Origin of the sequence: Pseudomonas sp. B21-040, assembly GCF_024748695.1 — a bacterium.
Taxonomy (GTDB): domain Bacteria; phylum Pseudomonadota; class Gammaproteobacteria; order Pseudomonadales; family Pseudomonadaceae; genus Aquipseudomonas.
Genome location: NZ_CP087176.1, coordinates 578,209 through 635,879, shown reverse-complemented (window position 1 = coordinate 635,879; position 57,671 = coordinate 578,209). Strand labels below are relative to the sequence as shown.

The following is a 57,671-nucleotide window of genomic DNA, read 5'->3' as shown; positions in this document are numbered from 1 at the left end:
CGGCAGAGTCATTGAGTTTGACGACGCTATCGTAGGCCTTGTTCAGCATTGTTGGCGTGACGTTACCCAAGCCAATGAACCTGACTTGGCGAGGTTGCCCTGGCAGATCGAGCCGGTCCTTGAGACCAAACCGGTAGGCCAGTTTTATTTCGACATCTTCCAGCCGGTCGATCAGATCGGTTTTTTGCGCCGCCGACAGATCCCTCCTGGCATTGATCGCAGCGACTCGTTTGTTGATATCGGCCAGGGCGATTTTTTCGACCTCGTCCAGGCGGAACAAGCCTCTGGACAGTTTCAGCAGGGCCGCGCCCTGCTCGGCGTCCAGTGCCAGCGTGCGGGCCCGGTAGACCAGCGCCATGATCTCCAGATTACTGAATGACAATGCCGCACGATCACAACAGGCCGGTCTTCCTGCCCACTCGAACATCTCCCCTCGCAGGGCTTCGGACTCGGGGCTGCCTTCGGTGATGGTGTCGATGACGTCCCAGACGCGACGTTGCAGGTCGGCGTGACCGGCACCGGCAGCTTCGAGGTCGTTGAGCACCTGGAAAAAGCCATTGGCCCCCTCTTGCGCGGACAGGGCCTGCCACTGTGATTGCCGGGACACAGCCTGGTCAGGGGGCAGGTCCGTGACCCAGCGCTGCACGCCCGATTGTCGTTGGGCGATTCCGAGCCTGACCCGTTCAGTAGGCATGGCCGGGGCTTGATACTCGAAGAAACCCGGCCGCCTGAGCCCCCACACATCCGGACGCTCTTGCTCAAGGCGACTCCAGTAAGCGCTCAGCTGTTGTTGCGCGGCCTCGGACAACGGGTTGCCGCTGATAATCGTGAAATTGTTGCGGCGGGCCACATGCTCCAGACGTTCGGCGGAAGGCGTGATAACGGATTCCGGAAACGTTGTGATCTGGTTACTACGCAAATCGATGACGTCCAGCAGAGGTTGCGCATCCAGCCCTTGTGGCCAGGTATCAATGCCGATGGTGTTCAATTGGAGCGAGCGCATATCTGCAATCTGAGAGAAGTCCGGCGTCATACCCAGCGGGTTCTGAGACAGGTTCATCGCCCGCAGCGTCGTGCGTCGTGCCAGTATCCCGGCCGTTTCAGCCGTCAGGCGAATGCGGTTGCGTTGCAGAAACAGACGCGTCAGGCCGTTCATTTCGTCCAGCGCTGGCGGTATGGCGGTCAGTTGGTTGTTCGACATATCCAGCCAGCGCACGCCCCTGAAATGCGCAAGAAATCCCTCTGGCGAAACACTCAGCCCCATGCCGCTGAGCTTGAGCGAACCCACATGGCTGAAGTCGGCTTCCAGATCCGGCACGCTGTCGAGTGTCTGGCCACTTAAATCGAGCTCAAACCCGATCGGGCTGCCGTCGACGGCATTTCTTTGCGGAGCTTGGCGTCGCCAGCATTCGCGGATGCGGTCAGCGGCGGTGTATCGCTCTCCCCGCTCCGATACCCCCTCCGAAATCTGGCCCGCCCGAACGTAGCGTTGACGCGCGCCGCCTCCCGAAAAAGCCCACGCCGACAATTGCCGATTCAGCGACTCATACTCGCGCTCAAGGCGTTCAAGCTCCACTTCGACCCCGCTCCCATGGGTTTGCAGGAATTCGGCCACTTCAAACTCGTCGAAGGCCGGGTAGAGGTAGCGAACCCGGGTGCTCAACGTGTCCTGCCCCTTGAACGCCCCCGGCAGACTTCCTTCCAGCAGGTCGGGCCTGATCGCTTGCAGTCGCTCTCGGTAATCCATCAGCCGCTGCCTGCCCTGACGGGTAAACGGATTACCCTCCAGAAGCGTGACCCGATTGACCCTGGCGTTCGATTCGAGCTGATCGGCCTCCGTAGAGAGTAATGCCTGAGGCACTTCGGTCAGCGCGTTATCGCGCAAGTCCAGCAATTGCAGATCAGGAAGACGGTCGGTGCCGAGTGGCCACTCGTCTATGCCCGTGCCGCTGAGGTTGATTTTTTTCAGTCGAGTCATCGCGCTGAAGTCCGGCGTGATCCCCAACGGAGTATTCAGCAAGTTGAGTTCCTCAAGGGCACTCAACTTTTCGAGCAGTGCGCCATTGTGAGCGTTAAACCCGATACGACTGCCCCGCAGGCTCAGGCAAGTCAGGGTCTGCATATCGGCGAATGCCTCAGGCACCTGACTCAGCCGGGACATCCCCTCCAGGCTGAGCGTTTTTAACCCGGTGAAACACTTGAGGAAGGCATTGAGATTGCGTACGCCCGACCACGTCAGCGCCAATGTCTGGACATGACTGAACTGTGCACTGAGCACTGGCAGCTCAACGGGCGAATCTATGCTCAGCTCCGAGCCGCTCTGCCGGCGCCAGCAGCGCTTGAGGGTGTCGGCTATCTGACGTTCGCGCGCGCCCGGAATTTGCCCCGCGACAACCTGGCTGCTTTCGGCGGTGACGCGGCCTTGCACCCAGGAATTCAACTCGTTTTTGAGCGTCGTGTACTCGGCTTCGGTGCGGGTCAATCCGCCGCGTACATCGTCACCCAATGAACGCAGGAACACTTCAACCTCGGCTTCGCTGAAGTCGGGATACAGCTTGAGTACCCGTGCGCGCGGCGTTCGGAAAAAATTCGCTACCTGTTGGCCCGCGGGCAGTGAAGGGCCAACACCACCGAGCAGTTTCATGCCTGGCTCGAGGCTGGGCTTGAGCACTCGATGCCGCTGCAGTACGGCCCGGAACACCCCTCGCGACAGCGGCCGCTGTTGCACCGTTTGCTTCATTCGCTCGGCCTCTTCGAGTGTGAAGCCCATCGCCTGGCGCTCCCCGGACGACAGCGCTTGCAGGACGGATGTATAGAGACTGGAGGACGATGCCCCGGTGAACCCCGAGTTTTCATCCACCACCAGCACCGCACGCGCCGGGGTCTGCGACGGGCCGATCGCCTCCAGCAATTTGCCTTGCGGCCCGTATTCGCGCAGTTCCAGGCGCACATCCTTCGGCCAGCCAGGCAACGTTTCAAGACTGCGCAGGGCCAGGCGTTCGCTGTCGATACCCGATGAGTTCTCCAGATAGAGCCCTTCGTAGGCGTGGGTCAGCCGTCGTTCCTGGCGGGCCCATTCGGCCTGCTCGTAAACGCGCTGGGGCAATGGCCCGGGTTTACCCAGTGCCAACCGTTCCGATTGTGTCGCGCCTGCCAGAATTTGCTCCACCACCACGCTGGGCAGCGAAGGGGAAAATACCTTGATTCGGCCTACGGCACCGTCGGTACCGCCGTCCTGTTCCCGGTACAAGGATTCGAACAACGAGCGCTGTTTGATCGTTACGGTTCGAGCGATTTCCTTGCGCAACTCGCTGGCGCGTTGCTCCAGCGTCATGTCCGATGTACCCGGCACATTGTCGAGAGAGAACGGGGGGGCCTGGTAAATGTCCAGCAGTGACTTGAGCATCGTGCCGTTTGCGCCGTCCTGTTCACTCATGACGAACGCCACCCTGGAAGACTGATTGCCGACGGCTTCGGGATCTTTCCAGATGAGCTTCGCCTTGCTGTCCAGAACATTGATCGCCGGATTGGCCGGCAACAGTTCCTGGCTGCGCATGACCCTGAACTGCATGGACACATCAGCCCTGGCGTAGACCTGCGGGTCCGGGCTGCTGATCTGTGCCTTGAAGGTTTCGAGGTTCCGGTTGAGTCGAAACCGGGTCAGGGTGTCGGTCAACTGCGCCGCGGGGGGCTGTTGGTCAACATGCAGCTGCCGCAACTGGTCGGGTTCCATGCCGCTGGCAATTCGTACCTGTTCCAGCTCGGCATCGGTGAACGCATCGGTGCGATAGCCCAACCTGCGCATCAGGATCGGCCCGTCCCAACTCAAGGGTTCTTCACCCTCGTGGCTCCAGGCACCCGCACCGTTGTGCTCCAGTTTCGGTGCATAAGCCTCTGGACGGGTCGGATGCTGGATACGGTGCTCCCCGCTGGCCGGGTCTTGTCTGACGACATAATCATTGTTGTCCAGCGTCAGGATGTCCTGACCGTTGAAACGGTGCAGCCCCAGCTCATTGGGCGGTGAGTCCGCCGGCAGCCGGACCGCGCTTTTGTACGGTTCGATATCCGGTTTCCACAGGCGCTGCTTGCCTGTCGGTAGCGTGACGGGTTTCAAGGCCTCGATCACCGGTTCGGGTTTGACAGCCCTCAGCCCGGCGACGCCCTTGCCCACGCCATGCATGACGGCAATCAGTGCCAGGTTTTCCGCAACATCGACCAGGTGCGACAGGGCCGCCCTTCGATCCCCCTCGCTCCATTCGATCGCGCCTTCGAATGCCTCGCTCAAAAGCTGACCGGCCATGACACCGATCATGATTTCACCCAGCACCGGCACGAACATCGAGACACCATTGAGCACCAGCATCCCGACACTCATTAACACGGCGATTTTCTGCGCGCGAACCTTCGCATCCACATCCGCCGTGGGCACCGCATGGGCCCGGGCATCCTTGATGATCTTATCGAGGCTCTTCTCAAACAGATGCGCCCACAGGTCGGGGTTCGGCGCCCAAAGCCCATGGTCGCTGAAGCTTGAGGTGCTCACGTACGGATCGTCGACCGGCTCCAGTTTTGGCGGCTGTTCGGGTGGCAGTTCCTGGGGCGTAATCAACGCCGAAAACGGGTTGAGGGCTTCAAATACTTTCGCCCCGGGGGAACGCAATGTGGCAAACGGGTCCGAAGGCGAGTCCGCCGCGGCACGGGTGAACTGGCTGAAATAATAGGGACGATCGGCATAGGCCACAAACTGACTGAAAAAGCGTTGGTACGCCGTCGGGCGGCCATCTGCGGGTTTCGCAGCCTCCCTGGCGGTGAACTGGCGCTTGAGCTCCTCGTCCATCGCCTGCCCCCTGTAGCGTTTGAACGGGTGCTGCGGATCATTGGGAACATAAAGAATGATCTCGTCGGAGTAACGATACTTTTCGCCAATAAGAAACAGCACACAGCCCGTCATTCTTTTTTTCATCAGACCCAGGTCACGAAACCAGACCGGCTTGCCATCGACCTTGGGATTCATCTCCCCGCCGATCACCGACAGAATCATCGCGTAGTCGTTCGGCTCGATGTCTTTTTGCAACAAGGCCTGCTCGGCCGCCGCGCGCATTGCAGCTTTTTGACTGACTACAAACCGGTGACGCAGCATGGCCACCGCAACCGGATTCGCCGGTCGCAAAAAGTCCTTGAGGTAAACCTGATACTGCGCACCGATGTCCAGCTCTCGGCACAGCTTCAAAAATTTCACCACGGTCAACGCCGTGGTCACTTTGCTAAATTGACCCGGCGCCGATTCAACAACGAAGCCCGACGAGGAATGAAAGTGGCCGATCGCGCACTCGTCCTCCTCGAAGTTGTGCAATGCGGCTTGCAGCAGCGGCAGTTTCAACACTTCGAAGGTACTGACCTCGACTTCAAAAACCCCCAACGCCAGAGGCTTTTTAAGCTGCACAAATGTCTTGTTGACGTCCAGGTCCACGGCGAATCGATCCCTGAGTGCCTTGACCAGCAAGGGCGCTGCAAAAACATCGATGTCCTGCAGGCGCGCCATGGTTTTATCCAGCAGGGTCTGGGACGCCAGGCTGGCCTCATAGCTTTTGTTTATAGACTGGCGCTGCGCCGCAGATGCCGTCAGATACCAGTCGGAAAGCCTGAACGGCGCCTGTTTGATGGCCTCTCGCCGTTCGGGCAAGGCATCCACCAGCCAGGCCGGGATGGACCCGGCAATGAATTCGGCGTGAACACCGGGTTGATCGGCGGCGGTCAATGGCGCTGCCGTTTCTTGGGGAGACGCGTTTGGGTTTCGCAAGGTACATATCCTTATGTACGACTTATTTGGACCCTCAGCTTATTCACCCCCGGCTAAAACAAAAACTCAGTAAAACTGCTGAAAAATCGCAATAAAACCGCAAACAGCATTCAACTTAAGAACCTGAAAAATAATTAAATACCACCCGCCCCCACGCAACACCTGATCCGGATTCCCGGCGGTAGTGTTTACCCCACCGCTAAAGAGGCTAAGATCCCCTGACATTCCTGGCAGGACACTGGACATGCGCCTCCCCGAATTCATCAGGCAAAACGTGGACCGCATCGTCGATGAATGGGAGCAGTTCGCCAGCACGATTACCCCGGCTGCCGACCACATGGACAGCATCACCCTGCGCGATCACGCCAAAGCGATTCTGCTGGCGGCCGCTCGGGACATGACCACGACGCAAACCGCCACCGAACAGGTCGCGAAGGCGAAGGGTGAAGGCGCGGAAAAAACCCCGAGTCTCGATGAGGCCGGCGCCAGCCATGGCGAGCTGCGCCATACCGTAGGGTTTGATCTGGTGCAGATGACCAGTGAGTTTCGCCATTTGCGCGCCTGTGTGATTCGGTTGTGGGTCAACAGCCTGGATTCGCCGGACCTGGCCTACTTCCAGGACATGATCCGCTTCAATGAAGCCATCGACGAAGCGCTTGCCGAGTCGACTGCAGCCTATGCCGAACAGGTCAATCACTCGCGCGATCTTTTTCTGGCGATACTCGGCCATGACCTGCGCGCCCCCTTGCAAGCCGTGACCATGTCCACCGAGTTACTGCTGCGCAAAACCAGGCTGGAGGGCGACGCATTGGCCTGCGCGATCAATATCAAGCGCGGTGCACGGCACATGGCGGTGATGGTCAGCGATTTACTGGAACTGGTTCGAAGTCGCCTGGGTAAAAGCCTGCCGATTGAACCCAAGCCGATGAACCTGGCCGATGCCGTGCAGGAAGCCATCACTCAGGCGTGCGTCGGGAACCCTGAATGTGATCCGACCTTAAGGGTCGAGGGCGATACGCAAGGCGTTTGGGATGGCGCAAGGCTTGATCAGCTATTACAGAACCTGATTGGCAATGCGTTGCAGCACGGGGCGAATAAACGGGATGTGACCGTCGTCCTCAGTGGCGAGCCCGATGCGGTTCGCCTGACGGTGCATAACTTTGGCGTGCCTATTCCCGAAGAGGCGATCGGCACAATCTTCGATCCACTGGTGCGCAGCGCCGATGAAGAACTCGGCCAGCCGTCGACCAGCCTGGGATTGGGTTTGTTTATCGTCAAGGAGGTAGTTGACGCGCACGGCGGGATGATCGAGGTCAGCTCGAATGAGACGGATGGGACGCTGTTTACGGTGATGTTGCCTCGTAGGCGGTAGATCTGGAAACCGCGTTATCGTTCTTCGCGAGCAAGCCCGCTCCCACATTCGACCGAGTTCTTCCAGTTGGAATGCAGTCGAATGTGGGAGCGGGCTTGCTCGCGAAGAGGCCTTGCCAGGCAACACAAAAACCTCAGAAAACTACTCGACCACCAACCGTCCCAACCGCTGCTTGAGCATGCGATTCTCGGCCCGCAGTTGCTGGACTTCTTCCAGCAGGTCCAGCGCCAAAGCGACGCCTTCCCATTCCAGTTCCAGGTCGCGCCGCAGCTTGGCGGCGCGCTTGGCCAGGGCCAGTTCGTAATCGTTGAAACGCCAATCCTTGGGCTGCTGGCCCTGAGGTTCGAGGATGCCGTGTTCGACGATTTCGATCACGTAGACGTCCGACAGGTCGGTCGCCTCACAGAATTCTGCCAGGTCCAGTTGAACGATCAGGGGACTGCTCATCGTCAGTAACTCCTTGGTGCCAAGCGATCAAAAATGTTCTCTGGGATCAAATGCCGCTTTTTTTGCCAGTTCCTGCCACAGAGCCTTGACGTCATCGTCCGATTTCTTCGGCATGACCGCCTTCAGTTGAACAAACAGATAACCGCGCTCACCGGCCTTGTTTAGCAAACCATGGCCCTTGGCGCGCATGCGCTGGCCGTTCTGGCTGCCTGCCGGCACCTTGAGGTTGATCTTGCCGGTCAAGGTCGGTACGGCGACTTCGGCGCCCAGCGCCAACTCCCACGGTGCCAGTGGCAAGGTGATGATCAGGTTCTCGCCTTCGACATCGAATTTAGGGTGCGGCGCAAAGCGGATGGTCAGGTACAGGTCGCCATTGGCACCGCCACCTACGCCCGGCGCCCCTTGGCCCTTGAGGCGGATGCGCTCGCCGTCGGTCACGCCGGCGGGGATCTTCACGTTCAGGCTTTTGCTGGTATTGCTGACGTGCTGGCCGGCAGCGTTGTACTGCGGCACCTGGAAGGTGACCTTCTTCGATTCGTTCGAGAGGGTTTCTTCCAGAAATACCCCGAGTTCCATTTCCACGTCTTGCCCTCGACGTCCGGTACTGCGACGCGACTGTCCACCACCAAAACCAGGGCCACGGTTGCCGAAGATCGAACTGAAAAAGTCCGAAAAATCGCCCGAGTCCTGACCACCACCGAAACCGCCTGCGCCACGCCCTTGCCACCCTGGCGGGCCCTGGAACGGCTGGCCGTGCTGGCCGTACTTGCGCAAGTCGTCATATTCGGCGCGTTTGTCGGCGCTTTTCAGTGCTTCATAGGCTTCCGAGGCGTCCTTGAACTTGGACTCGGCGTCCTTTTCCTTGCTGACATCAGGGTGGTATTTGCGCGCCAGCTTGCGATAGGCGGCCTTGATTGCCTTATCGTCAGCCGTCGGCTCCACACCGAGAATCTTGTAATAGTCTTTGAAGTCCATCGCGGGAATCACCATCCGTTATCAAAGTCGCGCCACCCGCCACAGCATGCGCTTGTTCGCAGCATTGAGGTTGACCGATCTCAAGGTTGTGACCGGGCGTCGCATCAGAAGTTTATCGGCAGCGGGCGGGGCTTCTTGCGACGGCCCCGCGGCTGTCCGGTTGATGCAGGGTAGTTTGGGGGTGATGGGGCGTCTTTCAAGACACAGGCGAGCGAGATTTAGCAGATAGTCGGCCTTCGAATATTCGCCTTCCTGACATACACTGCGCGGCCGTTTTTTAACCGGAACTTGAAAGACATGAAAAACGCATCTCCAGCCCGTGCCTGCGGTATCGACTTCGGCACGTCCAACTCCACCGTCGGCTGGCTGCGCCCCGGCATGGAAACGCTGATCGCGCTGGAGGACGACAAGATTACCCTGCCCTCGGTGGTCTTCTTCAATATGGAAGAACGCCGCCCGGTGTACGGCCGGCTGGCGCTGCACGAGTACCTGGAAGGCTACGAAGGCCGGCTGATGCGCTCGCTCAAGAGCCTGCTGGGTTCCAAGCTGATCAAGCACGACACCAGCGTCCTGGGCACGGCGATGCCGTTCAAGGACCTGCTCGGGCTGTTTATCGGGCAGTTGAAGAAGCGTGCTGAAACCACCGCCGGTCGGGAATTCGACGAAGTCGTGCTGGGCCGTCCGGTGTTTTTCGTCGATGACGATGAACTGGCCGACCAGGAAGCGGAAAACACCTTGGTCGACGTGGCTCGCGCCATTGGCTTCAAGGATGTCTCGTTCCAGTACGAACCGATTGCAGCGGCATTCGACTATGAGTCGACCATCGAAAAAGAAGAGCTGGTACTGATCGTCGACATCGGCGGTGGTACGTCTGACTTCTCGCTGGTGCGCCTGTCGCCTGAGCGCCGCAACCACGACAACCGTCACGACGACATCCTCGCCACCGGCGGCGTGCACATCGGCGGTACCGATTTCGACAAGCAGTTGAGCCTGCAAGGCCTGATGCCACTGTTCGGCTACGGCAGCCGCATGAAGAGTGGCGCCTATATGCCGACCAGTCACCACATGAACCTGGCGACCTGGCACACCATCAACTCGGTGTACTCGCAAAAGTCGACCCTGGCCTTGGGCAGCATGCGTTACGACATCGAAGACACCGGCGGCATCGATCGCCTGTTCAAGCTGATCGACCAGCGCGCCGGGCACTGGCTGGCCATGGAAGTGGAAGAAACCAAGATCCAGCTGACCCACGCCGACAGCCGTCACGTGCCGCTGGACCGTATCGAGCCGGGGCTGAGTGTGGAATTGAGCCGCGCGCTGTTTGAATCCGCCATCGAAGCACTGCTGGAGCGCGTGCGCACCAGCGTGAGCCAGATGCTCAACGACGCCGATGTGCGAGTCGATCAGGTGGATACGGTGTTCTTCACCGGCGGTTCGAGCGGGATTCCGGCGCTGCGTAACAGCGTTTCGGCGATGTTGCCCAATGCGCGGCATGTCGAAGGGAACATTTTCGGCAGCATTGGCAGCGGTTTGGCGATTGAAGCGTCCAAGCGTTACGGCATGATGGACTGATCCGAAAACCCTGTGGCGAGGGAGCAAGCTCCCGATGATCGTTCCCACGCTCTGCGTGGGAATGCCGCCATGGACGCTCTGCGTCCGCTGTTGAAGCTGTGACGCGGAGCGTCACGGGATGCATTCCCACGCAGAGCGTGGGAATGATCGGGTGGTAGTTAAACCATCCCGATCTGCTTCAACTCACTCTTCAAATACGCGTAGTAAATCGGCCCCGCCACTACCCCCGGCAGGCCGAACGCGGCTTCGAACACCAGCATCGCCAGCAGCAACTCCCACGACTTGGCACTGATCTGCCCGCCGACAATGCGCGCGTTGAGGAAGTATTCGAGCTTGTGGATAAAAATCAGATAACCCAGCGCTGCCAAGGCGACCCAGATCGACAGTGACAAACCGACAATCGTGATCAGGGTGTTCGACATCAGGTTGCCGATCACCGGCAACAGGCCGAGCAGAAAGGTCAGCACGATCAGGGTTTTGGTCAGCGGCAACTTGATCCCGAACATCGGCAGCACCACCGCCAGGAATATCCCGGTGAAGAAGGTGTTGAGCAGGGAAATCTTGATCTGTGCGAACACGATGTTGCGAAAGGCCTGGACCAGCAGGTGCAACCGGTCGAACAGTGCGGCGGCAAGCGGTTTGCGCTTGGTCAGGTCGGGGATGCGTTGCAAGGCGATGATCGCCCCCAGCACCATGCCGATCAGCAGCGTCACGAACATGTGCGCCGCGTCCTTGCCCACCAGTTGCAGATCACTCAGGTGTTTACTCACCCACTCGCCGATCGCCACACGAAACTCGGCGGCACTGGCGGGCAAATAGGCGTCGATGAACGGCGGCAATTGCCCTCGCGCCCGATCAACCACGCCCATGAACTTGTCGAGGGAAGCCCCGGGGTTTTCCGCTTCGTGCAGCAGAAAACTGAAAGCACCGGCAAAAATCAGAGTCAACACGCTGACCACCAAAGTGCCCAACAGTGCGACCGCCAACCAGCGCGCACGCCGTCCTTCGATCAGACGCTGCAATTGTGGCGTGAGCATGTTGACCAGCTCGAACACCAACAAACCGGCCAACAGGCTCGGCAGCAGTCGCAGAGGGAGCACCAACAGCAAACCACCAAAAATGATGATCCAACTGGTGAACAGCAAGTGGCGTTGAGAAAACGTTGGCATACAGCCTCAAAACGAACGACGTAAAAAGGATTGGCAGTCTGCCAGCGTTCCGATGTCAGCACTAGGGATTGTGTAGGTCGACCTTAGTGGGGGCACCGGCCATTTTTTTTGCTGAGCCCCTACCCGGTTCATTGCTTGTTATTTCTTCAGGCAATTGCTCATAAACACTTTACGCGCATCACCCTTCATAGCCTGAGTGGTGGCTGTTTCATTGCAGGTTTTCATCTTCTCTTGCTGGGAGGTCATCGGTTTGGCGGCTTCGGCGGCCGGGGCGGCCGGTTCAGCTTTCAGGCAATTGCTCATAAATGCTTTGCGTTCATCGCCCTTGAGGCTTTTGGTCGTAGCGTCAGCATTGCAACGGGTCATCTTCTCTTGCTGAGGGGTCTTGGGTTTGGTCACATCGACCGCATCGGTCGCCGGCTTAGCCGACAGGCAGGTGCTCATGAATGCATTGCGTTCATCGCCCTTGAGGCTTTTGGCCGTAGCGTCGGCATTGCAGGTGGTCATTTTGTCCTGCTGCGCAGTGGCAGCGAAGCCTTGGGAGCAGAGCAGCAAACCGATCATCAAAAAAGGGACACGCAACATTGTCATGGAGTTTTCTCCTTGTTGCCGTACCGATGGGCACGGCCATGTTTTGCAGTGTAGACAATGCCTGTTACACCTTCACCGACTCTCGAGGTGACTGCGCCGGTATTGCTCCGGCGTACACCCGGCCTGGCGTTGAAACATCGCGATAAAAGCCGAGCCGGTGCTGTACCCCATGTCGAAGGCGATGTCCTGAACGCTGCGGTGACTGTCCAGCGCTTCGATCGCGGCCAGAAACCGCAAGCGCTGCCGCCACTCCCCAAAGCTCATCCCCAGCTCGCGGACACACTGGCGCGCCAGCGTGCGCTCGCTGACATGGATTTGTTCCGCCCAGTGGGCCAGTGGCCGGTTATCCCCAGGCGCGGCTTGCAAGGCGTCCAGTATTCCAAGCAAGCCCGGGCTGCTGGCGTAGGGCAAGTAACACTCTTGCACCGGCGCCTGTTGCAGTTGATCCACCAGCACTTGGGCCAGGCGCTTGTCTGCCTCTTGTTCGGGGATCTTCACATCGCGCGCGGCGAAGTCCTTGAGGATGGCTTTAAGAATGTCGCTGATGGCCAGGGTGCAGGCCTGCGCAGGCAAATCCTGGCACAGCGACGGCGCGAGACAGACCGCACGATAGTTGATCGGCTGGTTGCTGTAGAAACTGTGCTCGGTGTGCGGCGGCACCCACACCGCGTATTGCGGCGGCGACATGAAACGGCTGCTGCCGATTTCCATGTGCAAGACACCGTTGGCCGAATACTCCAGCGTGCCCCACGGATGACGGTGGGCCGAGGCGTATTCATGGGTGTTGAAATCGGCGTAGCGAAAATAGACCGGGGCCGGCAGTTCGCTGAATGCCAGCAGGTCGATGTGTTTACTGCTCATGCTGTCCGGAATCCGCCGTGTGTTGTCTGGATCGAAGTATAGGCTTGCATCCAGACAGAGGATAATTGCGCTTCATTAACGTTCTGGTTTTTCCTGATGCAATACGCTTATCCCCTGCTGGCCATTTTCATTTGGGCTGGCAACACTGTGATCACCAAAATGTCAGCCGGGGCGATCTTCCCCGCCGAGATCGGTTTCTACCGCTGGCTGCTGGCCGCCATCCTGTTCACGCCATTCATGCTCAAACCGGTGATCTCACATTGGCCGCAGATCCGCCCGAACCTGGGCAAGATTTTCGTCCTCGGCGTGCTGGGCATGGCGGTCTATCAGAGCCTCGCCTACTTCGCCGCCTCCCTGACCTCGGCCACCAACATGGGCATCATTCTGTCGCTGATGCCATTGATGTCCTTGGCCATGGCGATAATCAGCCTCGGCCAGCGCCTGACCCTGGGGGCCCTGGCCGGTGCGGTGCTGTCGTTTGCCGGGGTGGCGGTGGTGGTCTCGTCCGGCAGCCTTGGCGCGCTGCTGGAGCATGGGATGAACCTGGGCGATGCGATGATGCTGATCGCCACGTTGGCCTACGCGATCTACAGCACCTTGTTGAAAAAATGGCAGTTGCGGCTGCCACCATTGGTGTTGCTGTATTTGCAGGTACTGGTCGCGGTGCTGGTGCTGTTTCCGATGTTCCTCGCCTCACCGAAGATCGGCCCGACGCTGCAGAACATTCCGCTGGTGTTGTATGCCTGCCTGCTGGCCTCGATGGTTGCACCGCTGGCGTGGATGCAAGCGGTGGTGCGCCTGGGGCCGAGCCGGACCACGCTGTTTTTCAATCTTTTGCCGTTGATTACCGCACTGATTGCGGCGGTGGTGCTGCATGAACAGTTGGCGCTGTATCACTTGGTGGGCGGGGTGTTGACGCTGGGCGGGGTGATTGTTTCGGAGCGTTGGACCACCGTTTTGGGCCGCGCATAGTCCTTTGTGGTGAGGGAGCAAGCTCCCTCGCCAGAGGGCGGCTTACACGCCGGCTGCTTTTAGCCGTGCCGCATGCTCGACAAACAACCGGATCGGCTCGGCGCCCTTGCCCACCCATCCCAGCGATTGATTGACGATGTCGAAGTGGTCCAGCGGATACTCATCGCCAATCACCGTGCCCAGGTGCGAACTGTACCGCCCGACCATCCCGTCGCAATACCCGGCCTCGTTCACAAACGTTTGGGCAAATAGCCGGCAACTGCGATTGGTCCCGTCAAACAGATTGCGCCCACGATCGGTCTTGCCCGGCTGTAACGTCCCGGACCACGAGTAATAACGCACGCCGTAGACCTCCTCCGGTCCATGCCCGCCCCAGGTTTCAGGCAGGCCTTGTGGATAACGCTGATTGAACAGCGCCACGCCTTCGCAGGTGAGTGAGTGATGGGACGCATGGATATCCACCGGCAGTTTCGGCCCGCGATAGCCGGTGTCGAGCAGGCACATCAAGGCATTGATCAACCGCAACAGACCGCTCAACAGGCGGCCCTTTACGCTGTCGTGCGGGTAGTGCTTGTGCAGGTAATCGGCCAGTTCCGAACCGTGATTCGGCCCGGCCACCGAGGTCACCGACGCCACCAGGTCCGGTCGTTTGGCAGCAGCGTAACGCGCGGTGAGCGAACCCTGGCTGTGGCCGATCAGGTTGACCTTCGCGGCCCCGGTCTCGTGCAGGATTTGTTCGATACGCGCCAGCAGTTGCTCGCCGCGCACCTCATTGGAATTGAGCGGCGAGACCTGCACCGCAAACACGGTCGCCCCACCCTGGCGCAGGGCCGAGACGATGCCGTACCAATACGGATAGAGCACAAGTCGGATAAACCCGAGCATTCCCGGGACCAACACCAGCGGGTAGCGTGTAGCGGAACCTTGCGACATGGGCGAACGTCCTTGTGGTCGAGGAGATGAAGCAAGGCGCGAGGCAAGACGTCAGCCAAGCATCGTCACCGAACATGACAACTCGACGACCAGTTTATGACATCCACCCTACTTCAACCCCACCACGCCCGCCACGATCAGCCCGACCGACACCACTTTGATCGCCGTCAGGCTTTCGCCCAGCAGCGCAAACCCGAGAAACACCGTGCCCAGTGAACCGATGGCGGTCCAGATCGGATACGCGATGCTCACTGGCAACTCGCGCATGGCCAGGGTCAGGAAGTAAATCCCGCCCACCGCCGCCACCACTGTGATCAGCGACGGCCAGAGCCGGGTGAAACCTTCGGCGTACTTCATGCCCATCGCGAAGGTGACTTCGAACCCGGCGGCGATCAGCAGAAACAGCCAGGCCATCTAAAACTCCCTGGCCAGCGCCAGCAAACGCTGCTCGGCCTCGGCGGCAGAGACCTGGAACGTACGCGCCTCGGACTCTTCGCCCTCGGCGGCGACCACGGTGATGTCGGTAATACCGATGAATCCCAGCGCCGTGCGCAACAACGGATCGGCATGGTTCATGGCTTCCAGCTCACCGCCCGGGCCGAACCCGAAGCCGCCGCGACTGGTGACGATCAAGGCTTTTTTGCCTTGAACCAGCGGTTCGTATTGGGCCACGCCATTGTCCAGCGTGTGATTGAACGTCAACCCGAGCCGCACAATTTGATCGATCCAGGCCTTGAGGCCACTGGGTACGCTGAAGTTGTGCATCGGCGTGGAAATCACCAGCAGGTCGTGCCCGAGCAATTCGCCGACCAGTTCATCGCTGAACGCGAGGTCGGCCTGCATCGACAGCGGTCGTGCCTGGGGTTCGGGGTAAAACGCGGCGGCCACAAAGGCTTCATTGACCGGCGGAATCAGCGCCCGCCCGACTTCACGTCGGGTCAACCGGGCCTGCGGATGGTGCGCCTGCCAAGCTGCAAGAAACACTTCGGCCAAACGCCGGGAGTGCGAACGATCGCCACGGGGGCTGGCGTGAACGGCAAGAATTGTACTCATCTGAATCTCCTTGGGATTACACTCAAACGGCTTGTGGCTTGCAGCTTGATGCTCCCAGCCAACCGCTTCAAATGAGCAGAAATCAGTCTGGATGAATCCATTTCATCTATGGAGTTTCTCAATGTTTGCTTCGCTGCCGTTGACCGCCCTGCGCGCCTTCGAATCCGCCTCCCGCTTGCTGAGCTTCAAGGCGGCCGCACAAGAACTCTCGGTGACGCCGACGGCGGTGTCCCATCAAATTCGCTCGCTGGAAACCTGGCTCGGCGTGCCGCTGTTTGAACGCCTGCCACGGCAGGTGCGCTTGACCGACGGCGGTGAGCGGTTGTTCCACAGCCTGCACGGTGCTTTTCTGGACGTGGCGCAAAGCGTCGACACCTTGCGCCCGCAACACAGCGGCACACACCTGACCCTCTCCACCACCGCCGCCTTCGCCGCGTTGTGGCTGGTGCCGCGCCTCGGACGCTTTTACGCGCGCCACCCCGGCATCAGCCTGCGCCTGGACACCCATTGCGAAGTCATCGATTTGCATCAGGACGCCAGTGTCGATCTGGTCCTGCGCTACAGCCTCGACGACTACCCCAACCTGTATGGCTTGTGCCTGTTTGATGAGTCCTTCGGCGTGTATGGCTCACCCGAGCAAGTGGCGCTGGCGGCCCAGCGGACACCCGCGCTGATCAGCGTGCGTTGGCACAATTCCAAGTTGTATGCCCATGGCTGGGAGGCCTGGTGCGCCAAGTCCGGCGAAACCTGGCTGAAGGAACAACCTGCGGTGCGTGAATACGACGAAGAGCATTACGCCCTGCAAGCGGCGATTGCCGGGCAAGGGCTGGTGCTCGCGAGCAATATTCTGGTGTCAGAAAGCGTGGCCAGCGGTTTGCTGGTGCCCTACAAGGGCGACATTCAAGTCGACGGGGCCGGGTATAGCGCACTGTGTGTGCCGGGTCGCGAGCGTCATCCGCCGGTACGGGCATTTTTTGCATGGTTGCGTGAGGAAGCGTTGTTGTCCGGGCATGCGGGCATACTGAAGGACCTGTAGCGCCTGACATACCGCCATCGCGGGCAAGCCCGGCTCCCACAGGTTGCGCGGTGAAATCGACTGCTGTGATCGACTCAAATCCCTGTGGGAGCATGGCTTGCCCGCGATGACGTCTTTACAGACGCCGCAATTCACTTGGTGGGTTTGACGGTCACCGGCGCTTTCCCCGCCTTCATCTGTTCCAGCAACGGCGCACACTGGTTTGGCGCGTCACCACTGGGTGCCACCAACGCCAGCAACCCCGCCGCCGGAGCGGCGATCACGCCCAGGGCGACCATTCCCGCCCCGCGCAGCATCAGCGGCACCGCTTTCACCCCGGCATCCGGCTTGATGAACGGGCCCCGCACATACAGTGGCGAGCGCAACGAAATCAGGCGCCAGCCCTTCGACTCCGGCGTGATGGTCAGGTCCAGTTGTTCCGTGGCCATGTTCGCGGTGCCATCGATATAGATGATTGCGTTCTCGGTATCGAAGACGAACAGCCGCGTGGTCGCCAACCCGGTCTTGATATCGAAGTCGGCCGCCGCGCAATTGATCTTCACTTCCTTGTCGCCAAAGATTTTGCCGACCACATAGTTACCGACGTTCAGCCCGGCCAATTCCATCAACTCGCGGCTGATCGCCCCGTCATTGATGAGCATTTTCAGATTGCCGTTGGCACTGCCCAACAGCTTGGCCACCGAGTTGCCGCGCCCCGAAATGTCGGCATCGCCATTGAGCTCGCCGAAACTGGTTTTCATCGGCTCGAACGTCGGGAACAGTTGCTTGAGTTTGAACTTGCGGGCCGTGAGTTTCGCTTGGCCTTCCAACGGTTCGGTCCGGCCATTCAAGCGAATCTGCGCCTCCAGGTTGCCCCCGGCCACGCCAAAACGCAGGGGCTCAAGTCGCAGCTCCCCGTCGGTCAGGACCAGGTGCGTATACAGGTCGTTGAACGGCAGTTTTTCGCTGTGGACGATGCGCTTGCCGGTGAATTCGACATCGGCGTCCATGTCACGCCAGCGCTCGGTCTTGAACTCTTCGACCGGCAGCACTTTGTCCGGCGGCTGTTTACTGTCGCCACCGCGCTCCTTTTGTTTGGCGTTGGAGTCGGCGCCAATCAACGGTGCAAGGTCGGCAAACAGCAATTGATTGGAGAGCAATGAACCGCTGAGTTTCGGCCGAGGCTGGCTGGCGACATAAGCCAGGCTGCCATGGATGTCGCTCTCACCGATCTTGCCGTTGAATTCTTCATAGCGGAACACTGCGCCGCTGGGCTCATGCAGCCTGGCGATCAAGTGCCCGTCGGTGGCGTAAGGCGATGTATCCGGCAGCGTCACGCCGGTCAGCGGATACAAATTGCCCAGGCTGGTGCCAGCCAATTTCAGTCGCAGATCCAGCGCGCCGAGGTTCAGGGGATCGGTCAACGTGCCGGCCAACTCGACGCTGGTATCGGCAATTTTCACCTGGGCCTGCAGGGGAAACGGCTTGGCCGCATCCTGCAGGGCCAGCAACCCACCGATCTTGCCGGAGCCTTCGAGTTTCTGCGCGTGGTACTGGCCTTTGACCTTGAGCGCGAAGGCGTAGTCCTGTGGCGCGGCCCCCTTTTCCTGTGCGGTTTTCGCCGCTTTGTCACCGACGATGTCACTGAACGGAACGGGTTTGCCCAGCGGGTCGATCAGCACATCCAGTTGAGTCTTCAAGCTCTGATCGTCGAGGGTGACATGGCCTTTGTCGAAGCCGATCGCGCCGATGTCCACCCCCCAGTTCGAAGGTTCGGCGTTCGGGTCCTTGGGGTCGAATTTGAACGTCCAGTTGGCGCGACCATCGGCCAGGCGCTGCAGGTTGGCGTTCGGCTCGGTCAGGTCGATTCGCGGGATCACCACCCGCTGCGCCAGCAAGGCGAGCGGTGAAATACGTAGCTCTACGCGTTTGAGGGTGACCATCTGCGGCTGCTTCAACCAGTCCGGGTTGCCCAGGCTCAAGTCTTCGGCGACCACATGCGGCCACGGCACCCAGGCCCGCCAGCCAGCCTCGTCGAGCTCGCGCTGCCAGACCACCGCGAGGTTGCCATTGATGGCGAATGCTCGGTGCAGTTCTTCGGTGACTTTGTTGTTTATCGCGGGTTTGATCCGGTTCCAATCGAAGAACACGATGACCAGTACGAGTATCGCCAGCAGAACAACCAGGCTGGCAAAGATCCAGGCAACAATTTTAGGGGGGCGCGTCATTGCACAGGGCTCCTTGAAACGACTGAGCGTCCTGACCGCGACGCACGTGTGAAACGTTAGGCCAGAACCGGCCTGCCATGAAATCTAGGACTGGGAAAAGGTGCGCAGGTTTAACCGAAAAGCCAATTAACGTTCAAATAATCGGGCGCGATCAACCTGCGCGCTCTAAACGGCGTTACCCCACCCGCACTTTTGTGCGGCGCGAGTGAGTCGGAAATACCCACCTCGGTGCAAAAACACTCGCCGAAAACGCCCGGTTTAGAGGCTCTCAGCAGAACAATCAATTCTGTTGATTATTACCATTGCGGTTATGAACTTTCATATCGATTTATCGAGAGTAGCATTGCCCTCGTACCCACTTTATCGCCCCCCCAAGGAGCAACCCATCATGAAACGCCAATTACTGCTTAGCCTGACCCTCTCGATGCTAGCCAGCACCGCTTTCGCTTTGCCAGCCGCGGATCAGGCCACTCCGCAAGTCAAAGACAACCAATCGGTGTTCAGCCAAACCGTTGCCGCCGATGGTTCCAGCCGCACCCCACAAGGCCAGACACTTGCCGAAGGCGGTAACGATCGCCTGAAAGAAAAAGGCTTGATCACCCAAGATGGTTCGGACCGTACTCCACAAGGCCAAACCCTGGCTGAAGGTGGCTCCGACCGTACCCCACAAGGCCAGACCCTGGCTGAAGGCGGTTCCGACCGCACCCCACAAGGCCAAACCCTGGCTGAAGGCGGTGGTGACCGTGTGATCGAACGCAACAGCGCTGTGAGCTAAGCCCATGGCGGCCCTGAAAAAAAGCCCAATCCCCGGATTGGGCTTTTGACTTATAGTGAAGCCATGTTTCCCCGCTTGATCCCCCGATAGTCGTTCGACGCCAGCGAAGCCGATTTGCTAGAGTGCGCCGCTGTCTTGTCCAGAAAACACCCTTGCGATGCTGCCCCGCGCCGAACAGAAACAACAGACCCGCAACGCCCTGATGGACGCTGCACGCCACCTGATGGAATGCGGCCGAGGATTCGGCAGTCTCAGCCTGCGCGAAGTAGCGAGAACCGCCGGCATCGTGCCCACCGGTTTCTACCGGCATTTCGCCGATATGGACGAACTGGGGCTGGTGCTGGTGAGCGAAGTCGGTCAGACCTTCCGTGAAACCATTCGCCTGGTGCGCCATAACGAATTCGTCATGGGCGGCATTATTGATGCGTCGGTACGGATCTTTCTCGACGTGGTCAGCGCCAATCGCTCGCAATTCCTGTTTCTGGCCCGCGAGCAGTACGGCGGATCACTGCCGGTACGCCAGGCCATCGCACGTTTGCGCGAAGACATCAGCTCGGACCTGGCAGCCGACCTGTCCTTGATGCCCAAGCTGCAACACCTCGACATTGGCGGCCTGAGCGTCATGGCTGATCTGATCGTCAAAAGTGTGTTTGCGACCTTGCCCGAGATCATTGATCCGCCGGCCGAGGCGCTGCCTGAACATTTGACACCTCAAGCGAAAATCACTCAGCAACTGCGCTTTATCTTTATCGGTTTGAAGCATTGGCAAGGACTCGGCAGCACCGAATGACCGCCTGAATTGATCGCCTCAATGGCGATCTTTTTTTGTGCGCCGCAAATTGGTGCACCACACCCCTCCTCGCACCAACTTCAACCAACTTTGCACACCACCCCCTGCACTCCGACAGGTATTTCCTACGTATTGCCCGATTGGCAAGCCCCTTGCTCTAGCCTCAGCAATGTCCATTGCTGGAAGCCTTCCGATGCTGGTGATTCATCGCAGAATCGACCCTCAACCCGTCTGGGCCGCCGAATTGCACCTGACCTTCGAAGCCCGGAGCAAAAGCCGTTTGCGCTGTTTCAGTGCCGAAGGTGAAGACGTCGGGTTGTTTTTGGAGCGCGGACAGCCGCCCCTGTATGACGGCGAATGCCTGCAAGCCGAAGACGGGCGCATCGTGCGTGTCTGCGCCCGCCCCGAACAATTGCTGCACGTTACCTGCGCCAATGCCTTCGAGCTGACTCGCGCCGCCTATCACCTCGGCAATCGCCATGTCGCCCTGCAGGTCGGTGATGGCTGGCTGCGCCTGCTCGACGATTACGTGCTCAAAGCCATGCTCGAACAGCTGGATGCCAAGGTCGAAAGCCTCGAAGCACCTTTCCAGCCGGAACACGGCGCCTATGGCGGAGGCCACCACCACTCCCGGCACGGTGACGAAGATTTCAACTATCCGCCGAAACTGCACCAGTTCGGCGTCCGCTTATGAACCCGGCCTGGGCGCTGCTGCGCCTGGCCAGCCCGCAGCTGCCGATTGGCGGCTACAGCTATTCCCAGGGTCTGGAAATGGCGGTGGAAAACGGTCGCGTAAGCAATGCGGACGGCGCACGACGCTGGATCAGTGATCAATTGCTGCTCAACCTGGCACGGTTCGAGGCGCCGCTGCTGCTTGCCCATTGCACGGCGGCGGCCGAAGAGAACTGGCCCGAATTGCTCCGACGCTGTGAACAACACCGTGCCAGTCGGGAAACCCGCGAGCTGCATCAAGAGAGCCGACAGATGGGCTATTCCTTGCAGCAACTGCTCAACGGTTTACCGGAGCTGGACGCGCCGGCTCGCGCCTTCCTCGACCAACGCCCCGAACCGCATCTGGCCCTCGGTTGGGCGCTGGCGGCACGGGCCTGGGGAATCTGTCCCCAGGATGCGCTGGCCGCGTGGCTCTGGAGCTGGCTGGAAAACCAATTGGCCGTACTGATGAAAACCCTGCCGCTGGGCCAGCAAGCCGCCCAAAGCCTGACCAGTGAATTGCTGCCGCTGCTGCAACAAGCCCAGCAGGACGCCACCCGAATCAACCCCGAACACTATGGCAGCGCCGCTTTTGGCCTGTCCCTGGCGTGCATGGCCCATGAGCGCCAGTACAGCCGTCTGTTCCGTTCCTAGGGCCTTTTAGCTTGGAGAATCACATGAACACACAACCTCTACGTGTCGGTATCGGCGGCCCGGTCGGTTCCGGCAAAACCGCCCTGACCCTGGCCCTGTGCCTGACCCTGCGCGAGCGCTACAACCTGGCGGTCGTCACCAACGACATCTACACCCGCGAAGACGCCGATTTTCTGGTGCGCAACGAAGCCCTGGCACCCGAGCGAATCATCGGCGTGGAAACCGGCGGCTGCCCGCACACGGCGATCCGCGAAGACGCCTCGATCAACCTCGAAGCCGTGGATCAACTCAACCGCCGCTTTCCGGGGCTGGACCTGATTCTGGTGGAGTCCGGTGGCGACAACCTGTCGGCAACGTTCAGCCCGGAATTGTCCGACCTGACCATCTACGTGATCGACGTGTCGGCCGGCGACAAACTCCCGCGCAAGGGCGGGCCGGGGATCTGCAAATCCGATCTGCTGGTAATCAACAAGGTCGACCTCGCGCCGCTGGTGGGTGCCTCGCTGGAGATGATGGACAGCGACACAAAACGCATGCGCAACGGCAAACCGTTTGTGTTCAGCAACCAGAAAACCGGACTGGGCCTTGAAGAGATCATCGCCTTTATCGAACGCCAGGGCCTGCTGACAGCCGCCTGATCACGACTTATCAACAAGGAAGCTTATCCATGACACTGAAACGCATTCTGGGCGCCATGGCCCTGCTGTTGACCCCGGCCATCGCCTTCGCCCATCCGGGTCATGGTGACAACGGCTTGATCGACGGCATCAGCCACCCGATTGGCGGCCTCGACCACTTGCTGGCAATGGTTGCGGTCGGCTTGTGGGCCGCTCAGCAAAAAGGTGCGGCGCGCTGGGCGCTGCCCGGCACCTTCGTCGGTACTATGCTGATCGGCGGCCTGCTGGGCTTTGAAGGGCTGAACCTGCCGGCGCTGGAAGGCGCGATTGCCGCGTCGGTGCTGGCGCTGGGGCTGGCGGTGGCGTTGGCCGTTCGTCCGCCATTGAGCGTAGCGGTGGGGGCGACGGCGCTGTTTGCGCTATTCCACGGTGTGGCGCATGGGTTGGAGTTGCCGGACATGTCGAGCCCTTGGGCCTATGCGGCAGGTTTTGTGGCGGCAACGGCGGCGTTGCATGCGACCGGGTATGCGGTCGTTCGCTTGCTGCCGCAAGCGGCTGCGCCATTGGTTCGATTGGCGGGCGCGGCTTCGGCGGCGACTGGCGTGTGGTTGTTGGCGGGCTGATTTTTTTATCGCCGGTGAAGGCCTCATCGCGAGCAAGCTCGGCTCCTACAGTGGAATGCGTGCTCTTGTAGGAGCCGAGCTTGCTCGCGATGGCGGCCTGACAGACACCGCATCTCTCAGGCCTGCTAACATGTCGCGCAATCGACCCTGCCGTGACGACGCCAGCCAATGCCACCTGTTTCCCGCTCCGCCTCCCTGCCTGAATTGACCGCCCTGTTCGCCTCGGTGCAACAGCACTTCCAGGACGTGATCGTGCCGCTCTGGCAAGGCCCCGGCTGGAATGCCGACATGGCGTTGCCCTATGAAGCACTGGACGCCGAGCATCAACCGCTGCCGCCTCAACGTTATCGGGCCATGGCATGCGCACGGCAGTTGTATCTGTTTTCCAGCCAGATCGGCCAGGTGCCAGGCGCGCAGGAGCGCTGCGCCAAGCTGTTCCGCTCCTTGCAACAGCACTTCCACGACGCCGAACACGGTGGCTGGTTCTACAGCATCGACCCGCACGGCACGCCGCTGGATCAGCGCAAAGACCTTTATACCCACGCGTTCATTCTGTTCGCCTGCGCCCATTACTGGGACAGGTCGCGCGAACCGCTGGTGGAATCCGCGCTCAACGCGGCACTGGAAGTGATCGGTCAGCGCTTCGCCACAGGCGACGGTCTGTACGACGCCAGCCTCGATCGCGACTGGTCTTCGCTCGACTCCGGGCCGCTGCAAAACCCTCTGATGCACCTGGCCGAAGCCTTCCTCGCGACCCTGTCGGTGCGCGAAGACATCGCGGTGCAACGTGCACTCGTCGCGTTATGCACAGCCATGCACAAGCGCTTCATTGACCCGCAACACAGCGTGTTGATGGAGAAACCGCTGGGAGCTGTGGATAACTGGTTCGAACCCGGGCATCAGTTCGAGTGGTATTTTTTGCTCGAATCTTCGTCGCTGCTGCGCGGTTCGCCACTTCATGCATCGCTGGACCGTGCGTTCGCATTCACCGAACAACAAGGCGTCGATGCGCAGACCGGTGCAGCACAGGCGATGCTTGATCTGGAGGGCAACGCCAAAGATGCCACCCAACGCATCTGGGCTCAGGCGGAATACTTGAGGGCGCTGACGTTGCGCCCGAACGCCGAAGCGGCGGTGCAACGCCAGCTACAAGCGCTGCAACAGCGCTTTCTGCATGCGGGCGGCTGGTATGAGTGTCGGGATGAGCTGGGCGAAGTCAGCCGCAAAGACATGCCGTCGACCACGCCTTATCACTTGGCAACCTGCTATCGAGGGTTGGCCGACTATCTGCGCTGACTGACCGATAGCTATCGCGGGCAAGCCCGGCTCCCACAGGGCTTGTAGCGTTCGCCAATTGGCGATCCAACACGTTACCTGTAGGAGCCGGGCTTGCCCGCGATTGGCCGTTACGCGGTCTTAAACCTTCGCGTTCCGCTCAATCGCAAACCCGCTCCAGGTCTGGCTCACTGGCATCAGTTCCAGGCTGTTGATGTTGATGTGCGCCGGCGCGTTGAGCACCCAGAAAATGGTCTCGGCGATGTCTTGCGGCTGGATCGGCTCGGCACCGGCGTACGTCGCGTTGTAACGCTCCTGGTCACCGGCAAAACGCACCAGCGAGAACTCACTCTCACACAGACCCGGCTCGATGTTGCTGACGCGCACGCCGGTGCCTTGCAGGTCGCAGCGCAGGTTCAGGGAGAACTGTTTGACGAACGCCTTGCTCGCGCCATACACGTGGCTGCCCGGGTACGGATAATTGCCGGCGATGGAGCCGAGGTTAACGATGCCGGCACCACGACCATGAGCAATCAGGCGCGGTAACAGCAAACGAGTGCTGTACATCAGGCCCTTGATGTTGGTGTCGACCATGGTGTCCCAATCGTCGAGATCGCACTTGGGCGCCGGGTCCACACCGAGCGCCAGGCCAGCATTGTTGATCAGCCCGCGCAGCTTGGCGAAGGATGGTGGCAGGTTGGCAATCGCGTCCTCCATGGCTTTGCGGTCACGCACGTCGAGCACCAGGCCGTGCACCTCGGTCTGCTTCGACAATTCGGCGCACAGGGCATTGAGGCGCTCTTCACGACGGCCTGTCAGTACCAGCTTCCAGCCTGCCTCGGCAAAACGGCGGGCACAGGCTTCACCAAAACCGGACGTCGCGCCGGTAATAAACAGGGTGTTGGACATCGTGTTCTCCTTGCTTCGGCTGACGGGCAGCCCTTGGAATAGAAAATCAGCTGGCAGCATGCCCGGCCTTGCACACAGCGGCAACCACCGCAAATCTGCTCAAAAAACGCTCAACCCTGGCAACACCATGTCCGCCGCGGCTTGTAGCCATGTGCGCGCATGTTATCCACAGGCCGGTCCACAGTTTCCGGGGGCAAGTGGAAAGGTTGAAAGCCGCTGTGTACAAGGCTTTGCGGGGAGTTTTGAAAGTTTTTTGCTTGACCCTCGGATGCTCGCAGTGTAGCCCCATGCATTTTGCACGATTTCTCCTACAGACCAGCAGTGGCGCCAAGCCAGTAACTACGGCCCTCAGCCGAGTCTTTCCAGAGTTTAATCACAGACTTATCCACAGGCTCGCCCTGTCCGTTTTGTGCTAGTTCTATCGCCAATAAAAAGGTTGACAACTGCGGTTCAGAGTCGCGCAAAAACGCCTGATCAAAAAACAACCACCACGCCACAAGCCACGGCTTTAAAGGCGTCCAGTCAGCTACTCCCACGTTATTCACAGCCAGCTCCACAGCAAACGGGGACAAGTCAAAACCGTGACAAAACAACTATTTGCAGCGGCTTTATGTCGCGCTTTGCGAGCTTGTGAAGATTGTTTTCCACAATTTCAACTCACCCCACCGCCCATCGAGCTTGGTGCCGAATCAAGGATGTAAAAAAGCCCCGGCGATTGCGCGCCGGGGCTTGTGCATAACCACGCAGACTCAGTGACCGCCGAGGTAGGCGTTACGCACATCCTCGTTAACCAGCAGCTCCTTGCCGGTGCCGGTCATGCGAATCTCACCGTTGACCATCACGTACGCCCGGTCTGACAACCGAAGCGCATGGTTGGCGTTCTGCTCGACCAGGAAGATCGTCATGCCGGTTTTGGCCAGTTCCCGAAGGGTGGCGAAGATCTGTTTCACCACAATCGGCGCCAACCCCAGGCTTGGCTCGTCGAGCAACAGCAGTTTCGGCCGACTCATCAATGCGCGCGCGATGGCGAGCATTTGCTGCTCGCCGCCAGACATGGTCATCGCCCGCTGAGTGCGCCGTTCTTCGAGTCGCGGAAACAACTCGAACATGCGTTGCATGTCTTCCTTGGCGTACTTGTCACCGATCGGGATGGTGCCCATCAGCAGGTTTTCCTCGACGGTCATGTCGGGGAATACCCGCCGGCCTTCCGGCGATTGAGCGATGCCGTTCGACGCAATGTAGTGGGACGACTTGTGGGTAATGTCCACGCCCTGGTAGATGATCTGCCCGTCAGCCGCCCGCGGCTGGCCGAAGATCGACATCAGCAGCGTCGACTTGCCGGCACCGTTGGAGCCGATCAGGCTGACCGTTTCACCTTCATTGATGTGCAGCGAGACTTTTTTCAGGGCCTGGATCGGCCCGTAAAACACGTCCAGTTCCTTGAGTTCGAGGATGGGTTGCGTCATGCCACTTCCTCTTCGTCGGCGCCCAGATAGGCCGCAATCACTTTCGGATCATTACGGATCGCGTCGGGACCGCCCTCGGCGATCACGACACCGTGGTCCAGCACCACGATGTGGTCGGAAATACTCATCACCATGCCCATGTCGTGTTCAATCAGCACCACGGTCAGATCGTGCTCGTCACGCAGCAGCCGGATCATCGCGCTCAGCGCTTCGGTTTCCTGAGGGTTGAGGCCGGCGGCCGGTTCGTCGAGGCAGATAATTTGCGGACGGGTGCACATGGCCCGGGCAATTTCCAGGCGACGTTGCTGACCGTACGACAGTTCACCGGCCAGACGGTTGGCGCAATCCACCAGATCCACCACTTCCAGCCAGTAGAAGGCGTGGTCCAGCGCATCGCTTTCAGCCTTGCGGTAGCCCTTGGTATTGAGGATGCCGGCCAGCATGCTGCGGTTGACCCACATGTGCTGGGCCACCAGCAGGTTTTCCAGCACCGACATTTCCTTGAACAGGCGAATGTTCTGGAAGGTCCGCGCCAGACCGGCACGGTTCACCAAGTGGGTGCCGCCGAACGCCTTGTAGAACAGCCGACTGGCAAACGATCTAGGTGAGACGAAATCCGTCGGTTTGAATGATTCGCCGAGCAATTTGATGACGTTGGTCTGTTGCCCACGCACGTTGAGTTCGATCTTGCCGCCGGAGGCCTTGTAGAAACCGGTCAGGCAGTTGAACACGGTGGTTTTGCCGGCGCCGTTGGGGCCGATCAGGGCGAAGATCGAGTTGCGGTGCACCTTCAGGCTGACATCGTTCAGCGCCTTGATGCCGCCAAAGTGCATCATCAGCTTCTCGACCGAGAGTACGACTTCGCTCATGGCGCTACTCCTTTACGCGGGGTCACACCGGTACGGCTGATCCGGATCAGGCCGCGCGGTCGCCAGATCATCATCAACACCATCAGGATGCCGAACAGCAGCACGCGATACTCCGCGAAACCACGCAGCAGTTCCGGGGCGACGGTCAGCACGAAGGCTGCAATCACCACGCCGATGGTCGAACCCATACCGCCCAGTACCACAATGGCGAGGATCAGGGCCGATTCGAAGAAGGTGAATGAAGTCGGGTTGACGAAACCCTGGTAGGTGGCGAAGAACACACCGGCCAGACCGGCCGTCGATGCACCGATGGTGAAGGCCGAGAGCTTCACCAGCACGTGGTTCAGGCCCATGGAGCGGCAGGCGATTTCGTCTTCACGCAGGGCTTCCCAGGCGCGGCCGACCGGCATGCGGGTCAAGCGGTGCTTGATGTACAACACGGCCAGCACGACCATGAACAACACCGCATAGATGAAGTAGTACTTCACGTCGGGGTTGTAGGCGATGCCGAAGAACTCGTGGAACGGTACCCCGCCGTCTTTCGCCCGTTTGCCGAACTCCAGACCGAAGAACGTCGGCAGCGGTGCCGGCATGCCGTTCGGGCCACCGGTCAGCGACAGCCAGTTGTTGAGGATCAAGCGGATGATTTCACCGAAGCCCAACGTCACGATTGCCAGGTAGTCACCGTGCAGACGCAACACCGGGAAGCCCAGGATGCAACCGGCAAGGCCTGCCGTAATTGCCGCCAGTGGCAGCACCGTCCAGAAGCCCAGGCCGAGGTACTGGTAACCGAGCGCCAAACCGTAGGCACCGATGGCGTAGAACGCCACGTAACCCAGGTCGAGCAGGCCGGCCAGGCCGACCACGATGTTCAGCCCCAGACCGAGCAACACGTAGATCAACCCGAGGATGACCACGCCCAGCAGGTAGGAGTTGGAGAAAAACGGAAACACCACGGCAATGACGACCATCAGCGGGATGATCCAGCGCAACCGTGATTTGTAATCGGGTGGCAGTACATGAACCCCGGAGCCCGTGGTTTCAAACCCTTCGAGAATTCTCAAACCCTTGGGTGTTTGCAGGAACAGGCTCAAAGCAAAGCGGCCAGCCATGACGATGGCGACAATCCACGCCACTCGTGTTGGTTGCAGGTTGAAGCCATAGCCGTCGAGGACAATGCCAACAATCGGACCAAACACGATGAGCGCTACAAGGCCGGCAAGAATCGCGTCAACCAGGCTTCTTTTGATATCAATGGTTTTTTTAGTGGTTGAAGACATCGCTTACACCTTCGACACAAGAGGACGGCCGAGCAGGCCTTGAGGCCGAAAGACCAGAACGAGAACAAGCAGCGAGAAGCTGAAAACGTCTTTGTAGTCGGAGTTGACCAGACCGGAAAACAGCGACTCGGAGATCCCCAGAATGATCCCGCCAAGCATCGCACCCGGCAGCGAGCCGATCCCGCCCAGTACCGCTGCGGTGAACGCTTTGATGCCGATGACGAAACCTGCGTAGAAGTCGAACGTGCCGTAGTTCATGGTGATCAGCACGCCGGCCAGGGCCGCCATCGCTGCACCGATGATGAACACGTAGGAAATGACGCGGTCGGTGTTGATCCCCAGGATTGAGGCCATCTTGCGGTCTTGCTGGGTCGCGCGGCACATACGGCCGAGCTTGGTGTACTTGATGATGTAGGTCAGCAGGCCCATCCCGACAAACGCGGCGACCAGAATGAAGATCTTGGTGTAGGTGAGCTGGACGAAACCAGTCCCGACATCAACTCGCCATGCACCGGTCAGCAGTGTCGGAACGCCTTGTTGGCGGGCGCCCTGAGCGATCTGTGCATAGTTTTGCAGAATCAGGGAAATACCGATGGCGCTGATCAGCGGTGCCAGTCGGGTGGAGTTACGCAGCGGTTTGTAAGCGACTCGCTCGATGACCCAGCCATACACCGCTGTAACGACGATGGTGAAGATCAGTGTGCCGAGCATCAGCAGAGGGAAGGATTCGATACCGAAGTAAGCCAGCAGAGCCAGACTGATTGCCGCGAGGTAAGCGGAAATCATGTAAACCTCGCCGTGGGCGAAGTTGATCATGCCGATGATGCCATAGACCATTGTGTAGCCGATGGCGATCAGGCCATAGACCGACCCGAGGGTCAGGCCGTTGACCAGTTGCTGCAGGAAAATACCATCCATAACGCAATCTCACGCAATGAGAACCTGTACACCTGTGGGTGTGCGGCTCTTCTAAGGAAAATACAGATTTACGTCGGAGCAATGTCAGCCACGATCAGCCGACACCACCGCTCCCTGTAGGAGCGAGCCTGCTCGCGATGACGGTTTAACATTCAACAAATGTGTTGCCTGTCAGTCCGTCATCGCGAGCGGGCTCGCGCCTACAGGGAAACTGTGGGGTCAGCCGATTGGGTCAGCCCTTACTTCTGTTTTTCCAGCTGATGGTATTTGCCGTCCTTGTCCCACTGGTAAACCACGTAGTCGGAGACTTTCAGGTCGCCTTTGGCGTCCCAGGTCTTCTCGCCCATCACGGTTTTGACCGGGTTCTTTTTCAGCCAAGCAGCGGCGTCTTCGCCCTTGTTGGACTTGGCGCCATTGAAGCCAGCGGCCAGGGCCTGGACCGTTGCGTAAGCGTAGAGGGTGTAGCCTTCAGGCTCGGTGCCGGCCTTGCGGAATGCATCTACCACGGTCTTGCTGTCTGGCAGCAGGCGTGGGTCGGCGCCGAAGGTCATCAGCACGCCATCGACATACTGCGCGCCACCAGCGGTGGTCACCAGTTCGTCGGTCACGATGCCGTCATCGGACATGAATTTCACGTCTTTCAGGCCTTCGGTACGCAGTTGTTTAACCAATGGACCGGCTTCAGGGTGCAGACCGCCGAAGTAGACGACGTCGGCGCCAGCAGCGCGAATTTTGGTGACCAGGGCGCTGAAGTCTTTTTCGCCGCGGGTCAGGCCTTCGTAGATGACCGGAGTCACGCCACGCTTGACCAACTGAGCCTTGGTGGCATCAGCCAGACCTTGGCCGTAGGTGTCTTTGTCGTGGATGACAGCAACTTTCTTGCCCTTGAGCACGTCGACGATGTAGTCGCCGGCCACGATGCCTTGCTGATCGTCACGCCCGCACATACGGAACATGGCGCTCAGGCCGCGCTCGGTAACGGCCGGGTTGGTGGAACCTGGAGTCATTACGATGATGCCCGCTTCGTCGTAAATCTCGGAGGCCGGGATAGTCGACGAGGAGCAGAAGTGACCGACCACGCCAGCGACCTTCTGGTTGGTCAGGTCCTTGGCGACCGTCACAGCCTGTTTCGGTTCGCAGGCGTCATCGCCCTTGACCAGCACGATTTTTTCCCCGTTAACGCCGCCCGCCGCGTTGACCGCGTCGGCTGCAGCCTGTGCACCCTTCATGTACTGCTCGCCAAATGCCGCGTTGGCGCCTGTCATCGGGCCCGCCACACCGATTTTCACATCAGCTTGAGCAAACGCAGAAACACCCAACGCAGCTGCCACTGCGAGGGCCAGAAAGCCTTTCTTGTAAAACGTCTGGGACATGAGGTGGTGCTCCAAGGTTTTTTTTTAGTTGGCACTGCGACTTCACTGAATGCTCAGAGCAAGGGCCGTGCCATCGGTTTTTTATTCTGAAAAAAGTCGCTGCATTATTGTTTTTACGACTGTTTTGTTCCCATTTTCATTGGGCGTGCAACCGTCTAAACCGCGGAAGGTGAAACCATTTATTTTTAAAGGCGCAACCCGCATGCGCCATCATTGCAACCGCGGCGTCAAACGACGTGCAACCAGCCTGTAACAACGTGCGTCACCGAAGTGCACACTGCTGGTGCGGGACTGCTACAACCCGCACCATTACAGGCTAGACGCAAAGCCGAAAAGCGCCGCTTTCAGCAACAAATTTCAACAATCAGATAACGATCCGCAAGCACTGGCCTGCGTGATACAGCGAGAACCCCGCCTCGTATAGACAACTGCGCAATCCGACCCCGGCCAATGGCTGCATGGGCGCGAAGGGAATCGGCAAAGCGTGAGGATTTCCGTTACACAAGTAATCGGCAAAGGCTTTGCCGACGACCGTACCTGTCGTCACGCCCCGACCGTTGTAACCGGTGACTGCCACTAAACCGGGCGCCGGCTCGAACAGGCGCATCAAATGATCCGGCGTGAAGGCGATGCAACCGGTCCAGGTGCATTCCCACTCCACCGGTTTAAGGTAGGGAAAATAGTGTTGCTGAACACGATCGGCCCAGGCTTTCAGGAACCAGGCGGGTTTCTGGTTGCCATTGCCGAGGCTGCCGAGCAACAGGCGCCCGTCTTTGTCACGACGAATGCTGCTGAGTACCTGGCGGGTGTCCCAGGAGCCCTGGCCGCCGGGCAGAATCTGTTGCGCGGCGTCTTCGGTCAGCGGGACCGAGGCCACTTGATAGTAGTAACCGGGAAAGAAATTGCGCCGCAGTTCGGTCCAGTCGCCTTCGGTGTAGGCGTTGGAGGCGATTACGACTTTCTCGGCCATAACCGAACCCTGGGCGGTTTGCACCGACCAACGCTGGCCCTGACGTTCTAACCGGGTGACCGGAGAATGGTCGAACAATTGGCCACCGAGGCCGATGGCCGCCTTGGCCAGTCCGGTGGTGTAGGCCATCGGGTTGAGGGTGCCAGCACGGCGATCAAGCAGTGCGGCAGCGATTTTTTTAGTGCCCGTCGCCTGCTCGCAGGCTTGGCCCGTCAATAGTTCGACGGGCGCCCCGCGACGTTTCCATTGTTCTTCACGACTGCGCAAATCCGCTTCGCCACGGGCGTTGTGCGCCATGTGCAGCGTGCCTTCGCGGCGTAACTGGCAATCGATGTTGTATTTGTCCACAAGGCTGAACACCAGGGCAGGTGCCGCGCCAAGCATGCGATTGAGCTGACTGCCCACCGCTTCGCCGAACCCGGCTTCGATGTCGTCCGGTGGAATCCACATGCCAGCGTTGACCAGGCCGACATTGCGCCCCGAGCCACCGTGGCCAACGCGATGCGCTTCCAGCACACAAACCGATTTACCTTGTTCCAGCAGATGCACCGCCGCCGACAGACCGGTGAAACCGGCACCGATGACGCAGACATCGACTGTTACTTCACCCTTGAGCGCCGCGTTGTCGGGCCTTTGCGGCGTCAGTTTTTCCCACAGACACTCTTCGCGTAACGGCATTGCCAGACTCCAACAGAAACCTAACCAACCCGATCGTTCCCACGCTCGGCGTGGGAATGCAGCCCGGGACGCTCCGCGTCCCAAGAGCGGACGCAGAGTGTCCATTGAGGCATTCCCACGCAGAGCGTGGGAACGATCAACATGAGCTCAAAAGCTGCGCTTAGTCGAACGTGATGCCCTGCGCCAACGGCAACTCCAGCGAGTAGTTCACAGTGTTGGTCTGACGGCGCATGTAGCCGCGCCATGCGTCGGAGCCCGACTCACGACCACCGCCAGTTTCTTTTTCGCCACCAAACGCGCCACCGATTTCTGCGCCGCTCGGGCCGATGTTGACGTTGGCAATCCCGCAATCGCTGCCCACCGCCGACATGAATTGCTCGGCTTCACGCACGTCGGTGGTGAAGATGCAGGACGACAGGCCCTGTGGCACGGCATTGTTCAAGCGCAAGGCTTCGTTGAAATCGTTGTAACCGATCACGTACAGAATCGGTGCAAAGGTTTCATGGCACACGACGTCACTTTGCTCCGGCATTTCAACAATGGCCGGTGCAACGTAGTAGGCATTCGGGAATTTGTCTTCCAGTTGGCGCTTGCCGCCAAACACACGGCCGCCTTCGCTCAAGGCCTGCTCCAGCGCGTCCTGCATGCTGTCGAAGCTGTGTTTATCGATCAACGGGCCGATCAGATTGCCTTCCAGTGGATGGCCGATGCGCACTTTGGAGTACGCCGCCTTGAGGCGAGTGACGATCTCTTCCTTCACCGATTCGTGCGCGATCAAACGACGCAGGGTGGTGCAACGCTGACCGGCGGTACCGACGGCGCTGAACAGGATGGCGCGAACGGCCATGTCCAGGTCGGCGCTTGGGCCGAGGATCATCGCGTTGTTGCCGCCCAGTTCCAGAATGCTGCGAGCAAAACGCGCGGCAATTTTCGGCGCCACTTCGCGGCCCATGCGGGTGCTGCCGGTGGCGCTGATCAGCGCGACACGCGGGTCATCAACCAGCGCTTCGCCGGCATCACGACCGCCAATGATCACTTGGCTCAAGTGGGGTGGCGCGTCGCTGAAATTTTTCAGTACGCGATCGAACAGCGCCTGGCAGGCCAGCGCGGTCAGCGGGGTTTTTTCCGAAGGTTTCCAGATCACCGGGTTGCCGCAGACCAGCGCCAGCGTGGTGTTCCAGGCCCAGACCGCGACCGGGAAGTTGAACGCACTGATCACGCCGACGACGCCCAGCGGGTGCCAGGTTTCGCGCATGTGGTGGCCAGGACGCTCGGACGCAATAGTCAAACCGTACAACTGACGGGACAGACCGACCGCGAAATCGCAGATGTCGATCATTTCCTGAACTTCACCCAGGCCTTCCTGAGTAATCTTGCCAGCTTCCCAGGAGACCAACTCACCGAGGTCAGCCTTATATTCACGCAGAATGTCGCCCAGTTGGCGCACCAGTTCGCCACGGCGCGGCGCCGGGACCTTGCGCCACAATTCGAACGCATGATCGGCACGACTGATGTGCTGCTCGACTTCAGCGGCGCCTTCCCAGTTCACGGCGGCAATCCGGCTGCCATCAATCGGCGAATGCACCGGCACTTTGCCGTTCTGGTACAGGGCCGGGTTCACACCAAGACGATCAAGCAATGCGGCAACCATGGGTCACTCCTCAAGCGAAAAACACAAAGGGTGCAGCCGAAATAATCACGGCTGATCAGACCTGTAGTTTTAGCTTCCCGAAGGCTACCCAACAAACGACCTTTAAGAGAGATATCATTCCGTTTATTCATGCTGCGAATTGCTGGTCAGTAAGAAACAAGAAAAAGGACTACCCATGCTGAATAAACGCTACCTGCCGTCGATCACAGCACTGCAGTGTTTCGAGGCCGTGACCCGGCATTTGAGCTTCACACGCGCCGCCGAAGAGCTGAACCTGACCCAGAGCGCCGTCAGTAAACAGGTCGCGCAACTCGAAGAGTTGTTGCAGCACTTGTTGTTCCGTCGTGTGCGCCGACGCCTGCAAATGACCCCGGCCGGTGATTTGTACCTGGTGGAAGTACGAAAAATCCTCACCCAGGTCGAAATGTCGACCCATTACCTGCGCTCCTACGGCGGTGAAACCGAAGTCTTGCGCGTCTCCACCCCACCGACCTTCGGTGCGCGCTGGCTGGTCCCACGCCTGAAAGGCTGGCGCCTGCGCCATCCGTCGATCCATCTGGACCTGTGCAGCGAGCAGGAAGCCGACGATTTGCTGCAAGGTCGCAGCGACCTGGCGTTTTACTTCGGCCAGGGTTCACGGCCCGGCACTGAATGCCTGAAGCTGTTTGGCGAGGAACTGGTGCCGGTCTGCGCACCGGGCAGCCTGCCGGACACGCCGTTCACCGATCCGACGCAACTCACCGACCTGGTCCTGCTGCAAAACGCCTCCCGCCCCCAGGCGTGGCACGACTGGTTCGACAGTCAGGGCTACCACACCGAGCACAGCTACCACGGCCCGCGTTTTGAAACCTTTTATATGTGCATCCGTGCAGCGCAAGTCGGCTGCGGCGTGGCACTGTTGCCACGGTTTCTGGTGGAAGAGGAATTGGCCGACGGCAAACTGGTCATTCCCTGGCAGCATGCAATGCCCAGCACGGATGCCTATTACCTGGCGTATCCCGAGCATTCGGCAGAAGTGCCCAAGGTGCGCGATTTTGTGAAATGGATGCTGGAGCAAGTCGACAACCCCACCTCCCCCGACTGACACAGAAATTGCTGGCAATACCCACCACCGATATGCGCCACTATCCCCATTCAATGCGGAGAACCCCGTTATGAGCGAGAGCGTGTTTGGCGATCGCATCGTGCAGAACCTGCTCGACACCGACTTCTACAAACTGACGATGATGCAGGCCGTGCTGCACAACTACCCGAACGTCGAAGTCGAATGGGAGTTTCGTTGCCGCAACAGTGAAGATTTGCGCCCGTACCTGGCGGAGATCCGTTTTCAGATCGAGCGCCTGGCCGAGTTGAGCCTGAGCCCTGATCAATTGAGTTTTCTGGAGCGAATCAGCTTCCTGAAACCGGATTTCCTGCGGTTTCTCGGATTGTTTCGCTTCAACCTGCGTTACATCCACACCGGCATTGAAAACGACGAACTGTTCATCCGTCTGCGCGGGCCGTGGTTGCACGTAATCCTGTTCGAAGTGCCGCTGCTGGCGATTGTCAGCGAAGTGCGCAACCGCTATCGCTACCGGGAAATAGTCCTGGAACAGGCACGCGAACAACTCTATCGCAAGTTCGACTGGCTGACCGCCAACGCCAGCAGTGACGAATTGTCCGAGTTGCAGGTCGCCGATTTCGGCACGCGCCGTCGCTTTTCATACCGCGTGCAGGAGGAAGTGGTGAACGTGCTCAAGCACGATTTCCCCGGACGCTTCGTCGGTACCAGCAACGTGCACCTGTCCAGGGAGCTGGACATGAAACCGCTGGGCACTATGGCCCACGAGTGGATCATGGCCCATCAACAACTCGGCCCACGACTGATCGACAGCCAGATTGCCGCGCTCGATTGCTGGGTACGCGAGTACCGCGGCCTGCTAGGTATCGCCCTGACCGATTGCATCACCATGGATGCCTTCCTCGGCGACTTCGATCTGTTTTTCGCCAAGCTCTTCGATGGCCTACGCCACGACTCGGGTGATCCGGTGCTATGGGCCGAAAAAGCCATCGCCCATTATCACAAGCTCGGCATCGACCCGATGAGCAAGACGCTGACATTCTCCGACAGCCTGACACTGCCCAAGGCGCTGGAGATATTCCGCGCGCTGCGTGGTCGGATCCATGTCAGCTTTGGGATCGGCACTAACCTGACGTGTGATATTCCAGGTGTCGAACCCATGAGCATCGTGCTTAAAATGGCAGCCTGCAACGGCCAGCCCGTCGCGAAAATTTCCGATGAGCCTGGCAAGACTCACTGCAAAGACCCGAATTTTGTCGCCTATTTGCGACACGTGTTCAAAGTACCTGCCGCCCTATCCAGCACATCAAGCAAGGAGTGAATTCATGCAAGCCGTACAGCGTGAGATTGCTGAGCAGCTCAAGGTTCAACCGCCATTTGCCGACGAGGCCGCCCTTGAGGCAGAAGTCGCCCGGCGGGTCAGTTTCATTCAGGATTGCCTGGTCAATTCCGGTCTCAAGACCCTGGTGCTGGGCATCAGCGGTGGCGTCGATTCCCTGACCGCCGGCCTGTTGGCCCAACGAGCCATGCGTGAATTGCGTGAGCGCACCGGCGACAAGGGCTACAAATTCATCGCCGTGCGCCTGCCGTACGAGACTCAGTTCGATGAACATGACGCTCAGGCCTCAGTGGATTTCATTGCCCCGGACGAGCGCCACACCGTGAACATCGGCCCCGCGGTCAAATCGCTGGCCAACGAAGTCGCCGCCTTCGAAGGCAAGCACGCGGTCTCGGTGGATTTCGTGCTCGGCAACACCAAGGCGCGGATGCGCATGGTCGCTCAGTACACCATCGCGGGCGCAGCCCACGGCCTGGTGATCGGCACCGACCACGCAGCAGAAGCCGTGATGGGTTTTTTCACCAAGTTCGGCGATGGCGCCTGCGACCTGGCGCCACTCAGCGGCCTGGTTAAAAATCAGGTCCGCAATATCGCCCGCAGTTTCGGCGCACCGGAATCGCTGGTGGAAAAAATCCCGACAGCCGATCTGGAAGACCTCTCGCCGGGCAAACCGGACGAAGCGTCGCACGGCGTGACCTACGCCGAAATCGACGCATTCCTGCACGGAGAGCCGGTGCGTGAGGAAGCGTTCAAGATCATCTGCGACACGTACAAAAAGACTCACCACAAGCGCGTGATGCCGTTTGCACCTTGATATTTGGGGGGCAGGAGACGCCATCGCGGGTTTGCCCGCGATGGCCGATGACACGGCCAAATGCAGGACACAAAAAAAGCGTCCCAAGTGGACGCTTTTCTTTGGATCGCTCGCTCTCTGCGCTGAATGATCTCAACGTTTTTCAAAGTAACAAGACGAATAGAACGAAAGACCTTAAAACGACGTAGGGCTTTTCCCAAATCAATGGATGCCCATTGATCAAAAGAAGGCACCAGCACAGAGTCCATTTCCGCCTACTCTCCGGACTCCAGAATGGCCCTCCTACCGAACGTCATCCGACACATTGCTGCCGCGCTGACCCTCGCTTGCTGCCCTGTAGCAACCCTCGCGCAGACGCAGACGCCAGCCTCAGGCAATACTCTACTTCCCGATTTCTTTTCGTTGAGGAGCGAGACGATACGTTGCTCATGGCAAACGATGCCGACCCCGGAAGCCAGCCAGATGAGCGATTGCCTGCCACCCGGAGAAAATGCTGTCGGCCATCCACTCGAGCATGCGAATCAAAAACATTTTTTAGACAGGAACGAGGAAAGAGCCCGCATACCTTCGATCGGATTCGAACTCGACCTCGGTACGTTCAGATCTCTGGAACCTTAGTTTTAAAATCCAAGGTTCCAGAGCGCCGGATTACTTCAGCGTCACAGTGCCTTTCATCATCGCGATATGGCCCGGGAACGAGCAGAAGAAGCCATAGGCTTCGCCAGCGGCCAGCTTCGACACGTCGAAGGTCACCGAGTCCGTTTCGCCGGCACCGATGATTTTGGTGTGGGCGATGATGCGTGCATCACCTTCCGGCAGATAGTTCTTGTCGATACCAGCGGCCAGGCCAGCGCTGGCAATCGTCTGCATATCTGCTTCTTTGCTCAGCACCCAGTTATGGCCCATGACGTTCTTCGGCAGGCTGCCGGAGTGAGTCAGTTCGACAGTGAACGTTTTGCAGCTCTTGTCGATCTCAATGGCCTTCTTGTCGAAGGACATCTGATCAGTGGAGTCGACGGTGACTTTGCATTCTGCAGCCATCAATTGACTACTGGCCAGTGTCAGCAGGGATACCGCAACAAGTTTGGCAAACATGGTGAATCTCCAAGGCAGGGTTAACAAAAGTGCGAATGGACAGAAGACTGCCTGAAATCTTCGCAAGTTCCTATGACCTGAATCATAAATTGTATACAACTTTCAGGCTATGACACCTATCGACACAATCTACCAGCCAAGTGTCTGGTACGGCCCTATCATCAGGCCGTCATCACTCATCTGGAGCGCCGGTCATGTCCTTCAATAGCCTGTTGTGCAGTTTGCTCGCCGCATATGCCTGTGGCGCCAGCGGTACCTACGAAACTCCCAAACGCGAAGTTTAGACCTTGGAACGCTGCGTGCCTGCCTTTACTCTGTGGCCATCCTGACCATGGAGAAAAACATGTCTTTGAAGTCTGTTTGTGTATTTTGCGGCGCCAGCACCGGCACCAACCCGGCTTATCGTGAAGCGGCTGCCGCCCTGGGGCGAGCATTGGCTGAGCGCAAGCTGACCCTAGTGTATGGCGGCGGTGCCGTCGGCTTGATGGGGATTGTCGCCGATGCGGCATTGGCGGCCGGCGGCGAAGTGATCGGGATCATCCCGCAAAGCCTCAAGGACAAGGAAATCGGCCACAGCGGCCTGACGCGCCTGGAAGTGGTCGACGGCATGCACGCGCGAAAGGCGCGGATGGCCGAACTCAGCGACGCGTTTATCGCCCTGCCCGGCGGTCTCGGCACGCTGGAGGAACTGTTCGAAGTCTGGACCTGGGGCCAGCTCGGCTACCACGGCAAGCCGTTGGGGTTGCTCGAAGTGAACGGTTTCTACAGCAAATTGACCGGTTTTCTTGATCATATCGTCGGCGAAGGCTTCGTTCGCGCACCACACCGTGACATGCTGCAAACGAGCGAATCGCCGCAAACCCTGCTCGACGCACTGGACGCCTGGCAACCGTCGGTCCCGCCAAAATGGACCGATCAAAAACCCAGCTAACGGCTTGGCACCGATACAGGGCAGAATATGCGCCGCTCAACCTCACCTTCGACCCCAGAGGATCGCCCATGGCTAAACCTAATTATTCCTTCGCCAAACGTCAGAGAGACTTGGCCAAGGAGCAGAAGAAAGAGGAAAAGCTTCAGCGCAAGAAAGCTACAGCTGAAGAAGACGCCGCAGCACTGAACCCCGATGCCGAAGGCGACGTGGCTACAGACGAAACTGAAGCACCGAAAGATCAGGCGCCCGACGCCTGAGACCCTCAGGGCCGGATGATCTGATCGGGCCCACCGGATCTGTGTCCAGGGTCAGCAGTTACTTTGCTGACCCTCACAGTCCCCCTCTGAAATGCCCTCCAAAAAACACTGCATATTCCCTGTGGGAGCGGCGATGCGGCGATCCGACTTGCTCGCGAAGGCGGTGTATCAGCTACATAAGTAACGACTGACACTCCGTCTTCGCGAGCAAGCCCGCTCCTACATCTATGGATCTTTGTTACTCCAATGGCATCACGGTGACGCGGACTTCCGGGTCATGATTGCCGCCGCCCAGAATCACCCCACGCAACGGCGAAACATCAGAGAAATCCCGGCCCCATGCCAAGGTGATGTGTTCGAGCGCCGGTTGTATGTTGTTGGTCGGGTCAAAATCGACCCAACCCAGTACCGGGCAAAACACCGAGATCCAGGCATGCGACGCATCGGCGCCGATCAGCCGAGGCTGGCCCGGTGGCGGTTGTGTCAGCAGATAACCGCTGATGTAGCGAGCGGCCAACCCACGGGAGCGCACGCACGCCAGCATCAGGTGGGCGAAATCCTGACAGACGCCACGCCGGCGCTCCAGCACTTCCACCAACGGCGTCGCCACTTGGGTCGCTTCGGCGTCGAAAGTGAATTCGCTGAATATTTTCTCCATCAGCGCCTGTACACCCAGCAACAGTGGTCGGCCAACCGGAAAGCAGCTCTCGGAAAACTCGACGAAATTGCGCTTCAAATGCACGTAGGGTGATTCGAATCGATAACGGCACGCTTCAAGCAGGTCAGACGACATTGGCTGACTGCTGTAAGTCAGCGCGTCGCGGGTAACTTCCCAGGCGGGTGACTGAGTGAAATCCAGCGTTGGCCGGGCCAGGACTTCGACCGTGAGACTGGCATTGACCAGCAACTCATCATGCGGGCGCTCAAACGCCAACCGGGTCAGCGGATTGCCAAACACATCCAGCTCATCCCGGCGCGCGGTCGGGTCAGGACTGATCTGCAATTGTTGGGCGGTGCAGCGCTGCCAGGCACAGGGTCTCGGCCATAGATGCGCGAGCTGCTGGGCCAGCGACACCGGGCTGTCGTAGTGATAATGGGTGTCGTGGAAAATCTGGTAATGGGCACTCATCAGACGGACACCGTGCGCTGGCTGACATCATCTACATGGGCGAAATGGCGCAACGCCAGGCGATCCGACACTTGACCACTGGCATCGGCGATTTCTTGCAGCAAATCGGCCAGACCATCGAGCGCGGCACGAACACTGGTTTCGCCAAACAACGAATTCTCCAGACACCCCAGATCAAACCGCGCCAGTCGCTCCACCAACAGCGGCAACCCTTCTTCACGAGGGGCACCAAAGTCGTCATTCAAACGTTTCAAGGTTCGAGTCACCAGCTTCAACTGGAACAGCACGGCGTGAGGGTTTTGCTCATCGAGCAGCAACAGATCGAGCACCGGCAGCAGTTGCGCCACCGCCAGGTACCGCGAACGGTAGGTGATGCTGCTGTTGCCCAACTCCAACAACCATTCCAGGCCCGCCTGATCGAAAGCCCCGGCACCGCGCAGAAACGCCGCCAGGCTGCCACTGAGAAACTGCAACCGCTCGATCCGCCGACCGATCATCAGGAAACGCCAGCCTTCGTCCCGGGTCATGTCGTCCAGCGCGAAACCTGAAAGCGCTGCCAGCGACATCACCAGGCGATTGAGGAAATCCAGCAGCTCACCGAAATCGGGCTCACGGGTTTCCAGCTCCATGGCCTCACGCTGCAACTCCACCAGCGCCTGCCAGTTTTCCCGCGAGAGTTTGCCGCGCACTTGCGAGGCGGCCCACTGCAAGCGTTGCAGATTGGAGCGCAGGCTGAAGGGCCAGTCTTCACCGAGCAACGCCGCCAACAGGCGTTCCGGCAGTTCGCCCTCATCGGGCAACAGGTTCAGCCGCTCACCGAGGTCAACGGCCGCCTGCAAGGCTTGCGGATCATCGCCGTCCACGTAGCGTGCGAGCATGATCCGCAGCAGTCGCGCACTGTCATCGCAACGTTCGCAATAGCGGCCAAACCAGAACAGGTTTTCCACCACGCGCGACGGCAGATACGGGTCTCGCCGCACCAGATCATGGACGCCAATGGTGCGTTGGGTTTTCCATTGCTCGCCGCTGGGAGGACGATCACCCAATACCCACGTGTCCTTGCTCGCACCACCGCGCTGCATTGACACCACTTCAGCATCCGCTTCGGCAGCAACCCGGGTCAGACCGCCGGGTAAAACCCGGTAGCCGTCACGGCTGGCCACTGCGTAAACACGCATGCCGATGGCTCGCGGTTGCAATTGACCGTCCTCCGCTTGCCAGACAGGCGCCTGGGACAACTGCGCCATTTCTTGCGCGACATAGGCATAAGGACGTGCCTGCATGCGTTCGGCCAGGGCTTCGCGCTGTTTTTCACTCAAATCGCCGCCAAATACAGGTGCGAAGCTTTGCGACGGGAAGGCCGGTTTGATCATCAACTCCGACAGTTTTTCCAACGCCTGGGCCAGTACCGGCGCCTCGCCGCACCACCAGGTGGCGATGGACGGCAGGATCAGTTCTTCGCCGAACAGGAATTGATTGATCTTCGGTAGAAAGCCCAACAGTCCCGGCGACTCCAGCACGCCGCTGCCGAGTGCGTTGGCCACCAAAACCCGTCCCTGCCGCACGGCTTCGAGCAATCCCGGTACACCCAGTGCGGAATCAGTGCGCAATTCCAGCGGGTCGCAGAAGTCATCGTCGAGCCGGCGCATGATCGCGTGAACCCGGCGCAAGCCGCTCAGGGTTTTCAGATAAACCGTGGCATCACGCACCGTCAGGTCGCCGCCCTCCACCAACGGATAACCGAGCTGACGCGCCAGATAAAGGTGTTCGAAATAACTTTCGTTGAACCGCCCTGGCGTGAGCAACACGATCAGCGGCGCGTCGTTATCACTCGGTGCCTGCCTGGCGAGCGTTTCCTGAAGCGTGCGGAAGAACCCGGCCAGATGCTGCACTTTCAAATCGCGGTACAACTCGGGAAAGGCCCGGGACACGATGGTGCGGTTTTCCAGGGCATAACCGGCGCCGGACGGGGCTTGAGTGCGGTCCGCCGTGACCCACCAGCGACCATCGGGTGTGCGCGCCAGATCCACTGCGTAAAGATGCAAAAACGCCCCATCCGGGGGCGTAATGCCCTGACAGGGCCAGAGGAAATTGTTATGTCCGAACACCAGTTCCGCTGGCAGCAGTCCTTCGGCAATCAAACGCTGCGGGCCATAGAGGTCCGCCAGCACCGCATTGAGCAAACGCGCCCGCTGGGCGATACCCGCCGATAACTGCCGCCACTCATCCGCTGCGATCACATGTGGCAGCAGATCCAGTTCCCACGGCCGGTCTGCGCCCTTGGGGTCGGCGTAGACGTTGTAGGTCACGCCGTTTTCCTGGATCTGGCGGGTCAACAAGGCCTGACGCTGCACCAATTGCGAAGGCGTGCTGCGTTGCAATTGGTCGAGCAGCCGACGCCAGTGCGGGCGCACGGCGCCGCTGTCGTCGAGCAGTTCGTGGTAAGTGCCCGTTGTCAGCGGGTAGCGATCAAGCAGGTCAGGCATGGAAAGCTCGGCAGACAGCAAGGAACGGTCAGACTAGCGCAGGCACATGACGCCCGGATATACGAAAAGTCCGAGCGTCGTGTACGGTTTAGAAACGTCGCAAATCGAGTGTCATCGGCAGCTCGTCGCTCATTTCCACATTCGGTACAGGAAGTTTCCCTGGCGTGTGTCCGATGCGGAAAAACCGCGCCATTCGCCGGCTCTCGGCCTCGTTGGCGTTCACCGGCAGGCTGTCGTAGTTGCGCCCACCCGGATGGGCCACGTGGTACTGGCAGCCGCCCAGTGAACGTTGCATCCAGGTGTCGAGCAGGTCGAACACCAACGGCGCATGGACCGGGATGGTCGGGTGCAGGCAGTTGGCCGGTTGCCAGGCGCGAAAACGCACGCCGGCGACAAACTCGCCGACCCGCCCCGTGGGTTGCAACGGCACCGCAACGCCATTGCAGGTCAGCAGATAACGTTGCGGCGCCAGCCCTGTGAGCTTGACTTGCAAGCGCTCCAGCGACGAATCCACATAGCGCACCGTGCCGCCGACCGCCCCCTCCTCGCCCAGCACATGCCAGGGCTCCAGCGCCTGACGCAATTGCAGCTCAATGCCACTGACCGCGTAATCGCCGACCTTGGGAAAACGGAACTCCAGATGCGCGGCGAACCACTCGGCCCGCACCGGGTAACCGGCCGCATTGAGATCAACGATCACATCGGCGAAATCCTGTTCGATGAAGTGCGGCAACAGGAAACGGTCGTGCAACTCCGTGCCCCAACGCGCCAGTTTCGGCGGCGCATAGGGTTCGCGCCAGAACCGCGCCACCAGTGCCCGCAATAACAACTGCTGCGCCAGGCTCATGCGTGCATGCGGCGGCATTTCAAAGGCACGCAACTCCAGCAATCCGAGGCGTCCGGTAGCACCGTCCGGCGAATAGAGTTTGTCGATGCAGAATTCGGCCCGGTGAGTGTTGCCGGTCACGTCGATCAGCAGGTTACGCAGCAGCCGATCCACCAACCACGGCGCGCACTCCTCGCCGGGGTCGGGCATCTGGGCGAATGCGATTTCCAGCTCATACAAGGCATCGTTGCGCGCCTCATCGACGCGCGGCGCCTGAGACGTCGGGCCGATGAACAACCCGGAAAACAGGTAGGACAGGGACGGATGGTTATGCCAGTAGCTGATCAGGCTACGCAGCAGATCGGGGCGACGCAGGAACGGTGAGTCCGCCGGGGTCGCGCCGCCCAACACGAAATGGTTACCGCCACCGGTTCCCGTGTGCCGGCCATCGATCATGAATTTTTCGGTGGTCAATCGGGTCTGGCGCGCTTCTTCGTACAAAAATTCGGTGCGCTCGACCAATTCATCCCAGTTCGCGGACGGTTGCACGTTGACCTCGATCACGCCGGGATCCGGGGTGATCCGGAAATTGCTCAGGCGCGGATCGCTCGGCGGCTCATAGCCTTCCAGCAACACCGGGCAATGTAATTCTTCAGCGGTAGCTTCGATGGCGCTGACCAGCTCCAGGTAATCCTCGACCCGTTCCAGCGGTGGCATGAACAAGTACAACCGCCCTTCCCGGGCCTCAGCGCAGAAGGCCGTGCGGGTCAGCCAGTCGGCGGACTCGTCAATCTTTGGCTCTCGCTCTTCGGTGACCGCGCCAGTGCCCTGGCTTTGCAGTTGTGCGGTGTCGGGCAGCGCCGGGAAATCCTGATTCGGATCCGCGGGATGAATGAACGGGTACTCCGCCGCTTTGACCCAGGGTTGCGAGCCGAGTGGCAAGCGGTAGCCCAGCGGCGAATCCCCTGGCACCAATCGGCAATGTTCCTCACGCAAATACCAGCGGCCGCTTTGCCATTGATCGCCCTTGGCAGTGCGCGCCAATGGCAGCACATGGCCGATGACTTTATCCAGGCCTTGGCTGAAGACCTTGCGCAGTCGCGCACGCTCCAACGGTTCTTCCAGTCGTGAGTCTTCGGCGCTGACGTTTTGCGGCAATGTGCCCTCACGCCAGAGGTAATAGAAATTGTCTTCGTAGGCCGCGAATACATAGCGTGTGGGAATCTTCAAGCGCTCGGCCACACTCGCCAGAAACCGTCCGGCCAGTGCGCCATCGGCGCCGTAGTCTTCCTGCTCATCGGCAATCAACGCACCGTTGTGCCAGATCGGCACGCCATCACGGCGCCAATAGCAGTTCAGTGACCAGCGCGGCAGTTGCTCGCCGGGGTACCACTTACCCTGACCGAAATGCACCAGGCCTTTGGGGGCGTAATGTTTGCGCATGCGCTGGAACAGCTCGGCGGACAGGCGACGCTTGTCCGGCCCCAGCGCAGCGGTGTTCCATTCGGCGCCGTCCGGGTCATCGATGGACACAAATGTCGGCTCGCCGCCCATGGTCAGGCGCACGTCACCCTCCAACAAGTCGGCATCGATTTGCCGACCCAATGCCTGGATCGCCTGCCATTGATCGTCGGTGTAGGGTTTTGTGACCCGTGGCGCTTCCCAGATCCGTTCAACGGACATTTCGTGGGTGAACTCGCATTCGCACGGTTCGACCAAGCCACTGATCGGCGCTGCAGAGCCAGGATCAGGACTGCACGCCAACGGAATGTGTCCTTCACCGGCAAACAGCCCTGACGTCGCATCCAGGCCGATCCAGCCGGCACCGGGCAAGTACACCTCACACCACGCGTGCAGGTCGGTGAAGTCCACTTCAGTGCCAGACGGACCGTCGAGGCTTTTGACGTCGGCGGTGAGTTGAATCAGGTAGCCCGAGACGAAACGCGCCGCCAGGCCGAGGTTACGCAGCAGTTGCACCAGCAGCCATGCCGAGTCGCGGCAGGAGCCGGAGGCCTGCTCGAGGGTGTGCTCGGGCGTTTGTACGCCCGGCTCCATGCGAATCAGATAGCCAATGTCTTCGCTCAGGCGCTGGTTCAGCGCAACCAGAAAATCCACGCTGGGCAGCGGCGTGCGGTCAATGCCGTCCAGGTAGGTTTTGAACGTCGGCGTCAGGGGCAAGGTTTCCAGGTACGGCGCCAGCTCTTTGCGCTCGTCGGCGGCGTAGGCGAAAGGGATTTTCTCCGCGTAGGGCTCAAGGAAGAAGTCGAACGGATTGAAGACCGCCATTTCCGCGAGCAGATCGACTTCGATCCGCAGTTCATCGGTTTTCTCCGGGAACACCAACCGCGCCAGGTAATTACCCTGGGGGTCTTGTTGCCAGTTGATGAAGTGCTGCTCGGGCGAGACTTTCAGCGCGTAGGACAGTATCCGCGTGCGACTGTGGGCGGCTGGGCGCAGGCGAACGATCTGCGGCCCCAACTCGACAGCGCGGTCATAGCGGTAATGAGTGACGTGGTGCAATGCGACATGAATCGACACGGCGTGCCTCCTGCGAGCCCTAAGCGTATTTGAAAGCGCGCAAGACTTATGCCATCGCGGCAACGCTGGCGCTTTCTCCATTTGCTTGAGGCAGTACAGCACCAAAATCGGGCGATGCGGGAAATAGGTTGGGCGCAGTTGCACGCAAATGTTGCGAGGAAGGGGGGTGGGCGTGATCGTTCCCACGCTCCCGCGTGGGAATGTAGCCCGTGACGCTCCGCGTCACTGGACGCGGAGCGTCCCTAGAGGCATTCCCACGCGGAGCATGGGAACGATCAGGTTGGCGTTCTGTTCAGTTCAAGCGCGACTTAGCGCGGTACGACTGGCTTGCGGGCGGGTTTAGGACCTTTGCCTTTGGCTGCGTCCTTGCGCTCCTTGGCCGCCTGCTGGTTGCGGGCGAACGCCGCAGCCTTGGCCTGTTCACGCTTGTCCCACGGGTTAGCACCATCGCTGGCACGTGGTGGCAGACCGGTGTGCTGGGTGAGGATCTTGGTGGTCTTTTCACCTGCAACCTTGTGGCTACCGGCCGGTGTCGAGTTTTTGCGACGGGCGCTCTGGTAGCTGTCGGTCGACGGCTGGTGCAGCGGGATCAACTGGTTCTTGCCCGGTCCAATCAGATCGGCGCGGCCCATACGGGTCAGCGCTTCACGCAGCATCGGCCAGCCTTTCGGGTCGTGATAACGCAAGAACGCTTTGTGCAGACGACGCTGCTCTTCGCTCTTGACGATGGTAACCGCGTCAGACTTGTAGGTGACCTTGCGCAGCGGGTTCTTGCCCGAGTGGTACATCGCGGTGGCAGTAGCCATCGGCGACGGGTAGAACGCCTGCACCTGGTCGGCACGGAAGCCGTTGCCCTTGAGCCACAGTGCCAGGTTCATCATGTCTTCATCGGTGGTGCCCGGGTGGGCGGCGATGAAGTACGGAATCAGGTACTGCTCTTTCCCGGCTTCCTTGGAGTACTTCTCGAACATGCGCTTGAACTTGTCATAGCTGCCGATGCCCGGTTTCATCATCTGGTTGAGCGGACCTTCCTCGGTATGTTCCGGGGCGATCTTCAGGTAACCACCAACGTGGTGGGTCACCAGCTCCTTGACATATTCCGGCGACTCGACCGCGAGGTCGTAACGCAGGCCGGAAGCGATCAAAATCTTCTTCACACCCGGCAAGGCACGGGCGCTGCGATACAGCTGAATCAGCGACGAGTGGTCGGTGTTCAGGTTCGGGCAGATGCCAGGGAACACGCACGATGGCTTGCGGCACGCGGATTCGATTTCCGGGCTCTTGCAGGCAATGCGGTACATGTTCGCGGTCGGGCCGCCGAGGTCGGAAATGACGCCGGTGAAACCCGGCACCTTGTCGCGGATCTCTTCGATTTCGCGAATGATCGACTCTTCGGAGCGGTTCTGGATGATCCGGCCTTCGTGCTCGGTGATCGAACAGAAGGTGCAGCCGCCGAAGCAGCCACGCATGATATTCACCGAGAAACGGATCATGTCGTAGGCCGGGATCTTTTCCTTGCCGTACGCCGGGTGCGGTATGCGCGCATAAGGCATGCCGAACACGTAGTCCATTTCTTCGGTGGTCATCGGAATCGGCGGCGGATTGAACCAGACATCGACTTCGCCGTGCTTCTGCACCAGCGCACGGGCGTTGCCCGGGTTGGTTTCCAGGTGAAGCACACGGTTGGCGTGAGCATAAAGAACCGCGTCGCCACGGACTTTCTCAACCGACGGCAGACGAATCACAGTCTTGTCGCGGGTCATTTTCGGGCTGGCCAGGATCTGCACGACCTTGGCTTCAGTCGGATCTTCAACCGGACCTTTTTCCTGCTCGATGGCGCAGGCCTGGGTGTCCTGGGTGTTCACGTACGGGTTGATGATCTTGTCGATCTTGCCCGGACGGTCGATACGCGTGGAGTCGACTTCGTACCAGTCTTTCGGCGTATCGCGACGGATGAACGCGGTACCGCGCACATCGGTGATGTCTTCGATTTTGTGACCGTAGGACAGACGCTGGGCGACTTCGACGATGGCACGTTCGGCGTTACCGTAAAGCAGGATATCGGCGCAGGCGTCGATCAGGATCGAGTTGCGAACCCGGTCCTGCCAGTAATCGTAGTGGGCGATGCGGCGCAGGGAAGCTTCGATGCCACCGAGCACGATCGGCACGTTTTTGTAGGCTTCCTTGCAGCGCTGGCTGTAAACCAGGCTGGCGCGGTCCGGACGTTTGCCCGCCATGCCGCCAGGGGTGTAGGCGTCATCGGAACGGATTTTCTTGTCGGCGGTGTAGCGGTTGATCATCGAGTCCATGTTGCCGGCCGCGACACCGAAGAACAGGTTCGGCTCGCCGAGTTTCATGAAGTCGTCTTTGGACTGCCAGTCCGGCTGGGCAATGATCCCGACGCGGAAGCCTTGCGACTCCAGCAGCCGGCCGATAATCGCCATGCCGAACGACGGATGGTCAACGTACGCATCACCGGTGACGATGATGATGTCGCAGGAATCCCAGCCAAGCTGATCCATCTCCTCCCTGCTCATCGGCAGGAATGGCGCTGGACCGAAGCATTCGGCCCAGTACTTGGGATAGTCAAATAACGGCTTGGCTGTTTGCATGACGATGACCGGTGTTGAGATGAAAAATCGCGGGCGCGGAATATAGCACAAAAAATAACCAATTCCGACGGCTATGGTCGGAAATTGGTGTTGGCTCAAACGCGGCGCATGAACGAGGACTGCGTTATCGTTCATCGCGAGCAAGCTTTGCTCCTACAGGCGGTTTGCGAACACCTGTAGGAGCAAAGCTTGCTCGCGATGAGGCCACATCAGACGCGGAGTAACTTACTCGTCGTCGAAGTTGTAGCTACCCGGCGCCAGGTTTTCGAAGCGGGTGTATTTGCCGATGAACGCCAGGCGTGACGTGCCGATCGGACCGTTCCGCTGCTTGCCGATGATGATCTCGGCGATGCCTTTGTGCTCGGTTTCCGGGTGATACACCTCATCCCGGTACACGAACATGATCACGTCAGCATCCTGCTCGATCGCTCCGGATTCCCGGAGGTCGGAGTTGATCGGGCGTTTGTTCGGTCGTTGTTCCAGGGAACGGTTGAGCTGCGACAGCGCCACTACCGGGCAGTTGAATTCCTTGGCCAGGGCTTTCAAGGAACGGGAGATCTCGGAAATCTCGTTGGTCCGGTTGTCACCGCCGGAACCTGGGATCTGCATCAATTGCAGGTAGTCGATCATGATCAGGGCGACGTCGCCGTGCTCTCGCACCAATCGGCGAGTCCGCGCACGCATCTCCGATGGGCTGATACCGGCCGTATCGTCGATGAACAGCTTGCGATCGTTGAGCAGGTTGACCGCCGAGGTCAGGCGCGGCCAATCGTCGTCATCCAGGCGACCGGCGCGGACCTTGGTCTGGTCGATACGGCCCAGGGACGACAACATACGCATGATCAGCGATTCACCTGGCATTTCCAGCGAGTAAACCAGTACGCACTTGTCGCTGCGCAACACGGCGTTTTCCACCAGGTTCATCGCAAAGGTGGTTTTACCCATGGACGGACGGCCGGCGACGATGATCAGGTCGGACGGCTGCAGGCCGCTGGTTTTCTCGTCGAGGTCGGTGTAGCCAGTGGATAGGCCGGTGATGGCGTTGTCGGTGTTGAACAGCGTATCGATGCGGTCGATGGCCTTGGTCAGCAGGTCATTCACGCTCACCGGGCCGCCGGTTTTTGGCCGGGCCTCGGCGATCTGGAAGATCTGCCGTTCGGCTTCGTCGAGAATCTCTTCAGCCGTACGGCCTTCCGGGTTGAACGCGCTGTCGGCAATTTCGGTAGCGATACCGATTAGCTGGCGCAAGGTTGCCCGAGCGCGAACGATCTGTGCGTAAGCCTTGATGTTGGCGACGGACGGCGTGTTTTTTGCCAGCTCACCCAGGTAGCCGAGGCCACCAACTTGCGATGTCTGACCTTCCTTGTCCAATTGCTCGGCAAGGGTCACGACGTCGATCGGCGAGTTCTGGTCTGCCAGCTTGGCAATCGCGCGGAAGATCAGGCGATGGTCATGTCGATAGAAATCGCCGTCCGACACTTGATCGAGCACGCGTTCCCAGGCGTTGTTGTCCAGCATCAAGCCACCGAGCACAGCCTGTTCGGCCTCGATGGAGTGCGGAGGCACCTTCAGGGAAGCGGTTTGCAGATCATATTGCTCGGGAGCGGAGATATCGTTCATGGCCACTTGAAATTGGAGGTTTCAGAAAGACAAAGGGCACGACCTGTAAACAGGATCGTGCCCGATGTTAACCGTCTGACGGGCAAGCCGCCAGCCGATCTGGTGTTGCTTAAGCTGCTACCACGACAACGCGTACGGTGGCTTCAACTTCGGCGTGCAGGTGCACGGCTACGTCGAATTCGCCTACGTTGCGGATGGTGCCGTTCGGCAGACGAACTTCGCTTTTTGCAACTTCAACGCCAGAGGCGGTCAGTGCATCAGCGATGTCGTGGGTGCCGATCGAACCGAACAGCTTGCCTTCGTCACCAGCGGTGGCAGTGATAGTCACTTCCAGCTCAGCCAGTTGGGCGGCGCGGTTTTCAGCCGAAGTCTTACGGTCTGCTGCGGCTTTTTCCAGCTCAGCGCGACGCTCTTCGAACGCAGCCAGGTTGGCTGGGGTCGCAGCGGTAGCTTTGCCGTAAGGCAGCAGGTAGTTACGACCGTAACCAGCCTTAACGTTCACTTTGTCACCCAGGTTGCCCAGGTTGGTGACTTTTTCCAGAAGGATCAGTTGCATGTGAAAATCCTCTTAACTTTTAACCTTCACCGTTCGCGTTATCGGCATCTTTCGGTGCCGAACGACCGCGAAAATCAATCAGGCTGTCGACGATGGCCAAGACCACCAGCAACGGATAGATCAGCTGCATGAACAGCAACAGCGTGACGTACAACCCCACCAGCCAGAACCTGGCCAGTCGCTTTTGCGCCACCAGCCCGTGAATCAGGGCCAGCCCGGCGAACACCAGCGGTACGCTGCACAACGGCGTTAACATGGCCATCTGTGGACCGATGTTCGGCCCCAGAAGCATGCACGCCAGCAGCAACATCGCCGGCAAAAACGGGAAACGGATGGCGCGAAACTCGCGACCAAAACCACCCGGGTTGTACAACAACGCCTGCCAGTAGCGCCCGACAATCAGGCTCAGCACACTGACGATTTGCAACAATGCCGCAATCAGGCCGGTCAGGACCGGTGCAATCAGGGACGCAAAATGCGCTTGCTCGTCTACCGATAACTTCTCGTAGACATCACCGAGTAGCGACGGCATGACTTTTATCAACGCCTGCGCCAGCATCTCGATTTGGGGACCAAAAGTCGCCCCCAGCACCACCGAAAACACCACTCCCATCGCTATGCTGACCAGCAGCACGCGGTCCCAGGATTCGCTTGCGCGCAAAACCAACGCAAGGCTCGAAGAACCCAACAGCACCAGAAGTGCCCGAGGGTCATCCGAGTAAAGCCACCAGATCAACGCCGGCAGCATTCCCAGGGCAAGGACGCCAACGGCGTCCTTCAATCCGCGCCGCAGAAGCACAAGGCATCCTGCGGCAGCACCCAACCAATACAACAACGGCAATGTTACGCATCCAGCCACTACGAGAGTGGCCTGCATGCGGCCGCGCATGATGAACTCAGCTATGGCGCGCATGCATTCAATCCTTTGCTACGAGTCGACTGCCCGGTCTCAGCGGCCGTGGCTGTCGGTGTAGGCCAGCAGGGCCAGGAAGCGGGCGCGCTTGATAGCGGTGGCCAGCTGACGCTGATAACGTGCTTTGGTACCGGTGATGCGGCTTGGAACGATTTTGCCGGTCTCGGATACATAAGCTTTCAGAGTGTTGAGATCTTTGTAATCGATCTCTTTCACGTCTTCAGCGGTGAAGCGGCAGAATTTACGACGACGGAAGAAACGTGCCATTTGATAGGCTCCTTAAAAGGTCCGTGGATTACTCGTCAGCGTTATCGCTGTTGTCGCTGTCATCACCATCAACGCCTTCGGCGTCGGAGTGCTCAGGACGGTCGCGACGCTCACGGCGCTCACTGCGGTTTTCTTCAGCCTTGAGCATCTCGGATTGGCCGGTAACGGCTTCTTCGCGACGGATGACCAGGTTACGGATCACTGCATCGTTGTAGCGGAAGTTGTCTTCCAGCTCGGCCAGGGCCTTGCCAGTGCACTCAACGTTCAGCATCACGTAGTGAGCCTTGTGAACATTGTTGATTGCGTAGGCCAGTTGACGACGGCCCCAATCTTCCAGACGGTGGATTTTGCCGCCGTCTTCTTCGATCAGCTTGGTGTAACGCTCAACCATGCCGCCGACTTGCTCGCTTTGATCCGGGTGGACCAAAAAGATGATTTCGTAATGACGCATGAATGCTCCTTACGGGTTGTAGCCTGCCGCTCAAAAGCGGTCAGACAAGGAGTGAATGACACTTATGGACTTGCTTGCGATAGACACATGCGTGCCTGCCGTCACAGCAAGGGGCGCAATTGTAGAGAAGGGACAGAAGAGGTGCAAGGCAATTGGTGATTATTTGAACAACCATCGATCTTTGCCCAGACACAAAACACTGTGGGAGCGAGACTGCTCGCGAAGGGGGCATAACTTTCAACATTGATGCTGAATGTTACGCCGCTTTCGCGAGCAGGTTCGCTCCCACAGGGACTACAACCGGATCAGGACTTCTTGGAAGCCCCGGCAGCTTTGACGCTACGCTGACGCTGAGCCTCGAACAGGCACACGCCAGTCGCCACGGAAACGTTGAGGCTGCTGACGCTGCCGGCCATCGGCAGGTGCACCAGGTAATCGCAAAGATCGCGAGTCAGGCGACGCATGCCGCTGCCCTCAGCCCCCATGATCAGGATGGTCGGGCCGGTCATGTCTTGCTGATACAGACTCTGCTCGGCTTCACCCGCCGTACCGACGACCCACAAGCCACGCTGCTTGAGTTTTTCCAGGGTGCGCGCCAGGTTGGTCACGGCGACCAACGGAATCACTTCCGCCGCGCCACACGCCACTTTTCGCACCGTCGGCGTCAGCGTCGCTGATTTGTCCTTCGGCACGATCACCGCCAGCGCACCGGCCGCATCGGCCGACCGCAGGCAAGCACCCAGGTTGTGCGGGTCGGTCACACCATCGAGCACCAGCAACAGCGGTGCTCCGTCGGTGCGATCCAGCAGCTCGTCGAGCATCGCCTCACCCCAGACTTGGCTCGGACTCACGTCCGCCACCACGCCTTGGTGCACGCCTTCAACCCAGGCATCCAGCTCACGGCGCTCGGCATTGCCGACGGCCACGCGGTTTTCGGCAGCGAGCGCGATCAGCGTTTGCACACGCGGATCACTGCGACCTTCAGCCAGCCAGATTTGCTTGACGCGTTTCGGGTGGTGACGCAGCAACGCTTCTACCGCATGCACGCCGTAGATCTTTTCCAACTGACTCATGACTTCGCCTTCGGTTTACGCGCCCCGCCACTTTTGGCAGCCGGGGCCGAACCCGCTTTTGGCGGGCCTTTACGGTGTTTGCTTGGTTTTGCTGGCTTGCCGCCGGGGGCCTTGTCAGGCGCCGACCGTCCGGTCTTTCCCCCAGACGCCGCTTTACCGCCGCTTTTCGCTTCAGACAGCAACGCCTGTTTCATTTCACGACTTTTGCGCAGCTCGGCGTTTTTCGCCGCCGCATCGCTTGGGCGATAGGCTTCTGGAGCCTTTTCCTTGGCAGGACGACGACCGGTTTTCGCCGGGGCCGGCTCTGCCGCTGATTTTGCAGAGGCGGCTGGCGCTGTAGCTTCAGTACCGCGCTTCTTGCGGCCAATCGGCGCGCTGATGGTTTTTTCAGCCATCTCAAAGTCGATCTTGCGCTCGTCGAGGTCAACGCGCATCACGCGCACTTCAACGGTATCGCCGAGGCGGAAGCTGCGGCCGGTACGCTCACCGGCCAGGCGGTGATGCACAGGATCGAAGTGGTAGTAATCGCCCGGCAGCGCGGTGACGTGCACCAGGCCTTCGACATAAATGTCTGTCAGCTCGACGAACAAGCCAAAACCGGTCACGGCGGTAATCACACCCGGGAACGACTCGCCAACGCGGTCCTTCATGAACTCGCACTTGAGCCAGTTCACCACGTCGCGAGTGGCTTCGTCCGCACGGCGCTCGCTCATCGAGCACTGCTCGCCGAGTTGCTCGAGGGCCGCCTCGTCGTACGGATAGATACGCGCCTTCGGAATGCTCATCGCACCAGCACGGCGAACGTGCGGGGTATCCTGCTTGGAATGGATAACGCTGCGAATCGCCCGGTGCGTGAGCAAGTCCGGGTAGCGGCGGATCGGCGAGGTGAAGTGGGTATAGGCTTCGTAATTCAGGCCGAAGTGGCCCTGGTTATCCGCGCTATACACTGCCTGACTCAACGAACGCAGCATGACGGTCTGGATCAGGTGGAAATCCGGACGATCCTTGATACCTGCCAGCAATGCCTGGTAATCCTTCGGCGACGGACCGTCCTTGCCTTTGTGCAGGGACAGGCCGAGTTCGCCAAGGAAGGCCCGCAGTTTTTCCAGACGCTCCGGTGGCGGACCATCGTGGACGCGGTACAGCGCCGGGATTTCGTGCTTTTTCAGGAATTCGGCGGTGGCCACGTTGGCCGCCAGCATGCATTCCTCAATCAGCTTGTGTGCATCGTTGCGAACGGTTGGACGGATTTCGGCAATCTTGCGCTCGGTCCCGAAGATGATTCGGGTTTCCTGCGTTTCGAAATCGATCGCGCCACGCACATGACGGGCCGCCAACAACACCTTGTACAGCGAGTACAGCTGCTTGAGGTGCGGCACAACGTCGGTGTACTCACCGCGCAGCTTGCGCCCCTCGGTGGCTTTCGGCGTTTCGAGCATGGCGCTGACCTTGTTGTAGGTCAGACGGGCATGGGAGTGAATAACCGCTTCGTAGAAGCAGTAGTCGGTCATTTCGCCGGACTTGGAGATGGTCATCTCGCAAACCATGGCCAAACGATCGACTTGAGGGTTCAGCGAGCACAGGCCGTTGGACAGTTGCTCTGGCAGCATCGGGATCACGCGCTCGGGGAAATACACCGAGTTACCGCGAACCTGAGCCTCTGCATCCAGTGCCGAACCGAGTTTCACATAGCTGGAAACGTCGGCAATCGCCACGTACAACTTCCAACCGCCGGAGAACAGGCGCAGCTTGCCCGGCTTGGATTCGCAGTAAACCGCGTCATCGAAGTCGCGCGCATCTTCACCGTCGATGGTCACAAACGGCAGATGGCGCAGATCGATGCGCTTCTCTTTGTCTTTTTCTTCGACTTCCGGCTTGAGCTTGGCCGCTTCTTTCAAGACCGCTTCGGGCCAGACGTGAGGAATATCGTAGGTGCGCAAGGCAACATCGATTTCCATGCCCGGCGCCATGTAATTGCCCACGACTTCGACCACGTCGCCTTGCGGCTGGAAGCGTGGGGTCGGCCAGTGAGTGATCTTCACTTCAACGAACTGACCAATCTGGGCGTTGGCATTGCGGCCCGGCGTGACCAGCACTTCCTGCTGGATCTTCGGGTTATCCGCAACCACGAAGCCGATACCGCCTTCTTCGAAGTAGCGACCCACGATGCTCTCGTGAGCACGGGAGACCACTTCGACGATCATGCCTTCACGGCGACCGCGACGGTCGAGGCCTGAAACACGGGCCAGGGCACGGTCACCATCGAACACCAGGCGCATTTGCGCCGGGCTCATGAACAGGTCGTCACTGCCGTCGTCCGGGACCAGGAAGCCGAAGCCGTCACGGTGACCGCTGATGCGGCCCAGGATCAGGTCGAGCTTGTCCACCGGCGCATACGTGCCACGACGGGTATAGATGAGTTGTGCGTCGCGCTCCATGGCGCGCAGGCGGCGGCGCAGGGCTTCGATCTGGTCTTCCGTGGTCAGACCAAACTCTTCGACCAGTTGCTCGCGGTTAGCAGGCGAACCTCGATCAGCGAGGTGCTGAAGGATCAGTTCACGGCTAGGAATAGGGTTTTCATATTTTTCCGCTTCACGAGCGGCCTCGGGATCGAGGGACTGCCAATCGGCCATTAGAGAGTTTTCACCTTGTCTATATGCGGGTTAGTTTGGCATAGGCGTAATGAAACGGGAAATTTCAGGCTATGACAGCCCATCTAAAGCCCTTTATCGACACTGCAAAGCTGATTTGAAGACCACTGGCGAAATTTTCCAGGTTTTTTTGATTCCGGGGGTTTACAGTTAAAAAGACGCTCCGTATAGTGCGCGCCATCGACGACGCAGACGCGCTGCCGATACTGCCCAGATGGTGAAATTGGTAGACACGCCAGCTTCAGGTGCTGGTGACCGCAAGGTCGTGGAAGTTCGAGTCTTCTTCTGGGCACCAATTTCGAGCTTGAGATTAGTTCAATTTCAAGGCTCACACAAAAACCCGCGAAAGCGGGTTTTTGCATTCTAAGCGTTTGATTTATTAAATCTAAATCAGGGGTTTACAGATCAAAACGCTCTCCGTATAGTGCGCCACATCAACAGCGGCAACGCTTGTGATAAATGCCCAGATGGTGAAATTGGTAGACACGCCAGCTTCAGGTGCTGGT

General features: G+C 59.4%; 46 protein-coding genes, 2 tRNA genes and 2 pseudogenes (2 of these 50 only partly in view). 18 read left to right on the top strand and 32 right to left on the bottom strand.

Annotation, left to right across the window (positions count from 1 at the left end; all coding sequences use genetic code 11):
• On the bottom strand, positions 1 to 5,800 hold the 5' portion of the coding sequence (locus LOY55_RS02820; protein WP_223525397.1) for an NEL-type E3 ubiquitin ligase domain-containing protein. Its footprint begins 254 nt before the window's first position; only the first 5,800 of its 6,054 coding nucleotides appear in the window; the start codon lies at positions 5,798 to 5,800; its stop codon lies beyond the left edge, outside the window.
• A gap of 244 nt (positions 5,801 to 6,044) precedes the next feature.
• Here LOY55_RS02820 and LOY55_RS02815 point away from each other — a divergent pair, with 244 nt between their 5' ends.
• Positions 6,045 to 7,172, top strand: a complete 1,128-nt coding sequence (locus tag LOY55_RS02815) for a sensor histidine kinase KdpD (RefSeq protein ID WP_223525398.1) — start codon at positions 6,045 to 6,047, stop codon at positions 7,170 to 7,172.
• A 141-nt stretch (positions 7,173 to 7,313) separates the two neighbouring features.
• Here the strand turns inward: LOY55_RS02815 and LOY55_RS02810 are convergent, their stop codons facing one another.
• Entirely contained in the window at positions 7,314 to 7,619 is a 306-nt protein-coding gene (locus tag LOY55_RS02810; protein WP_046033039.1) for a chaperone modulator CbpM, read from the bottom strand.
• A gap of 27 nt (positions 7,620 to 7,646) precedes the next feature.
• The gene (locus tag LOY55_RS02805; RefSeq protein WP_109785533.1) at positions 7,647 to 8,594 is read right to left on the bottom strand and encodes a DnaJ C-terminal domain-containing protein; all 948 of its coding nucleotides are present in this window, start codon (positions 8,592 to 8,594) and stop codon (positions 7,647 to 7,649) included.
• 297 nt (positions 8,595 to 8,891) lie between these two features.
• On the opposite strand from LOY55_RS02805, the gene LOY55_RS02800 reads away from it, so the two are divergent.
• Positions 8,892 to 10,166, top strand: a complete 1,275-nt coding sequence (locus LOY55_RS02800) for an Hsp70 family protein (RefSeq protein ID WP_109785467.1) — start codon at positions 8,892 to 8,894, stop codon at positions 10,164 to 10,166.
• 158 nt (positions 10,167 to 10,324) lie between these two features.
• On the opposite strand, the gene LOY55_RS02795 is transcribed toward LOY55_RS02800, so the two are convergent.
• The 4 genes and pseudogenes from LOY55_RS02795 to LOY55_RS02780 form a co-directional block, all read right to left on the bottom strand.
• A complete protein-coding gene (locus LOY55_RS02795; RefSeq protein WP_046033041.1) occupies positions 10,325 to 11,335 on the bottom strand; it encodes an AI-2E family transporter in 1,011 nt (336 codons plus the stop codon).
• A 138-nt stretch (positions 11,336 to 11,473) separates the two neighbouring features.
• A pseudogene (locus tag LOY55_RS30985) lies at positions 11,474 to 11,566 on the bottom strand (PsiF family protein); the annotation flags it as partial.
• 54 nt (positions 11,567 to 11,620) lie between these two features.
• Positions 11,621 to 11,926 (bottom strand): annotated as a pseudogene (locus tag LOY55_RS30980) (PsiF family protein); the annotation flags it as partial.
• 72 nt (positions 11,927 to 11,998) lie between these two features.
• A complete protein-coding gene (locus tag LOY55_RS02780; protein ID WP_046033043.1) occupies positions 11,999 to 12,787 on the bottom strand; it encodes a helix-turn-helix transcriptional regulator in 789 nt (262 codons plus the stop codon).
• 96 nt (positions 12,788 to 12,883) lie between these two features.
• On the opposite strand from LOY55_RS02780, the gene LOY55_RS02775 reads away from it, so the two are divergent.
• Positions 12,884 to 13,759 (top strand): DMT family transporter, encoded by an 876-nt coding sequence (locus tag LOY55_RS02775; protein ID WP_223525399.1) that lies wholly within the window; start codon positions 12,884 to 12,886, stop codon positions 13,757 to 13,759.
• Positions 13,760 to 13,801: 42 nt separating this feature from the next.
• Here LOY55_RS02775 and LOY55_RS02770 read toward each other — a convergent pair whose 3' ends face one another.
• From LOY55_RS02770 to LOY55_RS02760, 3 genes are all read right to left on the bottom strand, one after another.
• Positions 13,802 to 14,692: a triacylglycerol lipase gene (locus LOY55_RS02770; protein WP_223525400.1), complete on the bottom strand. Its 891-nt coding sequence runs from the start codon at positions 14,690 to 14,692 to the stop codon at positions 13,802 to 13,804.
• 108 nt (positions 14,693 to 14,800) lie between these two features.
• Positions 14,801 to 15,106 (bottom strand): multidrug efflux SMR transporter, encoded by a 306-nt coding sequence (locus LOY55_RS02765; RefSeq protein ID WP_223525401.1) that lies wholly within the window; start codon positions 15,104 to 15,106, stop codon positions 14,801 to 14,803.
• Positions 15,107 to 15,745, bottom strand: a complete 639-nt coding sequence (locus LOY55_RS02760) for an FMN-dependent NADH-azoreductase (RefSeq protein ID WP_046033047.1) — start codon at positions 15,743 to 15,745, stop codon at positions 15,107 to 15,109.
• Between the two features lie 121 nt (positions 15,746 to 15,866).
• On the opposite strand from LOY55_RS02760, the gene LOY55_RS02755 reads away from it, so the two are divergent.
• Complete coding sequence (locus LOY55_RS02755; RefSeq protein ID WP_109785463.1) at positions 15,867 to 16,781, top strand: LysR substrate-binding domain-containing protein; 915 nt, start codon at positions 15,867 to 15,869, stop codon at positions 16,779 to 16,781.
• 131 nt (positions 16,782 to 16,912) lie between these two features.
• On the opposite strand, the gene LOY55_RS02750 is transcribed toward LOY55_RS02755, so the two are convergent.
• Positions 16,913 to 18,988 (bottom strand): AsmA family protein, encoded by a 2,076-nt coding sequence (locus LOY55_RS02750; protein ID WP_223525402.1) that lies wholly within the window; start codon positions 18,986 to 18,988, stop codon positions 16,913 to 16,915.
• Between the two features lie 388 nt (positions 18,989 to 19,376).
• On the opposite strand from LOY55_RS02750, the gene LOY55_RS02745 reads away from it, so the two are divergent.
• The 7 genes from LOY55_RS02745 to LOY55_RS02715 all read left to right on the top strand — a co-directional run bounded on the left by LOY55_RS02745 (position 19,377) and on the right by LOY55_RS02715 (position 24,454).
• On the top strand, positions 19,377 to 19,763 hold the full coding sequence (locus LOY55_RS02745) for a hypothetical protein (protein WP_109785461.1): 387 nt from the start codon (positions 19,377 to 19,379) through the stop codon (positions 19,761 to 19,763).
• A gap of 157 nt (positions 19,764 to 19,920) precedes the next feature.
• The gene (locus tag LOY55_RS02740) at positions 19,921 to 20,553 is read left to right on the top strand and encodes a TetR family transcriptional regulator (protein ID WP_109785460.1); all 633 of its coding nucleotides are present in this window, start codon (positions 19,921 to 19,923) and stop codon (positions 20,551 to 20,553) included.
• A gap of 193 nt (positions 20,554 to 20,746) precedes the next feature.
• On the top strand, positions 20,747 to 21,247 hold the full coding sequence (ureE, locus tag LOY55_RS02735) for an urease accessory protein UreE (RefSeq protein WP_109785459.1): 501 nt from the start codon (positions 20,747 to 20,749) through the stop codon (positions 21,245 to 21,247).
• A complete protein-coding gene (locus LOY55_RS02730) occupies positions 21,244 to 21,918 on the top strand; it encodes an urease accessory protein UreF (RefSeq protein WP_223525403.1) in 675 nt (224 codons plus the stop codon). Before ureE ends, LOY55_RS02730 begins: the two co-directional genes overlap by 4 nt.
• A 23-nt stretch (positions 21,919 to 21,941) precedes the next feature.
• On the top strand, positions 21,942 to 22,556 hold the full coding sequence (gene ureG / locus LOY55_RS02725; RefSeq protein WP_223525404.1) for an urease accessory protein UreG: 615 nt from the start codon (positions 21,942 to 21,944) through the stop codon (positions 22,554 to 22,556).
• Between the two features lie 29 nt (positions 22,557 to 22,585).
• The gene (locus LOY55_RS02720) at positions 22,586 to 23,158 is read left to right on the top strand and encodes a HupE/UreJ family protein (RefSeq protein ID WP_223525405.1); all 573 of its coding nucleotides are present in this window, start codon (positions 22,586 to 22,588) and stop codon (positions 23,156 to 23,158) included.
• Between the two features lie 168 nt (positions 23,159 to 23,326).
• A complete protein-coding gene (locus LOY55_RS02715; protein WP_223525406.1) occupies positions 23,327 to 24,454 on the top strand; it encodes an AGE family epimerase/isomerase in 1,128 nt (375 codons plus the stop codon).
• A 120-nt stretch (positions 24,455 to 24,574) separates the two neighbouring features.
• Here LOY55_RS02715 and LOY55_RS02710 read toward each other — a convergent pair whose 3' ends face one another.
• The 9 genes from LOY55_RS02710 to LOY55_RS02670 all read right to left on the bottom strand — a co-directional run bounded on the left by LOY55_RS02710 (position 24,575) and on the right by LOY55_RS02670 (position 34,547).
• On the bottom strand, positions 24,575 to 25,342 hold the full coding sequence (locus tag LOY55_RS02710) for an SDR family oxidoreductase (RefSeq protein WP_046028444.1): 768 nt from the start codon (positions 25,340 to 25,342) through the stop codon (positions 24,575 to 24,577).
• Between the two features lie 308 nt (positions 25,343 to 25,650).
• A complete protein-coding gene (locus LOY55_RS02705) occupies positions 25,651 to 25,887 on the bottom strand; it encodes a hypothetical protein (protein WP_223525407.1) in 237 nt (78 codons plus the stop codon).
• A gap of 204 nt (positions 25,888 to 26,091) precedes the next feature.
• Positions 26,092 to 26,808 (bottom strand): ABC transporter ATP-binding protein, encoded by a 717-nt coding sequence (locus tag LOY55_RS02700; protein ID WP_109785454.1) that lies wholly within the window; start codon positions 26,806 to 26,808, stop codon positions 26,092 to 26,094.
• Positions 26,805 to 27,677 (bottom strand): ABC transporter ATP-binding protein, encoded by an 873-nt coding sequence (locus LOY55_RS02695; protein ID WP_046028440.1) that lies wholly within the window; start codon positions 27,675 to 27,677, stop codon positions 26,805 to 26,807. The genes LOY55_RS02700 and LOY55_RS02695 overlap by 4 nt, the downstream gene beginning before the upstream one ends.
• Positions 27,674 to 28,957 carry a high-affinity branched-chain amino acid ABC transporter permease LivM gene (gene livM, locus LOY55_RS02690; RefSeq protein WP_046028439.1) on the bottom strand — a complete coding sequence of 428 codons (1,284 nt, stop codon included), beginning with the start codon at positions 28,955 to 28,957 and terminating at the stop codon, positions 27,674 to 27,676. Before livM ends, LOY55_RS02695 begins: the two co-directional genes overlap by 4 nt.
• Before the next feature lie 3 nt (positions 28,958 to 28,960).
• On the bottom strand, positions 28,961 to 29,875 hold the full coding sequence (locus LOY55_RS02685; protein WP_046028438.1) for an ABC transporter permease subunit: 915 nt from the start codon (positions 29,873 to 29,875) through the stop codon (positions 28,961 to 28,963).
• Between the two features lie 239 nt (positions 29,876 to 30,114).
• On the bottom strand, positions 30,115 to 31,248 hold the full coding sequence (locus LOY55_RS02680) for a branched-chain amino acid ABC transporter substrate-binding protein (protein WP_109785453.1): 1,134 nt from the start codon (positions 31,246 to 31,248) through the stop codon (positions 30,115 to 30,117).
• Positions 31,249 to 31,612: 364 nt separating this feature from the next.
• A complete protein-coding gene (locus tag LOY55_RS02675) occupies positions 31,613 to 32,896 on the bottom strand; it encodes an FAD-binding oxidoreductase (RefSeq protein WP_223525408.1) in 1,284 nt (427 codons plus the stop codon).
• Between the two features lie 160 nt (positions 32,897 to 33,056).
• Positions 33,057 to 34,547: an aldehyde dehydrogenase family protein gene (locus LOY55_RS02670; RefSeq protein WP_223525409.1), complete on the bottom strand. Its 1,491-nt coding sequence runs from the start codon at positions 34,545 to 34,547 to the stop codon at positions 33,057 to 33,059.
• Between the two features lie 175 nt (positions 34,548 to 34,722).
• Between LOY55_RS02670 and LOY55_RS02665 the strand changes: the two genes are divergently transcribed.
• The 3 genes from LOY55_RS02665 to nadE all read left to right on the top strand — a co-directional run bounded on the left by LOY55_RS02665 (position 34,723) and on the right by nadE (position 37,760).
• On the top strand, positions 34,723 to 35,631 hold the full coding sequence (locus LOY55_RS02665) for a LysR family transcriptional regulator (RefSeq protein ID WP_109785451.1): 909 nt from the start codon (positions 34,723 to 34,725) through the stop codon (positions 35,629 to 35,631).
• Positions 35,632 to 35,701: 70 nt separating this feature from the next.
• The gene (pncB, locus tag LOY55_RS02660; RefSeq protein WP_046028433.1) at positions 35,702 to 36,928 is read left to right on the top strand and encodes a nicotinate phosphoribosyltransferase; all 1,227 of its coding nucleotides are present in this window, start codon (positions 35,702 to 35,704) and stop codon (positions 36,926 to 36,928) included.
• 4 nt (positions 36,929 to 36,932) lie between these two features.
• Complete coding sequence (nadE, locus tag LOY55_RS02655; protein WP_077432378.1) at positions 36,933 to 37,760, top strand: ammonia-dependent NAD(+) synthetase; 828 nt, start codon at positions 36,933 to 36,935, stop codon at positions 37,758 to 37,760.
• A 648-nt stretch (positions 37,761 to 38,408) separates the two neighbouring features.
• On the opposite strand, the gene azu is transcribed toward nadE, so the two are convergent.
• Entirely contained in the window at positions 38,409 to 38,855 is a 447-nt protein-coding gene (gene azu, locus LOY55_RS02650; RefSeq protein WP_109785449.1) for an azurin, read from the bottom strand.
• 343 nt (positions 38,856 to 39,198) lie between these two features.
• Between azu and LOY55_RS02645 the strand changes: the two genes are divergently transcribed.
• Positions 39,199 to 39,786, top strand: a complete 588-nt coding sequence (locus LOY55_RS02645) for a TIGR00730 family Rossman fold protein (RefSeq protein ID WP_109785448.1) — start codon at positions 39,199 to 39,201, stop codon at positions 39,784 to 39,786.
• Between the two features lie 68 nt (positions 39,787 to 39,854).
• On the top strand, positions 39,855 to 40,043 hold the full coding sequence (locus LOY55_RS02640; protein ID WP_046028429.1) for a hypothetical protein: 189 nt from the start codon (positions 39,855 to 39,857) through the stop codon (positions 40,041 to 40,043).
• A 238-nt stretch (positions 40,044 to 40,281) separates the two neighbouring features.
• Here the strand turns inward: LOY55_RS02640 and LOY55_RS02635 are convergent, their stop codons facing one another.
• From LOY55_RS02635 to rnr, 11 genes are all read right to left on the bottom strand, one after another.
• Positions 40,282 to 41,172, bottom strand: a complete 891-nt coding sequence (locus LOY55_RS02635) for a transglutaminase family protein (RefSeq protein WP_046028428.1) — start codon at positions 41,170 to 41,172, stop codon at positions 40,282 to 40,284.
• Positions 41,172 to 43,658, bottom strand: coding sequence for a circularly permuted type 2 ATP-grasp protein (locus LOY55_RS02630; RefSeq protein ID WP_077432376.1), 2,487 nt, complete (start codon positions 43,656 to 43,658; stop codon positions 41,172 to 41,174). Before LOY55_RS02630 ends, LOY55_RS02635 begins: the two co-directional genes overlap by 1 nt.
• A gap of 88 nt (positions 43,659 to 43,746) precedes the next feature.
• Positions 43,747 to 47,022 (bottom strand): DUF2126 domain-containing protein, encoded by a 3,276-nt coding sequence (locus tag LOY55_RS02625; RefSeq protein ID WP_109785447.1) that lies wholly within the window; start codon positions 47,020 to 47,022, stop codon positions 43,747 to 43,749.
• 308 nt (positions 47,023 to 47,330) lie between these two features.
• Positions 47,331 to 49,634 carry a YgiQ family radical SAM protein gene (locus LOY55_RS02620; protein WP_109785532.1) on the bottom strand — a complete coding sequence of 768 codons (2,304 nt, stop codon included), beginning with the start codon at positions 49,632 to 49,634 and terminating at the stop codon, positions 47,331 to 47,333.
• A 225-nt stretch (positions 49,635 to 49,859) separates the two neighbouring features.
• Positions 49,860 to 51,254: a replicative DNA helicase gene (gene dnaB, locus LOY55_RS02615; RefSeq protein ID WP_007947521.1), complete on the bottom strand. Its 1,395-nt coding sequence runs from the start codon at positions 51,252 to 51,254 to the stop codon at positions 49,860 to 49,862.
• A 109-nt stretch (positions 51,255 to 51,363) separates the two neighbouring features.
• Entirely contained in the window at positions 51,364 to 51,810 is a 447-nt protein-coding gene (gene rplI / locus LOY55_RS02610) for a 50S ribosomal protein L9 (RefSeq protein WP_046028423.1), read from the bottom strand.
• A 19-nt stretch (positions 51,811 to 51,829) separates the two neighbouring features.
• Positions 51,830 to 52,723 (bottom strand): hypothetical protein, encoded by an 894-nt coding sequence (locus tag LOY55_RS02605; RefSeq protein ID WP_109785446.1) that lies wholly within the window; start codon positions 52,721 to 52,723, stop codon positions 51,830 to 51,832.
• A 36-nt stretch (positions 52,724 to 52,759) separates the two neighbouring features.
• Positions 52,760 to 52,990 (bottom strand): 30S ribosomal protein S18, encoded by a 231-nt coding sequence (rpsR, locus tag LOY55_RS02600; RefSeq protein ID WP_002551829.1) that lies wholly within the window; start codon positions 52,988 to 52,990, stop codon positions 52,760 to 52,762.
• A gap of 28 nt (positions 52,991 to 53,018) precedes the next feature.
• Complete coding sequence (rpsF, locus tag LOY55_RS02595; protein ID WP_008035342.1) at positions 53,019 to 53,441, bottom strand: 30S ribosomal protein S6; 423 nt, start codon at positions 53,439 to 53,441, stop codon at positions 53,019 to 53,021.
• A gap of 305 nt (positions 53,442 to 53,746) precedes the next feature.
• A complete protein-coding gene (gene rlmB, locus LOY55_RS02590; RefSeq protein ID WP_109785445.1) occupies positions 53,747 to 54,514 on the bottom strand; it encodes a 23S rRNA (guanosine(2251)-2'-O)-methyltransferase RlmB in 768 nt (255 codons plus the stop codon).
• Positions 54,511 to 57,147 (bottom strand): ribonuclease R, encoded by a 2,637-nt coding sequence (gene rnr, locus LOY55_RS02585; RefSeq protein ID WP_109785444.1) that lies wholly within the window; start codon positions 57,145 to 57,147, stop codon positions 54,511 to 54,513. The genes rlmB and rnr overlap by 4 nt, the downstream gene beginning before the upstream one ends.
• Before the next feature lie 226 nt (positions 57,148 to 57,373).
• Here rnr and LOY55_RS02580 point away from each other — a divergent pair.
• Together LOY55_RS02580 and LOY55_RS02575 are read left to right on the top strand one after the other, a co-directional pair.
• Positions 57,374 to 57,460 (top strand) — tRNA-Leu (locus tag LOY55_RS02580).
• 166 nt (positions 57,461 to 57,626) lie between these two features.
• Positions 57,627 to 57,671, top strand: a tRNA-Leu gene (locus tag LOY55_RS02575) (it continues 42 nt past the right edge of the window).

Coding starts and splice junctions, on each gene's coding strand:
- LOY55_RS02815 (WP_223525398.1), top strand. CDS start 6,045: ATGCGCCTCCCCGAATTCATCAGGCAAAACGTGGACCGCATCGTCGAT.
- LOY55_RS02810 (WP_046033039.1), bottom strand. CDS start 7,619: ATGAGCAGTCCCCTGATCGTTCAACTGGACCTGGCAGAATTCTGTGAG.
- LOY55_RS02805 (WP_109785533.1), bottom strand. CDS start 8,594: ATGGACTTCAAAGACTATTACAAGATTCTCGGTGTGGAGCCGACGGCT.
- LOY55_RS02800 (WP_109785467.1), top strand. CDS start 8,892: ATGAAAAACGCATCTCCAGCCCGTGCCTGCGGTATCGACTTCGGCACG.
- LOY55_RS02795 (WP_046033041.1), bottom strand. CDS start 11,335: ATGCCAACGTTTTCTCAACGCCACTTGCTGTTCACCAGTTGGATCATC.
- LOY55_RS02780 (WP_046033043.1), bottom strand. CDS start 12,787: ATGAGCAGTAAACACATCGACCTGCTGGCATTCAGCGAACTGCCGGCC.
- LOY55_RS02775 (WP_223525399.1), top strand. CDS start 12,884: ATGCAATACGCTTATCCCCTGCTGGCCATTTTCATTTGGGCTGGCAAC.
- LOY55_RS02770 (WP_223525400.1), bottom strand. CDS start 14,692: ATGTCGCAAGGTTCCGCTACACGCTACCCGCTGGTGTTGGTCCCGGGA.
- LOY55_RS02765 (WP_223525401.1), bottom strand. CDS start 15,106: ATGGCCTGGCTGTTTCTGCTGATCGCCGCCGGGTTCGAAGTCACCTTC.
- LOY55_RS02760 (WP_046033047.1), bottom strand. CDS start 15,745: ATGAGTACAATTCTTGCCGTTCACGCCAGCCCCCGTGGCGATCGTTCG.
- LOY55_RS02755 (WP_109785463.1), top strand. CDS start 15,867: ATGTTTGCTTCGCTGCCGTTGACCGCCCTGCGCGCCTTCGAATCCGCC.
- LOY55_RS02750 (WP_223525402.1), bottom strand. CDS start 18,988: ATGACGCGCCCCCCTAAAATTGTTGCCTGGATCTTTGCCAGCCTGGTT.
- LOY55_RS02745 (WP_109785461.1), top strand. CDS start 19,377: ATGAAACGCCAATTACTGCTTAGCCTGACCCTCTCGATGCTAGCCAGC.
- LOY55_RS02740 (WP_109785460.1), top strand. CDS start 19,921: ATGCTGCCCCGCGCCGAACAGAAACAACAGACCCGCAACGCCCTGATG.
- ureE (WP_109785459.1), top strand. CDS start 20,747: ATGCTGGTGATTCATCGCAGAATCGACCCTCAACCCGTCTGGGCCGCC.
- LOY55_RS02730 (WP_223525403.1), top strand. CDS start 21,244: ATGAACCCGGCCTGGGCGCTGCTGCGCCTGGCCAGCCCGCAGCTGCCG.
- ureG (WP_223525404.1), top strand. CDS start 21,942: ATGAACACACAACCTCTACGTGTCGGTATCGGCGGCCCGGTCGGTTCC.
- LOY55_RS02720 (WP_223525405.1), top strand. CDS start 22,586: ATGACACTGAAACGCATTCTGGGCGCCATGGCCCTGCTGTTGACCCCG.
- LOY55_RS02715 (WP_223525406.1), top strand. CDS start 23,327: ATGCCACCTGTTTCCCGCTCCGCCTCCCTGCCTGAATTGACCGCCCTG.
- LOY55_RS02710 (WP_046028444.1), bottom strand. CDS start 25,342: ATGTCCAACACCCTGTTTATTACCGGCGCGACGTCCGGTTTTGGTGAA.
- LOY55_RS02700 (WP_109785454.1), bottom strand. CDS start 26,808: ATGACGCAACCCATCCTCGAACTCAAGGAACTGGACGTGTTTTACGGG.
- LOY55_RS02695 (WP_046028440.1), bottom strand. CDS start 27,677: ATGAGCGAAGTCGTACTCTCGGTCGAGAAGCTGATGATGCACTTTGGC.
- livM (WP_046028439.1), bottom strand. CDS start 28,957: ATGTCTTCAACCACTAAAAAAACCATTGATATCAAAAGAAGCCTGGTT.
- LOY55_RS02685 (WP_046028438.1), bottom strand. CDS start 29,875: ATGGATGGTATTTTCCTGCAGCAACTGGTCAACGGCCTGACCCTCGGG.
- LOY55_RS02680 (WP_109785453.1), bottom strand. CDS start 31,248: ATGTCCCAGACGTTTTACAAGAAAGGCTTTCTGGCCCTCGCAGTGGCA.
- LOY55_RS02675 (WP_223525408.1), bottom strand. CDS start 32,896: ATGCCGTTACGCGAAGAGTGTCTGTGGGAAAAACTGACGCCGCAAAGG.
- LOY55_RS02670 (WP_223525409.1), bottom strand. CDS start 34,547: ATGGTTGCCGCATTGCTTGATCGTCTTGGTGTGAACCCGGCCCTGTAC.
- LOY55_RS02665 (WP_109785451.1), top strand. CDS start 34,723: ATGCTGAATAAACGCTACCTGCCGTCGATCACAGCACTGCAGTGTTTC.
- pncB (WP_046028433.1), top strand. CDS start 35,702: ATGAGCGAGAGCGTGTTTGGCGATCGCATCGTGCAGAACCTGCTCGAC.
- nadE (WP_077432378.1), top strand. CDS start 36,933: ATGCAAGCCGTACAGCGTGAGATTGCTGAGCAGCTCAAGGTTCAACCG.
- azu (WP_109785449.1), bottom strand. CDS start 38,855: ATGTTTGCCAAACTTGTTGCGGTATCCCTGCTGACACTGGCCAGTAGT.
- LOY55_RS02645 (WP_109785448.1), top strand. CDS start 39,199: ATGTCTTTGAAGTCTGTTTGTGTATTTTGCGGCGCCAGCACCGGCACC.
- LOY55_RS02640 (WP_046028429.1), top strand. CDS start 39,855: ATGGCTAAACCTAATTATTCCTTCGCCAAACGTCAGAGAGACTTGGCC.
- LOY55_RS02635 (WP_046028428.1), bottom strand. CDS start 41,172: ATGAGTGCCCATTACCAGATTTTCCACGACACCCATTATCACTACGAC.
- LOY55_RS02630 (WP_077432376.1), bottom strand. CDS start 43,658: ATGCCTGACCTGCTTGATCGCTACCCGCTGACAACGGGCACTTACCAC.
- LOY55_RS02620 (WP_109785532.1), bottom strand. CDS start 49,634: ATGCAAACAGCCAAGCCGTTATTTGACTATCCCAAGTACTGGGCCGAA.
- dnaB (WP_007947521.1), bottom strand. CDS start 51,254: ATGAACGATATCTCCGCTCCCGAGCAATATGATCTGCAAACCGCTTCC.
- rplI (WP_046028423.1), bottom strand. CDS start 51,810: ATGCAACTGATCCTTCTGGAAAAAGTCACCAACCTGGGCAACCTGGGT.
- LOY55_RS02605 (WP_109785446.1), bottom strand. CDS start 52,723: ATGCGCGCCATAGCTGAGTTCATCATGCGCGGCCGCATGCAGGCCACT.
- rpsR (WP_002551829.1), bottom strand. CDS start 52,990: ATGGCACGTTTCTTCCGTCGTCGTAAATTCTGCCGCTTCACCGCTGAA.
- rpsF (WP_008035342.1), bottom strand. CDS start 53,441: ATGCGTCATTACGAAATCATCTTTTTGGTCCACCCGGATCAAAGCGAG.
- rlmB (WP_109785445.1), bottom strand. CDS start 54,514: ATGAGTCAGTTGGAAAAGATCTACGGCGTGCATGCGGTAGAAGCGTTG.
- rnr (WP_109785444.1), bottom strand. CDS start 57,147: ATGGCCGATTGGCAGTCCCTCGATCCCGAGGCCGCTCGTGAAGCGGAA.